At 69.3% G+C, this 55,285-nt stretch carries 51 protein-coding genes (2 of these 51 cut by a window edge); 24 read left to right on the top strand and 27 right to left on the bottom strand.

Features of this window, described 5'->3' with window-relative positions:
- The 3 genes in view from ccmC to ccmA are tightly spaced (at most 2 nt apart) and all read right to left on the bottom strand, a layout consistent with a single transcriptional unit that may run on beyond the window.
- On the bottom strand, positions 1-651 hold the 5' portion of the coding sequence (ccmC, locus tag AruCF_RS17205; RefSeq protein WP_372363799.1) for a heme ABC transporter permease CcmC. It extends 153 nt beyond the left edge of the window; 651 of the gene's 804 nt are visible here — the first part of the coding sequence; the start codon lies at positions 649-651; the stop codon falls past the left edge of the window.
- Between the two features lie 2 nt (positions 652-653).
- Positions 654-1,334, bottom strand: coding sequence for a heme exporter protein CcmB (gene ccmB / locus AruCF_RS17200; protein ID WP_049074713.1), 681 nt, complete (start codon positions 1,332-1,334; stop codon positions 654-656).
- Positions 1,331-1,957: a cytochrome c biogenesis heme-transporting ATPase CcmA gene (ccmA, locus tag AruCF_RS17195; protein WP_049074712.1), complete on the bottom strand. Its 627-nt coding sequence runs from the start codon at positions 1,955-1,957 to the stop codon at positions 1,331-1,333. The genes ccmB and ccmA overlap by 4 nt, the downstream gene beginning before the upstream one ends.
- Before the next feature lie 413 nt (positions 1,958-2,370).
- Between ccmA and AruCF_RS29225 the strand changes: the two genes are divergently transcribed.
- The 7 genes from AruCF_RS29225 to AruCF_RS17165 all read left to right on the top strand — a co-directional run bounded on the left by AruCF_RS29225 (position 2,371) and on the right by AruCF_RS17165 (position 12,200).
- Positions 2,371-2,535, top strand: coding sequence for a hypothetical protein (locus tag AruCF_RS29225; protein WP_144419147.1), 165 nt, complete (start codon positions 2,371-2,373; stop codon positions 2,533-2,535).
- Positions 2,536-2,573: 38 nt separating this feature from the next.
- Positions 2,574-3,794, top strand: a complete 1,221-nt coding sequence (torC, locus tag AruCF_RS17190; RefSeq protein ID WP_049074709.1) for a pentaheme c-type cytochrome TorC — start codon at positions 2,574-2,576, stop codon at positions 3,792-3,794.
- Positions 3,795-3,801: 7 nt separating this feature from the next.
- Positions 3,802-6,327, top strand: coding sequence for a trimethylamine-N-oxide reductase TorA (gene torA / locus AruCF_RS17185; protein ID WP_049074707.1), 2,526 nt, complete (start codon positions 3,802-3,804; stop codon positions 6,325-6,327).
- Between the two features lie 56 nt (positions 6,328-6,383).
- Positions 6,384-7,055 (top strand): molecular chaperone TorD, encoded by a 672-nt coding sequence (gene torD, locus AruCF_RS17180; RefSeq protein WP_049077936.1) that lies wholly within the window; start codon positions 6,384-6,386, stop codon positions 7,053-7,055.
- A 103-nt stretch (positions 7,056-7,158) separates the two neighbouring features.
- The gene (gene dsrO, locus AruCF_RS17175) at positions 7,159-7,926 is read left to right on the top strand and encodes a sulfate reduction electron transfer complex DsrMKJOP subunit DsrO (protein ID WP_049074705.1); all 768 of its coding nucleotides are present in this window, start codon (positions 7,159-7,161) and stop codon (positions 7,924-7,926) included.
- A gap of 13 nt (positions 7,927-7,939) precedes the next feature.
- Positions 7,940-8,974: an NrfD/PsrC family molybdoenzyme membrane anchor subunit gene (gene nrfD, locus AruCF_RS17170; RefSeq protein WP_049074702.1), complete on the top strand. Its 1,035-nt coding sequence runs from the start codon at positions 7,940-7,942 to the stop codon at positions 8,972-8,974.
- Between the two features lie 37 nt (positions 8,975-9,011).
- The gene (locus AruCF_RS17165) at positions 9,012-12,200 is read left to right on the top strand and encodes a tetrathionate reductase subunit A (RefSeq protein WP_144419146.1); all 3,189 of its coding nucleotides are present in this window, start codon (positions 9,012-9,014) and stop codon (positions 12,198-12,200) included.
- Positions 12,201-12,263: 63 nt separating this feature from the next.
- On the opposite strand, the gene AruCF_RS17160 is transcribed toward AruCF_RS17165, so the two are convergent.
- Positions 12,264-13,118, bottom strand: coding sequence for a beta-keto acid cleavage family enzyme (locus AruCF_RS17160; RefSeq protein WP_049074698.1), 855 nt, complete (start codon positions 13,116-13,118; stop codon positions 12,264-12,266).
- Positions 13,115-14,077 carry a 3-hydroxyacyl-CoA dehydrogenase family protein gene (locus tag AruCF_RS17155; RefSeq protein ID WP_049074695.1) on the bottom strand — a complete coding sequence of 321 codons (963 nt, stop codon included), beginning with the start codon at positions 14,075-14,077 and terminating at the stop codon, positions 13,115-13,117. Before AruCF_RS17155 ends, AruCF_RS17160 begins: the two co-directional genes overlap by 4 nt.
- A gap of 208 nt (positions 14,078-14,285) precedes the next feature.
- Here AruCF_RS17155 and AruCF_RS17150 point away from each other — a divergent pair, with 208 nt between their 5' ends.
- Positions 14,286-15,194: a LysR family transcriptional regulator gene (locus tag AruCF_RS17150; RefSeq protein WP_049077934.1), complete on the top strand. Its 909-nt coding sequence runs from the start codon at positions 14,286-14,288 to the stop codon at positions 15,192-15,194.
- A 135-nt stretch (positions 15,195-15,329) separates the two neighbouring features.
- Here AruCF_RS17150 and AruCF_RS17145 read toward each other — a convergent pair whose 3' ends face one another.
- Entirely contained in the window at positions 15,330-16,013 is a 684-nt protein-coding gene (locus tag AruCF_RS17145) for a GntR family transcriptional regulator (protein ID WP_049074692.1), read from the bottom strand.
- 17 nt (positions 16,014-16,030) lie between these two features.
- Entirely contained in the window at positions 16,031-17,806 is a 1,776-nt protein-coding gene (locus AruCF_RS17140) for an IlvD/Edd family dehydratase (protein WP_049074690.1), read from the bottom strand.
- Between the two features lie 220 nt (positions 17,807-18,026).
- On the opposite strand from AruCF_RS17140, the gene AruCF_RS17135 reads away from it, so the two are divergent.
- Positions 18,027-19,022 (top strand): tripartite tricarboxylate transporter substrate binding protein, encoded by a 996-nt coding sequence (locus AruCF_RS17135; protein ID WP_049074687.1) that lies wholly within the window; start codon positions 18,027-18,029, stop codon positions 19,020-19,022.
- 312 nt (positions 19,023-19,334) lie between these two features.
- Positions 19,335-21,332: a cyclic di-GMP phosphodiesterase gene (gene pdeR / locus AruCF_RS17130; RefSeq protein ID WP_049074685.1), complete on the top strand. Its 1,998-nt coding sequence runs from the start codon at positions 19,335-19,337 to the stop codon at positions 21,330-21,332.
- 21 nt (positions 21,333-21,353) lie between these two features.
- Here pdeR and AruCF_RS17125 read toward each other — a convergent pair whose 3' ends face one another.
- Positions 21,354-22,238 (bottom strand): crotonase/enoyl-CoA hydratase family protein, encoded by an 885-nt coding sequence (locus AruCF_RS17125; RefSeq protein WP_049074682.1) that lies wholly within the window; start codon positions 22,236-22,238, stop codon positions 21,354-21,356.
- A gap of 435 nt (positions 22,239-22,673) precedes the next feature.
- On the opposite strand from AruCF_RS17125, the gene AruCF_RS17120 reads away from it, so the two are divergent.
- Together AruCF_RS17120 and AruCF_RS17115 are read left to right on the top strand one after the other, a co-directional pair.
- Positions 22,674-24,773, top strand: coding sequence for a TonB-dependent receptor (locus tag AruCF_RS17120; protein ID WP_083036815.1), 2,100 nt, complete (start codon positions 22,674-22,676; stop codon positions 24,771-24,773).
- Positions 24,774-24,955: 182 nt separating this feature from the next.
- Positions 24,956-25,276, top strand: a complete 321-nt coding sequence (locus AruCF_RS17115) for a helix-turn-helix domain-containing transcriptional regulator (RefSeq protein ID WP_049074677.1) — start codon at positions 24,956-24,958, stop codon at positions 25,274-25,276.
- A 15-nt stretch (positions 25,277-25,291) separates the two neighbouring features.
- Here the strand turns inward: AruCF_RS17115 and AruCF_RS17110 are convergent, their stop codons facing one another.
- The 4 genes from AruCF_RS17110 to AruCF_RS17095 all read right to left on the bottom strand — a co-directional run bounded on the left by AruCF_RS17110 (position 25,292) and on the right by AruCF_RS17095 (position 29,389).
- Entirely contained in the window at positions 25,292-26,275 is a 984-nt protein-coding gene (locus AruCF_RS17110) for a Bug family tripartite tricarboxylate transporter substrate binding protein (RefSeq protein WP_049077932.1), read from the bottom strand.
- Positions 26,276-26,434: 159 nt separating this feature from the next.
- The gene (locus AruCF_RS17105; protein WP_083036813.1) at positions 26,435-27,379 is read right to left on the bottom strand and encodes a LysR family transcriptional regulator; all 945 of its coding nucleotides are present in this window, start codon (positions 27,377-27,379) and stop codon (positions 26,435-26,437) included.
- Positions 27,380-27,452: 73 nt separating this feature from the next.
- Positions 27,453-28,598, bottom strand: a complete 1,146-nt coding sequence (locus AruCF_RS17100; RefSeq protein WP_049074673.1) for a CaiB/BaiF CoA transferase family protein — start codon at positions 28,596-28,598, stop codon at positions 27,453-27,455.
- Positions 28,595-29,389, bottom strand: a complete 795-nt coding sequence (locus tag AruCF_RS17095) for an enoyl-CoA hydratase (protein WP_049077931.1) — start codon at positions 29,387-29,389, stop codon at positions 28,595-28,597. The genes AruCF_RS17100 and AruCF_RS17095 overlap by 4 nt, the downstream gene beginning before the upstream one ends.
- A 204-nt stretch (positions 29,390-29,593) precedes the next feature.
- Here AruCF_RS17095 and AruCF_RS17090 point away from each other — a divergent pair, with 204 nt between their 5' ends.
- A complete protein-coding gene (locus AruCF_RS17090; RefSeq protein ID WP_158324579.1) occupies positions 29,594-30,475 on the top strand; it encodes a dienelactone hydrolase family protein in 882 nt (293 codons plus the stop codon).
- 63 nt (positions 30,476-30,538) lie between these two features.
- Here the strand turns inward: AruCF_RS17090 and AruCF_RS17085 are convergent, their stop codons facing one another.
- Together AruCF_RS17085 and AruCF_RS17080 are read right to left on the bottom strand one after the other, a co-directional pair.
- Positions 30,539-31,126 carry a YiiX family permuted papain-like enzyme gene (locus tag AruCF_RS17085; RefSeq protein ID WP_049077927.1) on the bottom strand — a complete coding sequence of 196 codons (588 nt, stop codon included), beginning with the start codon at positions 31,124-31,126 and terminating at the stop codon, positions 30,539-30,541.
- A 155-nt stretch (positions 31,127-31,281) separates the two neighbouring features.
- Positions 31,282-32,025: an SDR family oxidoreductase gene (locus AruCF_RS17080; RefSeq protein ID WP_049074672.1), complete on the bottom strand. Its 744-nt coding sequence runs from the start codon at positions 32,023-32,025 to the stop codon at positions 31,282-31,284.
- A 126-nt stretch (positions 32,026-32,151) separates the two neighbouring features.
- Between AruCF_RS17080 and AruCF_RS17075 the strand changes: the two genes are divergently transcribed.
- Positions 32,152-33,072, top strand: a complete 921-nt coding sequence (locus AruCF_RS17075) for a LysR family transcriptional regulator (RefSeq protein ID WP_049074670.1) — start codon at positions 32,152-32,154, stop codon at positions 33,070-33,072.
- On the opposite strand, the gene AruCF_RS17070 is transcribed toward AruCF_RS17075, so the two are convergent.
- Together AruCF_RS17070 and AruCF_RS17065 are read right to left on the bottom strand one after the other, a co-directional pair.
- Positions 33,051-34,445 carry a GntP family permease gene (locus AruCF_RS17070; protein ID WP_049074668.1) on the bottom strand — a complete coding sequence of 465 codons (1,395 nt, stop codon included), beginning with the start codon at positions 34,443-34,445 and terminating at the stop codon, positions 33,051-33,053. The two genes, AruCF_RS17075 and AruCF_RS17070, sit on opposite strands and share 22 nt — an antisense overlap.
- Before the next feature lie 119 nt (positions 34,446-34,564).
- Entirely contained in the window at positions 34,565-36,724 is a 2,160-nt protein-coding gene (locus AruCF_RS17065) for a TonB-dependent siderophore receptor (protein ID WP_049074667.1), read from the bottom strand.
- A gap of 138 nt (positions 36,725-36,862) precedes the next feature.
- Here AruCF_RS17065 and AruCF_RS17060 point away from each other — a divergent pair, with 138 nt between their 5' ends.
- Entirely contained in the window at positions 36,863-37,621 is a 759-nt protein-coding gene (locus AruCF_RS17060; protein ID WP_049074666.1) for an AraC family transcriptional regulator, read from the top strand.
- A gap of 84 nt (positions 37,622-37,705) precedes the next feature.
- Here the strand turns inward: AruCF_RS17060 and AruCF_RS17055 are convergent, their stop codons facing one another.
- From AruCF_RS17055 to tetR, 3 genes are read right to left on the bottom strand one after another with little or no spacing between them, the layout of a single operon-like run.
- A complete protein-coding gene (locus AruCF_RS17055) occupies positions 37,706-38,515 on the bottom strand; it encodes an aminoglycoside phosphotransferase family protein (protein WP_049074663.1) in 810 nt (269 codons plus the stop codon).
- 33 nt (positions 38,516-38,548) lie between these two features.
- On the bottom strand, positions 38,549-38,995 hold the full coding sequence (locus AruCF_RS17050; protein ID WP_049074661.1) for an NUDIX hydrolase: 447 nt from the start codon (positions 38,993-38,995) through the stop codon (positions 38,549-38,551).
- Positions 38,992-39,591 carry a tetracycline resistance transcriptional repressor TetR gene (gene tetR, locus AruCF_RS17045; RefSeq protein ID WP_049074658.1) on the bottom strand — a complete coding sequence of 200 codons (600 nt, stop codon included), beginning with the start codon at positions 39,589-39,591 and terminating at the stop codon, positions 38,992-38,994. The genes AruCF_RS17050 and tetR overlap by 4 nt, the downstream gene beginning before the upstream one ends.
- Positions 39,592-39,672: 81 nt before the next feature.
- On the opposite strand from tetR, the gene tet reads away from it, so the two are divergent.
- From tet to AruCF_RS17020, 5 genes are all read left to right on the top strand, one after another.
- Entirely contained in the window at positions 39,673-40,845 is a 1,173-nt protein-coding gene (tet, locus tag AruCF_RS17040) for a Tet(A)/Tet(B)/Tet(C) family tetracycline efflux MFS transporter (RefSeq protein WP_049074657.1), read from the top strand.
- A 163-nt stretch (positions 40,846-41,008) separates the two neighbouring features.
- A complete protein-coding gene (locus AruCF_RS17035; RefSeq protein WP_049074654.1) occupies positions 41,009-41,884 on the top strand; it encodes a LysR family transcriptional regulator in 876 nt (291 codons plus the stop codon).
- 186 nt (positions 41,885-42,070) lie between these two features.
- Positions 42,071-42,850: an aldolase gene (locus tag AruCF_RS17030; protein ID WP_049074652.1), complete on the top strand. Its 780-nt coding sequence runs from the start codon at positions 42,071-42,073 to the stop codon at positions 42,848-42,850.
- Between the two features lie 43 nt (positions 42,851-42,893).
- The gene (locus AruCF_RS17025) at positions 42,894-44,222 is read left to right on the top strand and encodes an MFS transporter (RefSeq protein ID WP_049074650.1); all 1,329 of its coding nucleotides are present in this window, start codon (positions 42,894-42,896) and stop codon (positions 44,220-44,222) included.
- Between the two features lie 7 nt (positions 44,223-44,229).
- Positions 44,230-44,829: a 2-hydroxychromene-2-carboxylate isomerase gene (locus AruCF_RS17020; protein ID WP_049077925.1), complete on the top strand. Its 600-nt coding sequence runs from the start codon at positions 44,230-44,232 to the stop codon at positions 44,827-44,829.
- A 112-nt stretch (positions 44,830-44,941) separates the two neighbouring features.
- Here AruCF_RS17020 and AruCF_RS17015 read toward each other — a convergent pair whose 3' ends face one another.
- The 4 genes from AruCF_RS17015 to AruCF_RS17000 form a co-directional block, all read right to left on the bottom strand.
- Positions 44,942-46,237: an ABC transporter substrate-binding protein gene (locus AruCF_RS17015; RefSeq protein ID WP_211485722.1), complete on the bottom strand. Its 1,296-nt coding sequence runs from the start codon at positions 46,235-46,237 to the stop codon at positions 44,942-44,944.
- A gap of 150 nt (positions 46,238-46,387) precedes the next feature.
- Positions 46,388-47,131 carry a GntR family transcriptional regulator gene (locus AruCF_RS17010; protein WP_049074647.1) on the bottom strand — a complete coding sequence of 248 codons (744 nt, stop codon included), beginning with the start codon at positions 47,129-47,131 and terminating at the stop codon, positions 46,388-46,390.
- Positions 47,132-47,143: 12 nt separating this feature from the next.
- The gene (locus tag AruCF_RS17005) at positions 47,144-48,751 is read right to left on the bottom strand and encodes an AMP-binding protein (protein WP_049074646.1); all 1,608 of its coding nucleotides are present in this window, start codon (positions 48,749-48,751) and stop codon (positions 47,144-47,146) included.
- A gap of 4 nt (positions 48,752-48,755) precedes the next feature.
- On the bottom strand, positions 48,756-49,790 hold the full coding sequence (locus AruCF_RS17000) for a cyclase family protein (RefSeq protein WP_049074644.1): 1,035 nt from the start codon (positions 49,788-49,790) through the stop codon (positions 48,756-48,758).
- A gap of 158 nt (positions 49,791-49,948) precedes the next feature.
- Here AruCF_RS17000 and AruCF_RS16995 point away from each other — a divergent pair, with 158 nt between their 5' ends.
- Both AruCF_RS16995 and AruCF_RS16990 read left to right on the top strand, forming a co-directional pair.
- A complete protein-coding gene (locus AruCF_RS16995) occupies positions 49,949-50,953 on the top strand; it encodes a Bug family tripartite tricarboxylate transporter substrate binding protein (protein WP_049074642.1) in 1,005 nt (334 codons plus the stop codon).
- Positions 50,950-51,672: an SDR family NAD(P)-dependent oxidoreductase gene (locus tag AruCF_RS16990; RefSeq protein ID WP_049074639.1), complete on the top strand. Its 723-nt coding sequence runs from the start codon at positions 50,950-50,952 to the stop codon at positions 51,670-51,672. Before AruCF_RS16995 ends, AruCF_RS16990 begins: the two co-directional genes overlap by 4 nt.
- Positions 51,673-51,714: 42 nt before the next feature.
- On the opposite strand, the gene AruCF_RS16985 is transcribed toward AruCF_RS16990, so the two are convergent.
- Both AruCF_RS16985 and AruCF_RS16980 read right to left on the bottom strand, forming a co-directional pair.
- On the bottom strand, positions 51,715-52,095 hold the full coding sequence (locus tag AruCF_RS16985; RefSeq protein WP_049074637.1) for a hypothetical protein: 381 nt from the start codon (positions 52,093-52,095) through the stop codon (positions 51,715-51,717).
- Entirely contained in the window at positions 52,092-53,084 is a 993-nt protein-coding gene (locus tag AruCF_RS16980; RefSeq protein ID WP_080977450.1) for a GlxA family transcriptional regulator, read from the bottom strand. Before AruCF_RS16980 ends, AruCF_RS16985 begins: the two co-directional genes overlap by 4 nt.
- Here AruCF_RS16980 and AruCF_RS16975 point away from each other — a divergent pair.
- Positions 53,079-53,783 (top strand): DJ-1/PfpI family protein, encoded by a 705-nt coding sequence (locus tag AruCF_RS16975; protein ID WP_049074634.1) that lies wholly within the window; start codon positions 53,079-53,081, stop codon positions 53,781-53,783. The two genes, AruCF_RS16980 and AruCF_RS16975, sit on opposite strands and share 6 nt — an antisense overlap.
- Here AruCF_RS16975 and AruCF_RS16970 read toward each other — a convergent pair.
- Positions 53,740-54,222 (bottom strand): Lrp/AsnC family transcriptional regulator, encoded by a 483-nt coding sequence (locus tag AruCF_RS16970; protein WP_049074631.1) that lies wholly within the window; start codon positions 54,220-54,222, stop codon positions 53,740-53,742. The genes AruCF_RS16975 and AruCF_RS16970 overlap by 44 nt on opposite strands.
- A gap of 135 nt (positions 54,223-54,357) precedes the next feature.
- Between AruCF_RS16970 and AruCF_RS16965 the strand changes: the two genes are divergently transcribed.
- Positions 54,358-54,987: a LysE family translocator gene (locus AruCF_RS16965; RefSeq protein ID WP_049074629.1), complete on the top strand. Its 630-nt coding sequence runs from the start codon at positions 54,358-54,360 to the stop codon at positions 54,985-54,987.
- Positions 54,988-55,052: 65 nt separating this feature from the next.
- Here the strand turns inward: AruCF_RS16965 and AruCF_RS16960 are convergent, their stop codons facing one another.
- Positions 55,053-55,285, bottom strand: partial view of an ABC transporter ATP-binding protein gene (locus tag AruCF_RS16960; protein WP_049074626.1) — the end only. The gene runs 1,666 nt beyond the window's last position; 233 of the gene's 1,899 nt are visible here — the last part of the coding sequence; its start codon lies beyond the right edge, outside the window; it ends in the stop codon at positions 55,053-55,055.

Below are 55,285 nucleotides of genomic sequence, written 5' to 3'. Positions count from 1 at the left end.
GGCCAGCATGGTCGCCGCCATGGACGGCGCGCGCGTCAGGCTGACCGAAGCGCCCTGGTGCAGCGTGCTCCACCAGGACACCGAGAAATAGATGACCGGTACGTTGATGGCGCCCACCAGGGCCACCAGCGCCCCGGCGCGGTCGCCGCGATGGGGATCGACAGTCAGGGCGGTCAGCGCCAGGTAGCCCAGGTACAGGAATCCCAGGATCAGTTGCGAGGTGAGCCGGGCGTCCCAGACCCAGTAAGCGCCCCAGGTTGGCCGGCCCCACAGCGCGCCGCTCCAGAGCGCGACGAAGCAGAACAGCGCGCCGGTGGGAGCCAGCGCGCGCGCCATGATGAACGACAGGCGGGTGCGCAGGATCAGGCCAAGCGCGGACCAGAACGCCATCAGCAGATAGATGAACAGCGACATCCACGCGGCGGCGACGTGGATGAAAATGATGCGGTAGACCTCGCCCTGGGTGGCATCGGTGGGCGCGACAAAAAAGCCGATCGCCAGGCCGCATGCGCCAAGCAGGATGGCGAGCCCGCCACACCAGGGAACCAGCCTGCCCGCCAGCGGATAGAAGGCCTGTGGCGCGGCGAACCGCAGCAGACGGGTGGCGCGGCGGGCGGGAGGAGCGGGCGGGAGGGCAGGCATGGGAGGCATCTTCATTCTTCGATGGCAAAGCGCAGCGCCAGGACACAGGCGGGCGGGGCCAGCGCCAGCGCCGCCAGCAGCGCGCCGCCAAGCAGCAGGAACGGGGTGGCGGGCGGCTGGCCGGTGCCACACGAGGCCACCGAGCCCGCGCCGAAGATCAGCACCGGCACGAACCAGGGCAGCAGCAACAGGGCCTGCAGCACGCCGCCACCGCGCATCCCTAGGGACAGCGCGGCGCCGATCGCGCCGACCAGGGCCAGCACCGGCGTTCCCAGCGCGAAAGATAGCGACAGGGTCAGGCGCGAACACTGACCCAGGTCAAACAGCAGGCCCATGACGGGCGCCACGGCGATCAAAGGCAGACCGGTTCCGATCCAGTGCGCCGTGATCTTGGCCAGCACCCAGAGCGTGGCGGCGCCCGGCGAAAGCAGCAGTTGTTCGAGCGTGCCGTCGGCGTGGTCCTGCGCGAACAGCCGATGCTGCGACAACAGCGCGGCGAGCAGCGCGGCCACCCACAGCACACCCGGTCCGAGCGCACGCAGGAAAGCCGCATCGGCGCCCACGCCCAGCGGGAACAGGCAGGCGACCAGCACGAAGAAAAGCAGCGAGACGACGGCGTCGGCCCGGCCTCGGCCAAGCAGCAGCAGGTCGCGCCGCAGCACGGCGAAGAAGGGGCTGGCCAGCCGTGTCATGGGGCGCGCGGACCGAGATCGAGGGTGCGCACCGGGCGGTCCAGGTCAACCTCCTGGTGCGTGGTCAGGAGGACGCGCCCGCCGTTGTCGCAATGGCTTGCCAGCGTCCGCGTCAGCGCCGCCACCGTGGCCGCGTCAAGCAGGTTGAAGGGTTCGTCCAGGATCCACAGCGGCCGCGCCGGGCGCAGCGACAGCCGCGCCAGCATCACGCGGCGCCGCTGGCCGCGCGACAGCAGGCGCGCCGGCAGGTCGAGCATCGCGGTCAGGCCCATCCGGCACAGCGCGTCGCGACAGGCCGCCGTGGTGACGGCATCGGCCTGGGCCTGGCACAGGAAGCGCAGGTTTTCGAGCGGGGTCAGGGAATCGGCGAGCGCGTCGGCATGGCCCAGGTAGAGCAGCTGCTGGCGGTAGGCCGGCCCCAGGCGATGGATGTCGGCCCCGTGCCAGCACACCGTGCCGGCGTCGGCGCGCGCCAGGCCGCACAGGATGCGCAGCAGGCTGGTCTTGCCATGGCCGTTGGGCGCGGTCACGCGCAGCAGTTGCCCCGCGCATAGCTGGAACGACACGTCCTCGAACAGCAGACGGGTTCCTTTCGAACAGGTGAGCCCCTGCGCTTCAAGCATGGCCGGTGCCCATCCAGATACTCATCACAACAATCCCCGCTGCATCAAGGGCGGCGCGAAGCCGACAACGGGATCGGATATTAATGAATCCGGATCGCGGTTTTGCGCGGCCACGGCGCATTTGGATTTATGTCGGACGCGTTTACCGTCGGCCACACCATGGTGCCGATCGCCGCGCCACGATATGTGTTTTTCGGAGGTCACCCGGCCGTGGTTTCGGATCGGTCTGAGTAATGGGCGCGATGGCGCGTGCGACCTGCGGCGCTTGACCGAGATCAACATGGGGGGGCCGGCGGCGCGTCGATCATGAAAAGGCATCGAACCGCCAACGGCCCTCGCGGGGACCGCCGGCCCTGCTTGTGCCGCGACGCGGTTCGACGCAGTCGCCGTTCATATCCAAATAGTTGTACTCCGTGAAAAGCAAACCCAAGCACAGCAGTAGTGGTGGTGGGGCCGAGTGGGCAAAGTTCCTGTCGCTGGCCTTTGTGGCGTGTCCCGTCGTGGCGTTCCTGATGATCTGCATCTACGGATTCGTCGTCTGGTTCGGGCAGATCCTGTTCTGGGGGCCGCCGGCATGAATGCTCCGTTCTACAAAGCCGCAGCCTGAGCCACCGACATGAAAAATCCCTTCAAGATCGCCAAATCCGTCATCCAATGGACGGGCGCGCTGGTGCTGCGTCCCGCCACCCGCATCGGCCTGGGCGTGCTGGTCATCGGCGGGTTCCTGGGCGGCGTGACGTTCCTGGCCCTGTTCAATACCGGCATGAACGCCACCAACACCGAGGCCTTCTGTATTTCCTGCCACTCGATGCGCGACACCGTGCTGCCCGAGCTGCAGCAGAGCGTGCACTGGAAGAACCGCTCGGGCGTGCGCGCGCACTGTCCGGACTGCCACGTGCCGCATGACTTCACCTCCAAGGTCGCGCGCAAGATGCAGGCCTCGCGCGAAGTGCTGGGGCACCTGATGGGCACCATCGGCACGCCCGAGAAATTCCAGGAACACCGCATCGTGCTGGCCACGCGCGAGTGGGCCCGTTTCAAGGCGAACAACTCCAAGGAATGCCGCAATTGCCATGATTACGCCAGCATGGATTTCGACAAGATGCGGGTGACCTCGCAGACCACCATGCACGGCGCGGCCGAACGCGACGCCAGTTGCGTCGACTGCCACAAGGGCATCGCGCACCGGCTGCCCGAGGTCAAGTCGCAGGGCAACCCGGCGCTGGCGGCGCTCACGGCCGATGCCCGCGGCGTGGCCCTGGACGCCGGCCGCGACTACTACAGCGTCATGCCACAGCCGCTCTACGCGGACGAAACCCTGGCCCACGAGATCGGCGCCATCGAGATCGCCACCGCCGTGAAGGTGCTGCAGAAGAAAAAGGACGCGGTGCAGGTCGAGTTGCAGCTCTGGCGAAAGAACAAGGGTTACGCCCGCGTGCTGTACGGCCGGTTCGGCATGAATATCACCAGCGCCGTGCTGAGCCAGGACGTGTCGCGCGACGACGGCGTGGTCCACGTGATCGAAAGCCGCATCGACGACGTGACCGGCCTGCAGTGGCAGAAGATCTCCGCGACGGTCTGGCTGCGCGGCGGCGGCCTGGTGGCTGACGTCGAGCCGATCTGGGCGGTGGCGCGCAAGAGCTATTCGCAAAGCTGCAGCGTGTGCCATCGCCAGCCGAACGAGGCCTCGCACGACGCCAACCAATGGCCGGGGCTGTTCGGCGGCATGGTCGGCTTCACCAACATGGATGACCCGACCGCCAAGCTGGTCCTGAAGTACCTGCAGTTGCATTCCTCCGATTTCGTAGCCAAGGACGGTGTGGCTTCGGCCCACTGAGCAAGAAATGAAAATCTCCCGTCGACGTTTCATGGGCGGTGTCGCCGCTTCACTGGGTTCCTTCGTCGTGCCGCCGCTTCTGCGCAATGGCAATGTCGTGCGGGCCGCGGGCGCCACCGCGGCCGATCCTGGCCGCTGGAAGTTCTCGGGCGCGCATTGGGGCGCCTTCCGGGCCCGGGTCGTGGCCGGCCACGTGGTGGAAATAAAGCCGTTCGAGTTCGACAAGCACCCCACGCCGATTCTGGACGGCACGCTCGACGTGCTGTACAGCCCATCGCGCGTGCGTTACCCGATGGTGCGCCTGGACTGGTATCGCAACCGGCGCGCGGGGGCGGCCCCGAGCCAGGCCGGCCAGGCGTCGCGCGGCGACAACCGGTTCATCCGGGTGGGTTGGGACGAAGCCCTGGACCTGGTCTATGACGAGCTGGAGCGTATCCAGAAAGACTACGGTCCGTGGGCGCTGCACGTGGGCAACGTCGGCTGGCACGCGGTGGGCCTGATGCATAGCTGCGGCAACCATATGCTGCGGGCGATGGGGATGCACGGCAACAGCGTCGGCACGGCCGGCGACTACTCGACCGGCGCCGGCCAGACCATCCTGCCCTATGTGCTCGGGTCGACCGAGGTGTACTCGCAGGGCACGTCGTGGGAGATCATCCTCAAGGAGACGCAGGTGCTGGTGTTCTGGGCCAGCGACCCGATCAAGAACCTGCAAGTGGGGTGGAACACCGAAACGCACGAGGCCTACGAGCATCTGGCGCGGCTCAAGCAAAAGGTGGCCAGCGGCGAGATCTCGGTGATCAGCGTCGACCCGGTGAAAAGCAAGACGCGCAACTACCTGGGCTGCGAACACCAGTACGTCAACCCCATGACGGACGTGGCGCTGATGCTGGGCCTTATCCATACCCTGTGGAAAGAGGAGCTGTACGACAAGAAATTCATCGAGACCTATGCCGTGGGCTTCGAGGAATTCATCGCCTATGTCGAAGGCAAGACCGAGGACAAGATCGAGCGCACCCCCGAATGGGCCGAGTCCATCTGCGGCGTGCCGGCCGGGCGCATCCGCGAACTGGCGCGCCTGATGGCGGGCAATCGCACGCAGCTGATCTTCGGCTGGGCGATCCAGCGCCAGCAGCACGGCGAACAGCCTTACTGGATGGCCGCGATCCTGGCCACGATGCTGGGCCAGATCGGCTTGCCGGGAGGCGGCATCAGCTACGTCCACCACTACAGTTCGGCGGGCGTGCCGGCTTCGGGGGCGTCGATGCCGGGCTCGTTCCCGCTGAATCTGGATCCCGGCCGCAAACCGCGGCACGAGAACGACGATTATCAAGGCTATAGCGCGGTGGTGCCGGTGGCCCGCGTGATCGACGCGCTGCTGGAGCCGGGCAAGGAAATCAACTACAACGGCCACAAGGTCAAGCTGCCGCCCTACAAGATGGCCATTTTCTCGGGCGGCAACCAGTGGCACCGGCAGCAGGACCGCAATCGCATGAAGCGGGCCTACCAGAAGCTGGAGACCGTGGTCGCGATCGACTACAACTGGACGGCCACCTGCCGCTTCGCGGACATTGTGTTGCCGGCCTGCACGCCGTTCGAGCGCAATGACATCGATGCCTACGGCACCTTCTCCAACCGGGGCGTGATCGCCATGCACAAGCTGGTCGATCCGCTGTTTCACTCGCGTTCGGATTTCGACATCTGGACCGACTTCTGCAAGCGCATGCAGCGCGATGTGGAATACACCCGCAACATGAATGAGATGCAGTGGGTCGAATTCCTCTACGAGGAGTGCCGCAAGGAGAACGCCGGCAAGGGCTTCGCCATGCCGCCCTTCGCGCAGTTCTGGGAACAGGGATACGTGCTGTTCCCGGAGGGCAAGCCGTGGGTGCGGCATGCCGATTTCCGCGAGGATCCGGAAGTCAACGCCCTGGGCACGCCGTCCGGGTTCATCGAAATCTACAGCCGCAAGCTCGCCAGCTTCGGCTACCGCGACTGCAAGGGGCATCCGCTCTGGATGGAAAAGGCCGAGCGTTCGCACAGCGGTCCGCGTTCGGACAAGTACCCGCTCTGGATGCAGTCTTCGCATCCCAACGAGCGCCTGCATTCGCAGACGTGCGAATCACCGTCGCGGCGGGCGACCTACACCATCCAGGGGCGCGAGCCCGTCTATATCAGCCCCGAGGACGCGCGGCAGCGCGGCATCCGCCAGGGCGACCTGGTGCGGGTCTTCAACGACCGCGGGCAATTGCTGGCGGGCGCCGCCATCTCCAGCGACTTCCCGCCCGGGGTGGTCCGCATTCACGAGGGCGCCTGGTATGGGCCCACCGGACCCGAGATCGGCGCGCTGGATACCTACGGCGATCCCAATACATTGACGCTCGACCTCGGCTCATCCGAGCTGGCGCAGGCGACCAGCGCCAATACCTGCCTGGTGGAAATCGAGCTGTTCAAGGGCGTCGCGCCGGCGGTGACGGCATTCGGCGGTCCGGCCGAAGTCGATATCGACGGCAAGCTCATGGCCAGCCTCTGAGAGCTGGGATAGCCGGGGAGGGCGTGTTGCCCTCCCTCTTTTTCGCGGAGCAGCAATTGAACAGCGAGCACATCGACCCGGAATGGGTGGCGGCGTCCCCTCTGCGGTCGCAGTTGTACGGATGGTTTTCCACCCTATTTGCCCGGGAGCTGGGGCGGGACGCCATGGCGCTTTACCAGGGCGGGGGCGCCGCGGACATCATGGCCGTCCTCGCCGAACTCGGAATGGGGCGCGAGGCGGACGCCGTGGCCGGGGTGTTCCAGGAGTGGGCGCGGCACGCGGATGCCGCGGTAGAGAATGCCGCCGACTTCGCCACCCTGTTCCTGATGGAGGGCCGTGCCTGCCCGCTTCCTTACGCCTCGCACTATCTGGATGGCGGCGGACAGTTGTACGGCAAGCCGGCGCTGTTGATGCGCGCGATGCTGGCGTCCAATCGGTTGCGGCTCGACGAACCGTTCAAGGAGCCGGAAGACCATCTCGCCGTCATGCTGGCATTGATGTCCCACTGGGCGAAGGCCTGCGATCGGCCCGCCGACCTCGCGGGCCAGGCGCGGGAGCAGGCCGCGTTCATTGAATCCGCCCTGTTGTCCTGGATCGACGCCTGGCTGGCGCGCATGCACGCCATCAAGTCCCTGACGTTCCGCTTCTATCCGGCCGTCGGCGCGCTGCTGGCCGCGTTTCTGCGTCAGGATCGCGACTACCTGCGGTCTTTCGGGGTGGGGCAATAGGAAGGGTCTGAAATAAACCCGTCCCCTATTGATCGGCATCAACTCTCTATATAACTAAAAGCGATAAGTTAATGGCACAACGACATAATTCGCGGAGAAGTCTGTGCCTCACCCCCCACCCGAAGTCCCCCTCCCGGGCAAACGTGGTTTCCTGAAGAACCTGCTCGGCCTGAGCGCCGCCGCCACCATCATCCCCATCCGTGCCGAAGCCGGCACCGGCATCAACCAGCAACCCCCTCGTCGTCCCGGCATCCCCGGCAAGCGCTACGGCATGCTGGTCGACCTGCGCAAATGCATCGGCTGCCAGTCCTGTACGGTCAGCTGTTCGCTCGAAAACCTGCCGCCCGTCGGCCAGTTCCGCACCACCGTCCTGCAATACGAAGTGCGGCCCGACAATGGCGGCCCCTGCGCCATGGTGATGCTGCCGCGCCTGTGCAACCACTGCGACAACCCGCCCTGTGTGCCGGTGTGTCCGGTGCAGGCCACGTTCCAGCGCGAGGACGGCATCGTGCTGGTCGACAACCAGCGCTGCGTCGGCTGCGGCTATTGCGTGCAGGCCTGTCCGTACGACGCCCGCTTCATCAACCACGACACCCAGACCGCCGACAAGTGCACCTTCTGCGAGCACCGGCTCGAAGCCGGCCTGCTGCCGGCCTGCGTCGAAAGCTGCGTGGGCGGCGCCCGTGTCATCGGCGACCTGAACGATCCGGACAGCGCCATTTCGCGGCTGATGGCCGAGCATCGCGCCGACATCAAGGTGCTCAAGCCGGAGATGAAGACCGACCCGCACGTCTATTACATCGGCCTGCCCGATGCCTTCGTGCACCACATTGACGGCCAGGCCGGCGTGCGCCTGGCCGGCGGCCATTGAGAAGGGGACGCGCATGCAGATCACCGAATTGCTGACGCCCGTTTATGACGCCGCCTGGCTGCCGTGGGCCGTGCAGTATTTCTTTCTTATCGGCATCGCCGCCACTGCCGCGTTGACGGCGGCCGGCGCCGCGTTTGGCGAGGCCGGCTCGCCGGCCCGCCGGTTGCTGCCGGCGGCCGTGACCGTGCTGCTGGTGTGCGCCATCGCCGCGCCCGTGTCGCTGCTGGCCGACCTGCACCAGCCGGGCCGCTTCTGGCATTTCTATACCCGGCTGACCCCGTGGTCGTGGATGTGGCTGGGGGCGCTGCTGCTGCCGGTCTTCACCGGGCTGGCGGTGCTGTTCTGCGCCGCCTGGTGGTGGGGGCGCATGGTCTGGGTGCGGCTGCTGGGCATCGCGCTGGCGCTGTCGGCGGTGTCGATCCTGGTCTACACCGGCGCCGAGGTGATGGTGCTGCGGGCGCGGCCGCTGTGGCACACGCCGTTCCTGCCGCTGAACTTCGCGCTGACCGCCTGGCTGGGCGCGTTGGGGGCGATGTTCCTGGTGGCGCGCTGGCTGCCGGGCGGCCTGAAGGCGCTGCCGGTCGACCTGTTGCGCCGCCTGAGCGTGACGGCGGTGGTGATGATGGCCATTGGCGCGGGCGCGTGGATCCTGCTGGGATTGCTGGGCGCGGACCCGTCGTTCGAGGCCGCGTTGCGCCTGTTCGGCGAGTTCCCGGTATGGCGCGCCAGCCTGGCCGGCGCCGTGGCCACCGCGTTCTGCATGATCGCGCTGTTGCAGCGCGCGCCGCGCACCCTGGCGGCGCCGCTGCCGTCGGCCGCGCTGGCGCTGACCATGCTGGCCGCCGCCTGGATCTTCCGCTGGGTCGTGTTCATGAGCGTGCAGGGGGTGCCCAAGTACGGCGCCGGCCTGTACCTGTACGACATGCCCTGGGGCAGCGACGGCCTGCTCGGCATGATCGGCGTGATGGGCCTCTGCGCCGCGCTGGTGGCCGCCGTGACCTATGCGCTGGAACGGTTCCCGGCCCGCACCCGCGGCCTGGCGGCCTGAGCCGCCGGCCCCGACAAGAATTCGCATCGAGATGACCATGGACAAGCAACACCGAGACGACACGCCCGACGCCCACGCCGACGGACCCGATCAACCCGACAACGCCGCGCGCCGCAAGCTGATCGCGCGCGGCGGCGTGGTCGCCGGCGGCCTGGCCGCGTTCGCGGCCGGCTACGGCGAGACCGTCGGCAAGGCCGTCAAGGGCCTGGCGCAAGGCACCGCCGGCGCGCCCACCGCGCACGCCGTGCGCGGCAATTCGCTGACGCCGGAATTCCGCATCGATCCGGTCACGGGCCTGCTGTCGGCCCAGCCGGGCCAGACCGTCAGCCCCTCCAGTTGCCTGGGCTGCTGGACGCAATGCGGGGTGCGGCTGCGCGTCGATACCAAGGCCAACCGCATCCTGCGGGTGGCCGGCAACCCGTATCATCCGCTGGCCACGACCCGGCCGGCCGCGATGGAAACCCCGGTGCGCGAAACCTACGCGCAACTGGGCGGCGACAACGGCCTGGAAGGGCGCGCCACGTCCTGTGCGCGCGGCTCGGCCATGCTGGAGCAGTTGCATAGTCCGTACCGTGTGCTGCAACCGCTCAAGCGCGTCGGCGGCCGCGGCGAGGGCAAGTGGCAGACGATTTCCTTCGAGCAGTTGGTGCAGGAGGTGTGCGAGGGCGGCGACCTGTTCGGCGAGGGCCACGTCGATGGCCTGCGCGCGATCTTCGACCGCGACACGCCGCTGGATCCGGCCAACCCGGAGTACGGCGCCAAGGTCAACCAGTTCCTGTTCACCGATGCGTCCAACGAAGGCCGCACGCCGCTCATCCAGCGCTTTGCCGGGCAGTCGTTCGGCACCGTCAACTTCAGCAACCACGGTTCCTATTGCGGGCAGAGCTTCCGCGTCGGCGCGGGCGCGGCGCTGGGCGACCTGAAGGGCATGCCGCACGGCAAGCCGGATTGGGACAACGCCCGCTTCGGCCTGTTCATCGGCGCGGCGCCGGCGCAGGCCGGCAACCCGTTCCAGCGCCAGGCGCGCCAGCTGGCCGAGGCCCGCACCCGGCCCGAGGAGGCGGGCTTCACCTATGTGGTGGTGTCGCCGATGCTGCCCGCGTCCTCCAGCCTGTCGGCGGGATCGGGCAATGAATGGGTGCCGGTCAATCCGGCCAGCGACCTGGCGCTGGCGATGGGCCTGATCCGCTGGATCCTCGACAACGAGCGCTTCGATGCGCGCGCGCTGGCGCAGCCCGGTCCGGCGGCCATGAAGGCGGCGGGCGAGGCGGCGTGGACCAACGCCACGCACCTGGTGATCGCCGAGCCAGGGCATGCGCGCCAGGGCAGTTTCCTGCGCGGCGCCGACCTGGGTTGGGCCAGGCCGGCCGATGCCGGTGAAAAGTGGGAGGACGTGTACGTGGTGCGCCTGGAGGACGGCACGCTGGCGCCGCATACCGGCGCCACGCCGGCCACGCTGTTCGTGGACGAGGCGGTGGCGGCGCCGGGCCTGGCGGGCGCGCCGGCCGCGCTGCGCGTGTGCAGCGCGCTGTCGCTGCTGCGCCAGGAGGCGCAGCGCAAGTCGCTGGACGAATACGCCGCGCTGTGCGGCGTGCCGGCGGCCAAGATCGCCGAACTGGCCGAGCGCTTCACCAGCCACGGCAAGCGCGCGGTGGCGGACGCGCACGGCGGCACCATGAGCGGGGCGGGCTTCTACACCGCCTACGCCATCGCCATGCTCAACACGCTGGTGGGCAACCTCAACGTCGAGGGCGGCCTGGTGCTGGACGCCGGCCCGTTCCCGCCCTATGGCGCGGGGCCGCGCTACAACATCGCGGGCTTCGCCAACCGCGCCACGCCCAAGGGCGTGGCCCTGTCGCGCAACCGCTTTCCGTATGAGAAGTCGAGCGAGTTCAAGCGCAAGCAGGCCGCCGGCCAGCCGGTCTATCCGGCCGCCGCGCCCTGGTATCCGGCCACCGGCGGCCTCAGTTCCGAGATGCTGGCGTCGGCGCTGGCGGGCTATCCGTACCGCGCCAAGGTCTGGTTCAACCACATGAGCAACCCGGTCTACGGCATTGCCGGGTTCAGGAACGTGCTGCTGGACAAGCTGAAGGACCCGAAGATCCTGCCGCTGGCGGTGTCGATCAATCCGTTCATCAACGAGACCAACGCGCTGGCCGACTACATCGTGCCCGATACCGTCACCTACGAAAGCTGGGGCGTGTCGGCGCCGTGGGCCGACGTGGTGGCCAAGGCGTCGACGGTGCGCTGGCCGGCGGTCGAACCCCGCGTGGCGCGCAGCGCCGACGGCGCGCCGGTGTGCCTGGAGTCGTTCCTGATCGCCTGCGCCAAGCGCATCGGCATGCCGGGCTTCGGCGCCAACGCCATCGCCGATGCGGACGGCAACCGCTATCCGCTGGACACGGCCGAGGACTTCTTCCTGCGTGGCATCGCCAACATCGCCTTCGGCGCCGGGCGGCCGGTGCCCGAGGCCAGCGACGACGATCTTGAACTGACCGGCGTGGCGCGCTATCGCGACGCGCTGCAGGGCAAGCTCAAGCCCGAGGAGTGGCGCCGCGTGGCGATGGTGATGAGCCGGGGCGGGCGTTTCGACCGCGTGCGCGACGCCTGGAGCGACGCCGGCCAGACCCGCCAGGCCTGGGCCAAGCCCTTGCAGATATGGAGCGAGGAACTGGCGGGCTTTCGCCATGCCATGACCGGCGAGCGCTACAGCGGCTGCCCCACCTGGTATCCGGCGCGGCTGGCGGACGGGCGCGACGTGCGCCAGCAGTATCCACGCGCCGACTGGCCGTTCCTGTTGAGTTCGTTCAAGTCCAACCTGATGAGTTCGATGTCGATCGGCGTGGACCGGCTGCGCCAGGTGCATCCGCACAATCCGGTGTCGATCAACCGGCAGGACGGCGAGCGGCTGGGCCTGCGCAATGGCGATCCGGTGCGCATCGTCACGCCGGGCGGGTCGGTGACCGGTCTGGCGCTGCTGCGCGACGGCATCCAGCCGGGCGCGGTCGGCGTCGAGCACGGCTATGGCCACACCGAACTGGGCGCGCGCGCCCACCTGGTCGATGGCAAACCGATGCCGCACGATCCGGCGCTGGCGGCCGGCGTGAACCTGAACGACCTGGGCTTCGGCGATGCGACGCGCGGCGAGCACGTCAACGTCTGGATCGACTGGGTCTCGGGCGCGGCGGTGCGGCAGGGGTTGCCGGCGCGCATCGAGCGGGCCTAGGGCCGGGCTGGCAAGGCCCGCCGGGGCGGGTGGCGCGCCGCCGCCCCGGGGCTTGTCCTGGCGTCAGCCAATCGCGCCGTAGATCCGGCGCGCCTGCGCCGCGTCCGCCAACGGCCGTCCCAGCGCGCGCGCGCCCTCGACGGCCTGGCGCACCAGGTCGGCATTGCCGGCGGCGATGCTTCCGTCCCGCAGCTTCAGATTGTTCTCGAACCCCACCCGCATGTGGCCACCGAAGGCCGCCGCCGTTGTCACGCAGGCGTTCTCCTGCGCCCCGAACGCGCACACCGCCCAGGGCAGCGAATGATCGTAGGCCGCCAGGAACGGCAGCAGGTCATAGGCCGACGAGGTCTGCCCCACGCTGTAGCGTCCCAGCACGAACAGCACCGACCACGCGCCCGGCGGCACCAGCCCGCGCGCGCGCAGCGACAGCCAGCGCCGCACGTCGCCCTCGTCGTACAGGATGATCTGCGTCATGATGCGGCGCTCGGCGACCCAGGCCAGGAACGCCGCCAGCTCGTCTTCCGGAATCTCCGGCACCGCGATCTCGCGCAGGCCGATCGACACCGCTTCGGGCTGCAGCGCGCGCACCAGCGCCATCTGCTCGGCGGCCTTGTACACGCCGGCCGCTTCGCTCGTCACCTGCACCAGCAGCTCGTCGCCCACCGCGCGCCGCACCGCCGCCAGCGCGTCGCGGTAGGCCTGCGCGTCCAGCAGATGGCTGCCGTCCGGCTTGCGCACGTGCATGTGCATCATCGCCGCGCCCGCGTCCAGGCAGGCGCGGGCTTCCAGCGCCAGGGCCTCGGCCGTCAGCGGTACGGCGGGGTGGTCGGCGGCTTTCTTGTAGGCGCCGTTGGGCGCCACCGTCACGATGACGGGTGACTCGGCCAGGGCAGGGCGGGGGATGTCCACGGCGTTCATGGCTGGATCTCCGGCAGTTCCGGCGCGATCAGGTCCAGGCCCGCGCGCAACAGGCGGTCATAGCGCGCGCGTTCGGCGGCGATGGTGTCCGGTGTCCAGGCATAGAAGCCTTCGCCCGCCTTCATGCCATGGCGACCATCGGCGGCGCGCTCGGTCAGGCAGCGCGCCGGATGGTCGTCGTTGCAGAACGTCGGGTACATGGTCGCGCCGGCCGCCGCGTGCACGTCGATGCCGGCGTGGTCGCGCTGCATCACCGGCCCGGCCGCCAGGAAGCGGAAGCCGAAGCCGAAGCGCACCGCCGCGTCCACGTCCTCGGGCGAGGCGATGCCGCGGTCGATCAGGTTGAAGGCCTCGCGCGACAGCGCGTGCTGCAGGCGGTTGGCCAGGAAACCCGGCAGGTCCTGGCGCACCTTCACCGGCACGCTGCCGCAGCGGCGCATGAAGGCGATCAGCGCGTCGGCGCCGGCCTCGTCGCTGGTCTCGGCCATCACCACCTCGACCAGTGGCACCAGGTGCGCCGGCATGAAGAAGTGCAGGCCCAGCATGCGCTCGCGCGTGGCCAGGCCCTGGCCGATGGCGCTGATCGGGAAGCTGGAGCTGTTGCTCGCCAGGATGGCGTCGGGCCGGGCGCGTTGCACCAGCTCGGCGAACAGCGCCTGCTTGATGTCCAGCCGCTCCGGCACGCACTCGATCACCAGGTCGACGCTGGCCCAGTCCACCTGGTCCAGGCTGGCCGCCGTGGCCAGTTGCGCCACCTGGGCCTCGCGGCCGATGGTCTTGAGATTGTCGGCCACGCGCGCCGGCAGGGCGGCCGCGCGCGCCGCGTCCGGCTCGATCACCGTGGTGCGGCAGGCGGCGCGCGTCAGCACCACCGCCACGTCGGCGCCCATGGTGCCGCCGCCCACCACCACCGCATGCGCCGCGCCCGGATTGGGCAGGGCTTTCGCGTCCGTCTGCATGGTTTGCTCCTTGTTCTGAAACCGCTGTTGCATCTGCGTCTGTATCTAAGTCCGTATCTGCGTCCGTATCTGCGCGTGCGTCCGCGCTCGTGCCCGCGCTTGTGTCCTTATTCGGCGCCGAGTGTAGAGAAGCTTGTTTGATTGATGAATCAGATTTTTTGGATAGAATGATCGACAAATCGGATCAATGAGCCAGGCGCTGGACGGCATGCAGATCAATCTCTCGATGCGCGACATCGACACCACCCTGGTGCTGGGCCGCACCCTCAACTTCCGCCAGGCGGCGGCGCAACTGCACCTGTCGCAATCGGCGCTGTCCACGCAGATCCAGCGCATCGAGGACGCGCTGGGCGTGCGGCTGTTCGACCGCACCACGCGCACCGTGCGGCTGACGGCGGCGGGCGAGGTCTTCATGCAGCAGGCCGCCGCGCTGCAGGTGGCCTTTCGCGACGCCATCGCCGCGGTCAGCGGCATCGCCAGCGCCGAGCATGGCCAGGTGTCGGTGGCTGCGCTGCCGTCGCTGGCCGCGCGCCTCTTGCCGCGGGTGTTGATGGCCTACCGCCAGGCGCATCCGCAGGTGGCGCTGAAGGTGCGCGACACGCTGTCGGGCCCGGCCTTCGACCTGGTGCGCGCCGGCGACGTGGACTTCGCGCTGACCGCCGCCGACCCGCAGCACGCCGACCTGCATTACCAGCCCTTGATGTCGGACAGTTTCCTGCTGCTGATCCCCGAGGGACACCCGCTGGCGCGCGCCCGGGGGCCGCTGCGCTGGGCCGACACGGCCAGCGCGGCGCACGTGTCGATGGTGCACCCGAGCAGCGTGCGCCAGTACACCGAATGGGCCTTCCTGCAGAACCGCATCCGCTTCACGCCAGCCTTCGAGGCCGAACACCTGACCACCATCGTGGCCATGGTGGAGTGCGGCTTCGGGGTGGCGGCGCTGCCCGAGATCGCGGCGGGCGCGGTGGCGCAGAACGGCATCGTGCAGCGACCGCTGATCGGCCCGGTGGCCGAACGCTCGATCGGGCTGGTGACGGCGCGTAACCGCAGCCTGCCGCCGGCGGCCGCGGCGCTGGTGGCGATGCTGCGCCAGTATCTGGCCGAAGCGGCCCGCTGAGGCCGTGACCTTGGCAAGGCAAGGCGGCCGCCAGGTCATGCCCCGTCGTGGCGTTCGACGCGTCATGCGCGTGCGCCGCGTTCGGTCCGCGCGGGGGGGCGGCCCGTCCGCTGCCAGGTTCCGCGTGGTGCCCGTTCAGGCGCCGCGGCGCGCCTGTTCCGACGCCAGGTAGGCGTCGCGCGAGGGCAGCAGGTGCTCGCGGCACAGCGCCATCAGCGCCGCCCGGTCGCCGTCGCGCAGGGCGTGGATCATGGCCCAGTGTTCCTGGCGGGCGCGTTCGCGGTAATTGGCGGCGGCCAGCGAGCCGAAGCGGATCGGGTGGGTGCGGCGCGCGTATTCCTCGATGGCCTGGCCCAGCACCGCGTTGTCGAGCAGGCTGAACAACTCGCGGTGAAAGCGCTGGTTGCTGCGGAACACGCGGCGCGCGTCGCCATCGGCCACCGCGGCGTCGTGCTCGCGCTGCACCGCCGTCAACGCCGCCAGCCGCGCGGGCGGCACCGGCAGCGGCATCAGGCTGGCGGCGTGCACCTCCAGCACCTCACGCAGCGCGTACAGCTCCATCACCTCGCGCGCCGAGAAAGCCCGCACCACCGCGCCGACGTTGCGCTTGCGCTCGACCACCCCCAGCAGCTCCAGCTCCACCAGCACCTGGCGCACCGCGTGGCGCTTCATGTCGAAGCGCGCCATCAGCTCGTCCTCGGTCAACCGCTCGCGCGGATGCAGCCGGCCGAAGACGATGTCTTCCTCCAGCGCGGCAACCGCCGCCGCCAGGGCGTCGGGCGCTTGGGGTTCGAGGGCGGCGGGGCTGATGGCGTTCATGGGCGAGGGGAAAAGCGTTATTGCTTGGGCACGGTGTCGCGGGTGGCGCCGGCGCGCAGGAAGTCGAAGTCCACGCCCTGGTCGGCCTGTGTCACCGTCTGCAGGAACAGCTTGCGGTAGCCGCGCTCGGCCGCCGGACGCTCGACCGGGCCGGCCGCCATGCGGCGCGCCAGCTCGGCATCCTCGACCAGCAGGGCGATTTCGCGCCGCGCCACCGACAGGCGGATCCGGTCGCCATTTTGCACGTAGGCGAGCGGTCCGCCAATGGCGGCCTCGGGGGTGACGTGCAGCACGATGGTGCCGGCCGCCGTGCCGCTCATGCGGCCGTCGGAAATCCGCACCATGTCCTTGACGCCGGCGCGCGCCAGCTTCTTGGGGATCGGCATGTAGCCGGCCTCGGGCATGCCGGGCGCGCCAGTGGGACCGATGCGCTTGAGCACCAGCACGTCGTCGGCGGTCACGTCCAGGGCCTCGTCGTCGATGCGGCGGGCCATGTCCTCGGCGTCCTCGAACACCACGGCGCGGCCTTCATGCTCCATCAGCTCGGGATTGGCGGCCGACTGCTTGATGATGGCGCCGCCGGGCGCCAGGTTGCCGCGCAGCACGGCCAGGCCGCCCACCGGATAGATCGGCGCGGCGACGCTGCGGATCACGTCCTGCTTGAACGGGGCGGGGGCGTCGTCCAGTTCCTCGCCCAGGGTGCGGCCCGACACCGTCAGCGCGTCCAGGTGCAGCAGCGGGCGCAGTTCGCGCAGCAGCGCCAGCATGCCGCCAGCGTGGTGGAAGTCTTCCATGTAGTGCTGGCCGGAGGGCTTGAGGTCCACCAGCACGGGCGTCTCACGGCTCATGCGGTCGAGCCCGGCCAGGTCAATATTGATGCCCAGGCGGCCGGCGATGGCGGTCAGGTGCACGATGCCGTTGGTCGAGCCGCCGATGGCCAGCAGCACGCGCAGCGCGTTCTCGATGGACTTGCCGGTGATGATGCGGTCGGGCGTCAGGCGCGCGGCCGCCATGGCGACGGCGGTGGCGCCAGTGCGCTCGGCCACGCGCACGCGGTCCGCAGTGACGGCGGGGGCGGACGCGCCGCCGGACACCATCATGCCCATGGCTTCGGTCAGGCAGGCCATGGTGCTGGCGGTGCCCATCACTGAACAGGTGCCGACGCTGGCCACCAGCTGGTTGTTGACGTCGGCGATCTCGGGCGCGTCGATTTCCTCGGCGCGGTAGCGGCCCCAGTAGCGGCGGCAATCGGTGCAGGCGCCGACCCGTTCGCCGCGATGCGAGCCGGTCAGCATCGAGCCGGTCACCAGCTGGATCGCGGGCACGCCGGCGGACGAAGCGCCCATCAGCTGCGCCGGCACGGTCTTGTCGCAGCCGCCGATCAGCACCACCGCGTCCATCGGCTGGGCGCGGATCATTTCCTCGGTGTCCATCGACATGAGGTTGCGCAGGTACATGCTGGTGGGCTGCGAGAAGCTCTCGTGCACCGAGATGGTGGGGAAGTCCATCGGCAGGCCGCCGGCCAGCATCACGCCGCGCTTGACCGCCTCGATCAGCTGCGGGGCGTTGCCGTGGCACGGGTTGTAGCTGCTGCCGGTGTTGACGATGCCGATGATGGGACGCGCCAGCGCGTCGTCGGACAGGCCGGCACCCTTGATGAAGGCCTTGCGCAGGAACAGCGAAAAGCCGGTGTCGCCGTAGTTGGTCAGCCCGCGCGCCACGCCGGTGCTGCGCGCGCCATCGCTGTCGAAGGGGCCCTTGGCGGGCTTGCCGCCCTTGGTCTCGTCCGTCATTTTTGTTCCCGATAATATTATTGATAATCCAGGGCTGTGATCATATCCACCCTTGGAAATACCCGGCAAGCGATTTCCGTCGAAAGTTTTATTGATCTAGAAAAAAGATCAGTCGATAGAAAAATTCTGATTCATCAATCAAGATTGGCCTCCTACACTGGCGCGGTTGACGAGCCGGGCGTCCGTTCCATTCCTATACCCATCCCGGCAGGAGACCTACATGTCAGACCTGCGTCTGCGGCCCCGCCGCGCCTTGCTGCTTTCCCTGTTGGCCTTGTGTACCGGCGCCGCGGCGCCCGCCGTGGCCGCCGACGCCTATCCCGACAAGCCCATCCGCCTGATCGTGCCGTACCCGCCCGGGGGCGCCACCGACGTGATCGGCCGCGTGCTGGCGCAGGAGCTGACCGGCGCGCTGGGCCAGTCGGTGATCGTCGAGAACCGCGCCGGCGCCGCCGGCAACATCGGCGCCGACCAGGTCGCCAAGGCCCAGCCCGACGGCTACACGCTGCTGATGGGCGCGCTCACCAGCCATTCGATCAACGCGGCGCTGTACCGCGGCCGCGTCACCTACGACGTGGAAAAGAGCTTCGCGCCGGTGTCCATCGTCGGCACCGTGCCGCTGGTGTTCGTGGTCAACCCGTCGGTGCAGGCCAATGACCTGAAGCAACTGATCGCGCTGGCCAAGTCGCGCCCGGGCTACGTCACCATGGCCTCGGCCGGCAACGGCTCGCCGCAGCACCTGGCCGGCGAAATGTTCAAGCGCACGGCCGGCGTGGACATCCTGCACGTGCCCTACAAGGGCAGCGGCCCGGCCATGACCGACCTGATGGGCGGGCAGGTGCTCAGCATGATCGAGACCGTGCCGGCCTCGCAGGCCAGCATCAAGGCCGGCAAGCTGCGCGCGCTGGCGGTGACGTCGGCGCAACGCGTCGAGGCGCTGCCGGAGGTGCCGACCGCGGCCGAGGCCGGCCTGCCCGGTTTCGAGGTCAGCTCCATGTTCGGCATCGTGGCGCCGGCCGGCACGCCGGCGCCGGTGATCGAGCGCCTGAACGGCGAGCTCAAGAAGATCCTGGCCAAGCCGGCGGTGAAGGCCTCGCTGCTTAACCAGGGCGCCATCGCCGAGTGGACCAGCCCGGCCGATGCCGGCGCCCGCGTGTCGGCCGAGCTGGCGCGCTGGACCAAGGTGATCGACGAGGCCGGGGTTAAGCCCGAGTAAGCCTTGCGGGCGAGGGGCGCCGAGGACGGCGCGCCCCGCCCTGGTGCTTCATTTGCGCCACACCAGGGAAATGGTCACAAATTTTCGACGTTATTGTTTGCATGGCAGATACCGGCAGGCGCAATGCGCGTGAAGTCATCGTTCTCCCCGCGAATCATCCATAGCGCGGGGCTGGGGGCGCGCGCCACGGTTGCCGAACGAGATGAAATAATCCGCAATACAGCCCAAACGCTGTTCACGCGGGTGGTTGACCCCGAACTGCCTAAGCCGTAATGTTTCCGGCAGGCCTTCCTAGGACGGCGGGGGATACCAATGACTCAGACTCAGGACGACAAATCGATCCTGTACCTGCATTTCGGTACGTCGAGCCCCTATTGGAGGCTGCCGGCGGATAGCGACGCGATCGAGCTGTCCGCCGTCAAGGGCGCCACCAATATCGCGATGGCGCTCAAGCCCGAGCAGGCGCAGGCCATCCGCGCCCTGACTGGCATCACCGCCAGCCTGCGCATCGACATCGTCCTGTACGGCGACCCGATACAGCTGCGGCTGGTCGGCCGCAAGATCAATCCCAACGAATGGGCCGGCACGGCCTCGGCGCATACCGACACCGATTCGGTGGCGCGCGACCTGGTCGAGGGCCTGTCGTTCGCCGAGACCGTGGTGTCCGAAGCCAATTCGGTCATCGTCATCGTCGACCAGCACGGGCGCGTGCAGCGCTTCAACAAGGTCAGCGAGGAATACACGGGCAAGCGCGAGCAGGACATCGTCGGCCGCAGCGTGTTCGACATGTTCATGACGCGCGAAGAGGCCGCCGCCTCGCGCCGCAACATCGCCGAGTTCTATAAGCGCGGGCAGTCGTACGAGGTCGAGCGTCTGATCAACACGGTCAAGGGGCCGCGCCTGTTCCTGTTCCGCAACAAGTTCGTCACCAGCGGCAGCGGCGAAAAGCGCGTCTACCTGATCTGCTCGGGCACCGACATCACCGAGGAACGCCAGGCGCAGGAACGCCTGCGGGTGCTGGCCAACACCGACGTGCTGACCAACCTGCCCAACCGCCACGCCATCACCACGCGCCTGAAGGCGGCGCTGGCCGAAGGCGAGGGCGCCCGCGGCGGCGTGCTGTTCCTGGACCTGGACAACTTCAAGCGCATCAACGACCACTATGGCCATGGCTTTGGCGACCGCCTGCTCAAGTCGGTGGCGATCGCCATTTCCAGCTGCCTGGCGCCCGGCCAGACGCTGGCGCGCCTGGGGGGCGACGAATTCCTGGTGTTGCAGGAACACGCTGAAGCCTGGCAGCTGGAGGCCACCGCGGGCCGCATCATCGACCGCCTGCGCGAGCCGTTCCGCCAGGAACTGATCGAGGTCTACACCAGCTGTTCCATCGGCATCGCCATGTACCCCGAACACGGCGACGACCTGGACAGCGTCGTGCGCAGCGCCGACATCGCCATGTACGTGGCCAAGGAGGCCGGGCGCCATACCTATCGCGTGTTCCAGCCCGAGATGGACCGCCGCAACGCCGACTACGTGTGGCTGGACACCAACCTGCGCAAGGCGCTGGCCGAGGGCCACCTGATGCTGTACTACCAGCCCAAGCTGGCCGGCCGCGGCGGCGAGGTCGACGGGGTCGAGGCGCTGCTGCGCTGGCGTTCGCCCGAACGCGGCATGATCTGCCCCAGCGTGTTCATTCCCTACGCCGAGGAATCCGGCCTGATCTCGCAACTGGGCGTGTGGGTGATGCGCGAGGCCGCGCGCCAGGCCGCGGCCTGGAAGCGCGAGGGCCTGAACCTGCGGGTGGCGGTGAACGTGTCGGCGCGCCAGCTGGACGACAAGGGCGTGGTCAGCGAATTCATGCGGGCGGTCAACGACGCCGGCCTGGATCCGTGCCTGCTGGACATCGAACTCACCGAAAGCTGCCTGATCGAGGACGAGGTCGCCGCGATCGAGCTGATGAAGCAGTTCCGCCAACTGGGCGCGCGGGTCCACCTGGACGACTTCGGCACCGGTTATTCGTCGCTGTCGCAACTGGCCCGCATTCCACTGGATGCGATCAAGCTGGACGCCAGCTTCGTGCGCGGCGTCAACGAGAACCCCGTGTCGCAGGCCCTGGCGCGGGCCATCGTGGCGGTGGCCCGCACGCTCGAACTCAAGGTGATCGCCGAAGGCGTCGAGACCCAGGAAGAAACCGCCTTCCTGGACACGCTGGGGGTGGACGCCAAGCAGGGCTATCTGTATGCCAAGCCCATGCCCGCGGCGGAATTGAGCACCTGGCTGGCGCAGCGGCGCCGGCTGCATCTGATTGCCTGAGGCGGCCGGCGCGCACCGGCCTCAATGCATGGTGGCGTCCATCAGCCCGTCGGGACCGGCGGGCGAACGGCGGTTCTGCGCCATCACCAGCCGTTCCATGTAGGCGCGGTCCTTCGGGTCGATGTTGAAGGCGGCCTCGACCCAGTCCTCGGTGATGTCCATCAGTTCGGAGCGGGTCAGTTGCAGCACGCGCTGGCGCGCCCGCAGCATGGCGCGCATGCCGTTGAGCTTGGGCCGCATCACGTCGATGAAGGTGCGGGTGGCCTTGTAGGCGTCGCCCGGCTCGAACAGCACGTCCACCAGGCCGCGCGCCTGGAACCATTCGGCGGTGTGCGATTCGCCCGTGCCGATCAGTTCCTCGGCCAGCTTCATGCCCGAGCGCCGCGCCACCAGCGAATAGCCGCCCATGCCCGGGAACAGGTTGAAGGCCATTTCGGGGAAGCCCATGCGGGCGTTGTTCTGCGCCAGCACGAAGTGGTGCGCCAGCGCCGCCTCGAAGCCGCCGCCCAGCGCCGTGCCCTCGATCATGGCCAGCGACACCGCGCCGGTATCGAAACCCCGGGTGGCCGCGTGCACGCAGTCGACGCAGGCGCGGGCGTAGGCGCGCAGCGCCTCGCGGCGACCGGTGCGGATGGCCTCGGCGAAGAAGTTGAGGTCGCCGCCGACGTTGTAGATCTGCGGCACCAGCGAGCCCGTGACCCAGAAGTCGATGGGCAGGCCGGAGTCCTTGGCGGCGCGCGCCAGGGTCATGATTTCGTCGATCAGTTCATGGTTAAAGCAGGGGCGCGGCTGGGCGCGCAGCATCATCCACATGACACGTCGTCCTTCCTCATAGAACGCGGAGACTTGCTTCAGGTTGCCTGCGGCGGTAAAGGGATGGCAGTCCGGATGAATGAGTTGATTCATTTGCTTTCGTCCAATCGATCAAGGTGAGTCGGAGTACTGCCGGGCCAGCCTAATACAGCGACAGCCCTGTCCCTCTCATGCAAAGCTCGTCCGACTGGCCAGACTTGTCCGTAGTGCAAACATCGGAGTGATTGTTTGGAAAACATGACGCCGGCGGAGGGCGCGTCGTGCCGTTGGATGAGGCCGGCCTCGTCGACTTGGACGATGAACCTCGCAGATTCGCGAGGATTCGGACCGTCCCGATCGGGATGACGGCGTCATGCAAATGGCGGGGGCCAGGGGCGGGCAGGGCGCGCGCAGGGGCGCGGCGCAACGGGCGCGTTGTCGCCCCGCAACACAAGCACGGGTGTGGAGGTAAATGAGAAGAATCTCATATACAAATGAGATTCATTGTCGATATGATCGCGGCTCGATAAAACTTACAGATAGCTTGCGATGCCTGTTTTTCCTGTTCCGCGTACCCTGACCGTGGCGATTGCGCTGGCCGCGATCGTGCCCCTTGCGTCCGTCCACGCCGAACCCGCGCACCTTTCCCCGATCAGCGTGGAAGGCGTCAGCGTTGACGATCCGCGGGTGCCCGAGGTCACCACCGCCACCCGCACCCAGACCCCCGCGCGCTATGTGCCGCAGGCCATCGACACGGTCAAGGTCGAGAGCCTGCAGAACTATGGCATCAGCACGCTGGGCGAGGCGCTGTCCGGCATTCCCAACGTCAGCAATGCGTCGGACACCCGTTTCGATTCGCTGCGCATCCGCGGCTTCGACGCCAGCAACGACTTCTACCTGGACGGCATCCGCGACGACAGCCAGTACGTGCGCGACCTGCACAACATCGAGCGGATCGAGGTGCTCAAGGGACCCGCCGCGGTGCTGTACGGCCGCGGCAGCCAGGGCGGCATCGTCAACCGTGTCAGCAAGGCGCCGCAGCCGGGCCGCGAATCCACGCTCGAAGCCCAGGCCGGCAGTTGGGACCTGCGCAGCTTCTACGGCGACCTGAGCGCCGACCCCGGCGAGCACGTCAGCGTCCGCCTGAACATCGGCCAGGAAGACAGCAACAGCTTCCGTCACAAGATCGGCGGCACCCGTCAACTGGTGGCGCCGTCGCTGAACTGGCGCATCACGCCCGACCTGGACTGGCTGGTGCAGTACGAATACAGCCGCTACGACCGCACCCCGGACCGCGGCATCCCCAGCGTCAACGGCCGGCCCGCCGACGTCGGCCGCTCGACCGTCTACGGCGACCCGGACCGCGACTACATCGACGACCGCGCGCAATCATTCCGCTCGCGCCTGGCCTACGCGCTGGCGCCGGGCTGGCAGTTGCGCTACACCCTGGGCGTGTTCGCGCTGGACAGCAAGTTCGACAACACCTACCTGACCGGCTACAGCGCCGCCACCGGCAAGGTCACGCGTACCCGTTGGCAGCAGGACCTGAGCACGCGCAGCATCAACAACAACCTGGAAGCCGAGGGCCTGTTCCATACCGGCGGCGTCGAGCACCGGGTGCTGTTCGGCTTCGAGTTCGCCAACCAGGAGCGTTCGCCCGATCTCTACAACATGCTGGCGCGCGGCGCGGGCGCGCAGGCCATGCCAGCGCTGGACCTTTACGATCCGGACCTGTCGCGGCAGCACGAAGGCGCCATGACGCTCAGCAGTTCGGCCCGGCACAAGACCCGCAGCCAGGGCTATTACGTGCAGGACCAGATCAAGCTGGACGACGCCTGGCAGGTGCTGCTGGGCCTGCGCATGGACCGCTTCAATGTCGAGTCGACCAATCGCATGCTCGACCTCTCGGCCCGCCGCGACAGCCGGGGCGTGAGCCCGCGCGCCGGCGTGGTGTGGACGCCGCTGCGCGACCATTCCGTGTACGCCTCGTACAGCAAGACCTTCTCGCCCGTGGGCGGCAGCCTGATCGGCATCACCCCGAACGCGCGCGGCAACACCAATGACGTCGACCCCGAGCACACGCGCCAATATGAAGTGGGCGTCAAGAGCGACTGGCTCGACGGCCAACTGAGCACCACGCTGGCGCTGTACCAGCTCGAACTCTACAACCGCCGCACCACCGATCCGGTGGATCCGACGCTTGTGCTGCTGACCGGCAAGCAGCGTTCGCGCGGGATCGAGCTGACGGCGGCCGGGCGCCTGACGGGCAACTGGTACCTGCGCGGCGGCATCGGCCTGCAGAACGCCGCCATCGTCCAGGACAACAACGGCCTGGCCGGCAACCGCGTCAGCAATGTGGCGCGGCGCAACGGCAGCGTGTTCCTGACCTACAAGCCGGCCGAAGGCCTGTATGGCGAGACCGGCCTGACCTTTGTCGGCCAGCGCTACGCCGACAACGCCAACACGGCGGTGCTGCCTGGCTATGCCACCTGGGACGCGCTGGTCGGCTACCGCGTCGGCCAGTGGGACTGGCGCCTGGCGGTGCGCAACATTACCGACAAGACCTACTACGCCTCGGCCACCAGCGCCGGCCAGATCCGCGTGGGCGAGCCGCGCACGGTGGTGGCGACGGCGCAGTATCGGTTCTGACGGGTAGCCAGGATCCTGGCAGAAAGAACGGGCGCTTTGGCGCCCGTCTGCTTTTTTCGGAGCGCGCCGGATGTTTGGCGCGCGTCCGTTTAAGATTCGTTTATTGACGAGGCATGGTTCTGCCGCGGCGGTACGGTCTCGCCAAGCTGGAACCGAATAGCGATTGGGCTGGGACAGGAACCATGAAAAGCAGACTCCATGACGAAGCGATGGCGCAGGTGTACGCCGGCGATCGGGATCTTGCGTTGGCGACGCTCAACGAGATTCTCGCGGATGGCAGCCAGGCCGAATTGTTGATCGTGCTGCGCCAGATGACCCAGGCGTTCGGCGGCATGCAGACCGTGGCGGAGCAGGCGCGGCTGAACCCGACCCAGCTCTACCGCACGCTGTCGCCCAAGGGCAATCCGTCGCTGGCCAGCCTGCTGGCGATTCTCAAGGCGATGGGCCTGCGGCTGGCCGTGATGCCGCTGGCCAATGCGGCCGCCCCGGTCCGGATGGGCTGAGGCCGCCGGGCGCGTTTATTGCGGCTCGATCTTCGCGTCGATCGCGCGCTGGGTCCAGATCTGGCGCTGCGACTGGGCAAAGGCCTGGTGTTCGGCCAGCGTGTTGGGCGCGACCTGCATGCCCAGCGTTTCGAACTTGGCGATGCTGTCGGGCTCGCTCAGGATGCGCGTGATCTCGCGGTTCAGGCGCTCGACCACGGGCGCCGGCGTGTCCTTGGGCGCGGCCACGCCCACCCACACCACCAGGTCGAAATTCCGGTAGCCCAGTTCGGCCAGCGTCGGCACGTCGGGGAAGTCCTTCGAGCGCGCCTGGCCGGTGAAGGCGATGCCCTTGAGCTTGCCGCTGTGCATGAACGACGTCACCACCGACAGGTCGGCGAACAGGTAGTCGACGTGGCCGCCCAGCAGGTCGGTGACGGCGGGCGGCTGGCTCTTGTAGGGCACGGCGTTGGCGGCGGCGCCGGCGACGCTGTTGAAGGTGGCCCCGGCGATCTGGCTGGTGGGCGAGCCGTAGGCGTAGTTGAGCGGCTTGGCGCGGGTGGCCTGCACCAGCTGCGACACCGAGCCGTAGGGCGAATCGGCGCGCACCACCAGCATCATCGGGATGGTGGCGATGCGGATGACGTGGATGAAATCGCCGGTGGGATCGTAGGGCAGCTTGCGGAACAGGGCTGGCGTGGCCGAGTGCGTCGAACTGCTGGTCAGGATCAGGGTGTAGCCGTCGGGCGCGGCGCGCGCGGCGGTGGACGAGCCGATGGTGCCGGACGCGCCGGGCTTGTTCTCGATCACGATCGGCACGCCCAGGCGCGGGCCGAGCTTTTCGGTCAGGATGCGGGCGCTGGTGTCGGTGGCGCTGCCGGGCGAGAACGGCACCACGATGGTGATGGGCTTGTCGGGGTAGGCGTCGTTGGCCTGCGCGGCGCCGGTGGCGGCGGCCAGGGCCAGGGCGCAGCTGGCGGCGAACTGGCGCGTGCGGCTGCGTTGCGGGGATCGGGTCATGAAAGTCTCCTGTGTTTTTCTGCGGCCGCGATGGCAGGTGGCGGCCGCGATTTCCGCCATCATGCGGCCGCGCGGCTTATCGCAACAAGGGACTAATTTTCATAGACCTATTCCGTATCCGGATAAGTCCCGCGCTGTGCGCCTCGGTCCGGCGCGGCCTCACTGGCCGGCGGCGACCTCGTCGTAGCGGGTGGGGTCTGGGGCGGCCTCGCGCGCGCGCAGTGTCTTTTCCAGGTCGGCCAGGAACGCGTCCGCCGCCCGCGACAGGCGCGCGTTGTGGCGCTGGATCAGCCACAGCGCGTGGCCGCGCTGGCCGGCGCCGCCGATGGGCGCGGTGACCAGACCCAACTGGCGCGCGAAGGCGCAGACGTAGCCGGGCACCACGGTGATGCCCAGGCCGGCGCGCACCAGATTCAGCACCGAGGTCAGCATGCCGGCCTCGATGCCGGACTGGAATTGCAGGTCGAGTTCGCCGCTGATGCGGTCCACCGCGCGGCGCACGCTGTAGACGTTGCGCAGCGTAATGTGTTCGTGGGCGGCCAGGTCGGCCCAGCGCACCGGCTTGCGGCGCGCCAGCGGATGGCCGGGCGCGAAGGCGGCATGCATGGTGTCGCGGTAGATGACGCGCGCGGCCAGTTCGTCGCCCTCGATGTCGGTGGAGACGATGCCGAAATCGGCGCGGCCGTGGCGCACGTGCTCGATGGTCTCGTCGGTGTTCAGTTCGAACAGGTCCAGCTTCACGCCCGGATGGCGCCGGTGGTAGCGCGCGATCACCCCGCCCAGCAGGCCGACCATCATCATCGGCGAGCAGGCCACGCCGACCACGCCGCGCTCCAGCGAGCGCAGGCCGGACATGCTGCGCTCGGCCGCGCGCACCGTGCCCAGGATCTCCTGGGCATAGGCATAGAAGTCGGCCGCGCCCTCGCACGGCGTGACGCTGCGGGTCGAGCGCTCGAACAAGGGCTGGCCGACCTCGGCTTCAAGTTCGGCGCACAGCTTGCTGACCGCCGATTGCGTGACGAAGGCGGCGCGGGCGGCGGCGGTGAAGCTGCGCAACTCGTAGAGCGCGCAGAACACGCGCAACTGCTTCAGGGTGATGTTCATGATCGGGACGGAAAGGGGGCGGGCGCCCCGGGGGCCGGCGCGCGCAAGCCCGCATCCGCCGCGTCCCGGGGAATCAATCCGGATCGAGCATATCGCGATCCGCGTCCTGGCGTGGCGCCAGGCGGCGGATCGACCCGGGCGTGCGCGAGAAGCGCACCGGGATCGCGGTGGCCGTGAGCGCGCCCTCGGTGGGATGCTCGACCCGCTGGAAAAAACCGGTGGCGGCCAGGTGCGGGTCGTCGAACAGCGCCTCGGGCGGGTTGACGCGCGAGTGCGGAATGTCGGCGTCCGCCAGCAGCGCCAGCCAGTCGTCGGTGCCGCGCAGCGCGACGATGGCCGCCAGGTCGGCGTACAGCGCGTCGAAGTGGCGGGCGCGGGTCCGGGCGCTGGCGTAGCGCGGGTCGGCGGCCAGGTCGGCGCGTTCGGCCAGGGTGAAGAAGCGCTGCCATTGCGCGTCGGTATACGGCAGCAGCGCCAGGAAGCCGTCGCGGGTGCGGTAGGGCCGGCGCTCGGGCGACAGCACGCGGCTGTAGCCCATGCCGCCGCGCGGCGGGTCGAAGGTGCGCCCGCCCAGGTGCTCGATCAGGGTGAAGGACACCAGCGTCTCGAACATCGGCACTTCGATCGCCTGGCCCTGGCCGGATTTCTCGCGCTCGTACAACGCCATCGGGATGGCATAGGCCAGCGTCAGCCCGGCCACCTTGTCGGCCATGATGGTGTTGATGTAGGCCGGCGCGCCGCTGTTGCGGCCCTGCAGGTCGGCCAGGCCGCTCATGGCCTGGATGATGTCGTCGAAGGCCGGCCGGGCGGCGTAGGGGCCGTCCTGGCCGAAGCCCACCGCCGAGCAATAGATCAGGCGCGGGTTGCGCGCGCGCAGGCTGGCGGCGTCCAGGCCGATCCGCGCCAGCGCGCGCGGCCGCACGTTGGAGATGAAGACGTCGGCGCCGTCGACCAGCCGCAGCAGCCGTTGCCGGTCGTCCGGGTCCTTGGCGTTCAGGGTGACGCTGCGCTTGTTGCGGTTCAGGTTCAGGTAGACCGCGCCCATGCCGGGCGAGGCGGCCGGCGCCGAGGCGCGGAACACGTCGCCCTCGGGCGCTTCGACCTTGATGATCTCGGCGCCCATGTCGCCCAGGATCTGGGTGGCGTAGGGGCCCATGCCGACCGAGGTCATGTCGACCACCCGCACGCCGGCCAGCGGGCCGCTGGCCGCCGCCGTCATTGCGCCTCCCGCGCGCGCTTGCGGGCCAGGAACGGCGCCATGTAGCGGCTCGGTTCGTCGGTGGTGAAGGCCGCGCCGAAGGCGTCGACGCTGCGGTCCAGGCCGGCCTCGACCGTGGACGTCTCCCAGTAGCGCAGCAGCGCTTTCTGCGAGCGCACCGCCAGCGGCCCGCTGTGGGCGATGGGCGCGACGGTGCGCTCGACCAGCGCGTCCAGCTCGCCGGCCTCGCACAGGAATTGCAGGAAGCCCCAGCGCAGCGCCTGCTCGGCATCGACCGTGGCGCCGGTCAGCAGCAGCCAGTGGGTGGCGCCCGGGCCGATCAGTGACGGCAGCAGCACGGCGTGGATCACCGATGGAATGCCGACCTGCACTTCGGGCATGCCGAAAACGCCGTCGCGCGAACCCAGGCGGATGTCGCAGGCCGCCGCCAGTTCCATGCCGGCGCCCAGGCAGAAGCCGGGCAGGCGGGCGATGGTCGGCACCGGCACCGCGCGCACCGCTTCGCACAGGTCGCGCAGGCGGGTGATGAAGGCGCGGCCGCCGTCCGGATCCAGCTCGGCCATTTCATAGATGTTGGCGCCGCCGACGAAGGCCTTGTCGCCGCTGCCGCGCAGCACCAGCGCGCGGGCGTCGGCCTGCGCGGCGATCCAGCGCAAGGCGGCGGTCAGGCCCAGCGTAACCGGCGAGGCCAGGATGTTCAGGCTCTTGGCGTCGTCGATCCGCAGCGTGTAGACGCCGCGCGCGTCGCGCTCGATGTGGCTGTGGGGAAAGGCGGGAATCGGGGCGCTCATGGGCTTGCTGTCTCCGTTGGAATCGTGGGCGATGCCGGTCATGCTAGGCCCGGTCGTTGATCACGACAAACAAGTAATTTTCATGGAATGAGTCCGGCCTGGAATAAATCGCCGCGAGCCGGGTTCGCGACGATGGCGGGGCGGGCGCGCTCGGAGTATCTTGCGCTCACCCGGGCGGCGAGCCTATTCCTGACGAGGGGCAACATGGGTGTTCTGGCAAGAATCACGATGATCGGCGGACTGGGACTCTTGACGGCGTGCGCCGCGCCCCCGCCCAAGCTGGCCGCCAACGAAAGCGTGCAGAAGGTGCCGGTGCGGGTGGCGCTGGAGAACGGCGGCACCGCCACGGGCGAAGTCGTGGTGACCGTCTTCACGCCGGCGGGCGAGGGCCGCCATCCGCTGATCGTGATCAACCATGGCCGGGCCGGCGACGCCGCCGGCCGCGCCAAGCTGGGACGGGCGCGCTACGCGGCGGCGTCCAGGTTCTTCACCGATGCCGGCTTCGTGGTCGCACTGCCGGTGCGCCTGGGCTATGGCGTCACCGGCGGGCCGGACCTGGAGAACAGCGGCCCCTGCGGCGAGCGCCGCTTCACCCCGATGTTCGACCGCGCCGCCAGCCAGATCGACCAGGTGCTGCGGGTCATGGCGCAGCGTCCGGACGTGGACCCGGCCAGGGTGGTGGTGCTGGGGCAGTCGGTGGGCGGCGGCTCGACCGTGGCGCTGGCGGCGCAGAACCCTCCGGGGGTGAAGACCGCCATCAACTTCGCCGGCGGCTCGGGCGGCGATCCGGTGCGCTCGCCCGGCAAGCCGTGCGGCCCCGAGCGCCTGCAGGCCACGTACGCGGGCTATGGCCAGGCCACGCGGCTGCCGATGTTGTGGATCTATACCGAGAACGACCTGTACTGGGGGCCGGACTGGCCCAGGCGCTGGGTCGAGGCCTACAACCAGGCCGGCGGCCACGCCACCTTCGTGCCCATGGGGCCCGACGGCGAGAACGGCCACAGCCTGTTCACCCACGCGCCGCGGAAGTGGCAGCCGGTGGTGGCCAAGTACCTGCGCGAGCAGGGCTTCGACATGCCGCAATAGGCGTGGCCCGGGCGGCCGGTGGCACCGCCGCCGATTGCGCGACCGGTCGCGCCACCCGCCGCGTCAGCGGTCCGGGACCGTGGTTAGCAGCGGCGAGTCGAACATCGCGGCCGGGGAGATGATGGGTTCCTCCCACGGGATGTCCTTGCCATAGCGCGCCTGCATCGTGGCGCGCACGGTGGGCGAGCTCAGGTCGAACTGCTTCAGGGGTTGCAGCGCGCCGATCTGCAGGCCCAGCGTGCGCTGGTAGATCTTCCAGACCAGCTCGGAGCAATAGATCCGGTCGTCCGACCAGCCGAAGGCCGCATCGTACGGCTTGCCCAGATAGCGCGCGCCGGTGCTGGCCAACTGTTCGCGCGTCTCGGGCGTCAGCCGCGACGCGTCGCGCAGGCGCTTGACGACGTATTTTCCGTTTTCGCCCTGCGCCGCCCATTGGGCCAGCGGCGTGTAGCTGACCGTGGCGGCGGCTTCGAGCACATAGGGCGCGCCCTGGCGCATCACGATCATGCCCATGTGGCTGTAGGGCGAATGGGTGGCCTGCTGGATCGCCTGGCTTTGGGCGGAGCGGGATTGCTGGAAGATCAGGTCGCCGGTGCGCACGTCGGGCGCGGCCAGCGCGGCCAGCGGGGCCAGGCACAGTGCCGCGGCCACGACGGCGCTGGCCCGCGGGCCGGCCGCGGGGCGGCGAGCGCCGCGCCGGGCGTTTTCTGGATGGGGAGCGCGGATTGCGCGGAGCATTGTCGTAGGGTCCATTGCGTCGATTCCTGGCACAGACGCAACAGTAGCATCCGCGCCGGCCCGGCGTGTCAGGCGATGCCGCCGTTGGCGCGCAGCACCTGGCCGTTGATCCAGCCGCCGTCGGCCCCGGCCAGGAATGACACGATGCCGGCGATGTCCTCCGGTTCGCCCAGGCGTTCCAGCGGCGGCATCTTGGCGTAGTGCTCGATCAGCTCGGGGCTCTTGCCCTGCTTGAACAGGTCGGTGGCGACCGGGCCCGGCGCCACGGCGTTGACCGTGATGCGGCGGCCGCGCAGTTCCTTGGCGAACACGCGGGTAAAGCCTTCCACCGCCGCCTTGCTGGCGATGTAGAGGCCGTAGGTGGGCAGGTTCAGCGCCAGCGTGGTGCTGGAGACGTTGACGATGCTGCCGCCATCGGCCAGCCGCGTGCCGGCCTCGCGCAGGGTGTTGAAGGTGCCGCGGGTGTTGATGTCGAAGGTCTGGTCGTAGACCTCGTCGGTGGCTTCGGCCAGCGCCTGCAGCTTCAGCACGCCGGCGCTGTTGACCAGCACGTCGATGCGTCCCAGGCCGGCCTCGACCTGGTCGAACATGGCGCGCACCTCGGCGGCTTTGGACACGTCGGCCCGCACCGCCAGCGCCCGGCCGCCCGCGGCGCGGATCTCGCCGGCCAGGGCGTCGGCTTCGGCCGCGCTGGCGGCGTAGTTGATGGCGACGGCGAAACCGTCGGCGGCCAGGCGGCGCGCGATCGCGGCGCCGATGCCGCGCGAAGCGCCGGTGACCAGAGCGACGCGTTGGGAAAGCTGCGAATTCATGGAGACTCCTGGAGGAATGTAAGACGGCTCATGTGGGTGAGGCGAATCATGGACTATTCCAAGGAAAAGATAATTACCCGTGTTTTGCTAACATAATTTCATTGGCATTAATAATAGGGCGAACGCATGGATCGCTTCCAGGAAATGCAGGTATTCGTCCGCATCGCCGAACGGCGCAGTTTCTCCAAGGCGTCGGAAGACCTGCGGATTCCCCGCGCGACCGTCACCAACCTGGTCAAGCGCATGGAAAAACGCCTGGGGGCGCGGCTGCTGGAACGCACCACGCGCCAGGTGCGGCTGACCCATGACGGCGAGGCCTATTACCGCCGCTGCGTGCGCCTGCTGGCCGACCTGGAGGAAGCGGATGGCGCCTTCCTGAACACCGCGCCCAAGGGCCTGCTGCGGGTCAACCTGCAAGGCACGCTGGCGCGGGTGTTCGTCATGCCGGCGTTGCCGGGCTTCCTGGAGCGCTATCCCGATCTGGTGCTGCACCTGGGCGAAGACGACCGGCTGGTGGACCTGGTGCGCGAGGGCGTGGACTGCGTGCTGCGCGCCGGCGCGCTGCAGGATTCATCGCTGGTGGGCCGCCAGATCGCGCTGATGCCGCAGGTCACCGTCGCCAGCCCGGTCTACCTGGCGCGATTCGGCGAGCCGGCCACGGTCGATGACCTGGAAGGGCACCGCGCGGTGGATTACGTGTCGTCCTCCACCGGCCGCAGCGTGCCGCTGGATTTCATGGTGGACGGGCGTAATGTGCTGGTCCGCCCGGGTTCGGTCGTCAGCGTCAATGGCGCCGAACTCTATGCCAGCGCGGCGCTGGCCGGCCTGGGGCTGATCCAGGTGCCGCGCTACCGGGTGGCCGACGACCTGGCCGCCGGGCGGCTCAAGGAGGTGCTGCCGGGGGCGCCGCCGGCGCCGATGCCGGTGTCGGTGCTGTACCCGCAGAACCGCCAGGTGTCGGCGCGGGTGCGGGTGTTCAGCCAGTGGCTGGCCGAAATCTTCGGCCAGGCCTTCGGGCCGGCCGCTCAGACGATGCCGGTCAGGTAGTACACGGCGATCACCAGGAACACCGACAGCGTCGAGATCAGCGTGATGGCGAAGATGTCGCCGTAGGACTGGCGATGGGTCAGGCCGGTGACGGCCAGCAGCGTGATGACGGCGCCGTTGTGCGGCAGCGTGTCCATGCCGCCAGAGGCCATGGCGGCGATGCGGTGCAGCACTTCCATGGGAATGCCGGCCGCCTGGGCGCTGTCGATGAAGGTCTGCGCCATGGCCGCCAGCGCGATGCTCATGCCGCCGGAGGCCGAGCCGGTGATGCCGGCCAGCGAGGTCACCGCCACCGCCTCGCCCACCAGCGGGTCCGGAATCGCCTTGAGCGCGCTGGCCACCATCAGGAAGCCGGGCAGGGCCGCGATCACGCCGCCGAAGCCGTATTCGGCGGCGGTGTTCATCGACGCCAGCAGCGCGCCCGAGACCGCGCTCTTGCTGCCTTCGGCGAAATGCGCCTTGATGTGCGAGAACGAGAACAGCAGGATGGTGGCGATGCCGGCGATCAGCGCGCCCATCACCGCCCACAGCGCCACCTGGTCATGCGCGTTGACCGGCAGGGGTTGCGGCAGGCCGGGTAGCTCGACCTGCGAGCCGGCCGGGTACCAGCCGGGAATCCAGCGCGTCAGCAGGTAGTTGGCCACGCCCACCACCACCAGCGGCAGCAGCGCGACCAGCGGGTGATGCTCGCGTCCGCCGGCCGGCGTGTCCGGCTCGTTGCGCAGCTCGGTGCCGTAGCCTTCGCCCGCCAGCGCGGCGCGCTTGCGGCGCCATTCCAGGTAGGCCACCCCGACGGTCAGCGTGAAGGCCGCGCCGATCAGCCCCAGCCAGGGCGCGGCCCAGGTGGTGGTCTCGAAGAAGGTGGTGGGGATGATGTTCTGGATCTGCGGCGTGCCCGGCAGCGCCGTCATGGTGAAGGTGAACGCGCCCAGCGCGATCGCGCCCGGCATCAGCCGCTTGGGAATGCCGCCCTGGCGGAACATCTCGGCCGCGAACGGGTAGACCGCGAACACCACCACGAACAGCGACACGCCGCCGTAGGTCAGCACCGCGCACACCAGCACGATGGCGATGATGGCGCGCTCGGCGCCGATCAGCCGCAGCACCGCCTGCACGATGGCGCGCGAGAAACCCGACAGCTCGATCAGCTTGCCGAACACCGCGCCCAGCAGGAACACCGGGAAATAGAGCTTGGCGAAACCCGCCATGCGCTCCATGAAGATGCCCGAGAACACCGGCGCCAGCGCCGACGGGTCGGTCAGCAGCACCGCGCCCATGGCCGCGATGGGCGCGCACAGGATGACGCTGTAGCCTCGATACGCCGCCAGCATCAGGAATGCCAGCGCCGCCACCACGATAATCAATCCGGTCATTCATTACTCCAGGAATGAAGGGTTAAGGGGTGTGGGGCTACACCTTAACCGATCACTCCCGGCGGCCGTTTGACAGGGCGGAGCGCCGGCCCGTTGTCGGACCGGACCCCATGCGCGCGTCAGTACGTGGCGCGCAGCGTCAGCATCACGTTGCGCGGTTCGCCGTAGATGCCGTAGAAGTTGGACGGCACGCGGGCGTAGTAGTGGCGGTCGAATACGTTGTTCAGCGTCAGCGAGGCGTCCAGGTTGCGGTTCACCTTGTAGCCGATCTGCGCGTCGACCACCGCGTAGCCGCCTTGCCAGGAGACGTTGTTGCGGCTGGTGCGGCTCTGCGTGCGCACGCCGCCGCCGACGCGCCAGCCCGGCAGCACGTCGGGCGTGAAACGATAGGTGGTCCAGACCTTGAACAGGTGCTTGGGCGTTTCCGGGTTGACGATCTGGCCTTCCTGCGTCGGGTCGGACAGGTAGCGGGTCTGCAGGTAGGTGTAGCCGGCGTACAGGTCCCAGTTGGGCAGCAGGCGGCCGCTGACCTCGGCCTCGACGCCCTGGCTCTGGGCCTCGCCCTGCGCCAGGTAGCGGCCCGGATTGGCGTCGTCGGCCACCGCGCGGTCCTTGTCGCGGATGCGGAACAGCGCCAGCGAGGCGTTGGCCGCGCCGTCCAGGAACTGGCCCTTCAGGCCGATCTCGTACTGCTTGCCGGTGCGCGGCTTGAGCGGCTTGCCGTCGGCCGTCATCTGCCAGGCCTCCGAAAAGGCGTAGATGTCCGAATAGCTGGCGTAGGCCGACAGCCACGAATTCAACTGCGCCACCGCGCCGTAGTAGGGCACGAACTTGCGCACCTCGGGATCGCGCTGCGTGTCGCCGGCCACCGGCAGGATGGCCTGGGTGGCGTTGCGGTACCAGCTCTGGCGTCCGCCCACGATCAGCGTCAGCGGGTCGGCCACGTTGAAGCTCAACTGGCCGTAGACGCCCATCTGGCTGGACTTGGAGTTATCGCCCGAGGTGTAGGGCAGGTCCGGGTTGGGCACGTCGATGTCATGGATCGACACGTTGCCGAGGCTCATGCCGCCAGAGCGGCTGTCCTGGCGCCGTTCGGCGTAGTTGGCGCCGATCATGGCCTGGTGGGTGCGGCCCAGCAGGCTGAAGGGGCCCGAGGCATGGGTGTCGAAGCCGATCCAGCGGATCTGGTCCTTCTGCGTCTGCAGGCGGTAGCCGGCGCGATCGTTGGCGGGATTGACCGGGCCGTTGACGTAGCCGTAGCGGCTGTCCATGTCGGTCGAGCGGTAGTTCATCGACACCTGGCCGGTCCAGCCATTGGCGAAGCGGTGGCTCAGCTCCGAATAGATTTCCGACAGGGTGGTGTCGCCGCGCGACCAGTCGGTGCCGTAGAAGCCCTTGCGCGGCGAGTCGATGATGTGGCCGTTCGAGTAGATCGACAGGCCGTAGTCGAACGGCGCCTCGCGCTGGCGCTGGTAGGCCGCCGACAGCGTCAGGGTGGTGTTGGCGGTCAGATCGAATTCGAGCGAGCCGTAGGCCAGGCCCTGGCGGTTGTGGGCCTTGTCGAAGAAGAAGTCGCGGTCCTGCGCGGCGAAGCCGGCGCGGGCGCGCACCCGGCCGTCGGCCGTGATGGGGCCGGTCGCGTCCAGCTCGGTGCGGTAGTTGTTCCACGAGCCGGCCATTACCGCGCCGGTCAGGCTGAAGGTGTCCAGCGGCCGCTTGCGCACCAGGTTGACGGTGCCGGCCGGGCTGCCGAAGCCCTGCAGCAGGCCGGCCGGGCCGCGCAGCACCTCGACGCGGTCGTACAGCGCCAGGTCGAACTGGGGCAGGTATTGCAGCGCGCCGTTGGCGGGCACGCCGTCGAACTGCACGTCGGTCTCGTAGCCGCGCGCGGTGAAGTAGGCGGTGCCGTCGCCATAGGTCATGGCGCTGACGCCGGTGGTTTCGCGCAGCGCGTCCTCCACCGTGACCATGTTCTGGTCGTCCATGCGCTGGCGCGTCACCACCGACACCGAGTTGGGGATGTCGCGCACGTTGGCGCCGGTCTTGCCGACGGTGACGGTATTGGCGGTGTAGGACTGGGAACCCTCTGTCTGGCCGGGATCCGAGAGTTTCTCGGCCGCGCCGGTGACCCGCACGGGGCTCAGTTGCGGGACATCGTCGGCGGCGCGGCCCAGGACGGGCAGGCCGGCCTGGGCCAGCAGGGCGGCGGCGAGGGTCAGGCGGAAGGCGGGAAGGCGGCGTGGGACAAATGCGACAGGGGGAAGTGCGGCGGGCGTCATTTTCTTTTGAAAACAATGGGAATCATTTGCATTAATGATAAAAAGCAAGTTCCCTGTTTGCTGGACAGAAAATGTCGAAAAACGGACATAACTGGCTGGATTGCGGTTCTTTCAACCCTTACTATCGAAATCCCGCCAATGCGTGAGTTTCCCGTCGAGGCGCCGCCGGTGGTGGCGCGCTCGTTCCACTACGAAGATGGCCAGCGGCAAGAGCCGCATTCGCACGAGCGCATCCAGCTGATGTATTCGCCCACCGGCATCATGCGCGTCATGACCGAGGACGGCGCCTGGCTGCTGGCGCCGATGCGCGCGCTGTGGATTCCGCCCGGCGTGGCCCACGAGGTGCGCATGGTCGGCCAGGTGACGATGCGCTCGGCCTTCATCGCGCCGGACGCCGCGCCCTGGCTGTGGAAAGATACCTGCGCGCTGGACGTGGCGCCGCTGATGCGCGAACTGATCCTGGCGCTGAACCAGCCGGCGGCGCGCCACGGGCCGGTGCAGCGCCTGAGCGCCGAGCTGCTGCTGAACCTGCTGGCCGGCACCGAGCGGCAGCATCGCCAGTTGCCGTTGCCGTTCGACCGGCGCCTGCGCAAGGTCTGCGCCGCCGTGCTGCAGGCGCCCGGCAACGACGACACGCTGGAGCAGTGGGGCGAACGGATGGGCGCCAGCGCGCGCACGCTGGCGCGGCGCATGAAGGACGAGACCGGCATGAGCTTTCACAACTGGCGCCTGCAGGTGCGCATCGACGAAGGCATCTGCCGGCTGCTGCAGGGGCAGTCGGTGGTGAGCGTGGCGCGAGCCCTGGGGTATGCCAGCGCCAGCGCCTTCGTCTATATGTTCCGCAACGTCATGGGCGTGTCGCCGACCCGGTATCTGGAGCAGATCGCGGGCGGATGACGGGGAGAATGCCTGCGATGGCAGCGCGGCCGCGCTGCCCGCCCGGGCCCCGCGGCGCCTCAGGACCTTGCCGCGGATGAACCGCTATTCCTCCAGCAATGCCAGCGCCTGGCGGGCGATCTCCAGATCGATCGCCGCGTCATCGCCGTCGCCCATGAACCAGGCCGCCGACAGGCCGCACCAGGCCACCACCCATTGCAGCAGGCGGCGGCGGTCCAGCCCCGATTCCTCCAGCACGATGCCCAGTCGACGCTCGAAGCAGCCCGGCGCGATGGCCACCGGGGGCACAGGATCGGACAGGTCGGGGTTGCAGAAGATGTTGGCGTAATCGAAGGCGCGTTCGCCGTACAGGCGCTTCGGGTCGATCACCAGCCAGCCGCGTTCGCCGAAGTCCAGGACATTGTCGTGGTGCGCGTCCCCGTGCAGCACCACCGGGTCGCGCGGATCGTCGAGCAGGGCGCGGGCGTGGCGCGCGCTGTGCGCCAGGATGCCGCCGCGCGCCCGCGCCATCGGCCACAGTTCGACGAACCATTCTTCCAGCGGCCGCAGCGGCGGCAGCGGCTTGGCGCGCGGCGCGTGCAGTTCGCGCAATACCCCGCAGAGAATGCGGGTGGCCTCGTCGTCGCGGCCGCTGCGGGCGTAGCCGGCCAGCGAGCGCGTGCCGGTGGCGCGTTCCAGCAGGATGGCGTCGCCGTCGTGCGCCAGCACCCGGGCGGCGCCGTGGCCGTCCCACCAGGTCATCAGCACGCCGCCTTGCCGCTCGTCTTCCTCGACCGCGACCTTCAGCATGGCCGGCACACCGGCCTGGCGCACCGGCAGCAGCCGGGCGGCATGGGTGGTGATGGGGGCGCCGTCGGGCACGAGGTTCCAGCGGGACAGGTAGATGTCGAACATGGGCGCGGCGTGGGCAAGGGAGTGGCTACGGTATCAGAGAATGCCGGCGGCCGCCGCCAGCGCCGCCGCCTTGCGCGCGATGTCCGCCACGCCGAAACTGGTGGCCAGCGCCTGGCCGTCCAGTTCGGCCAGGGACACCCAGCGCGCATCCAGCGCATCGTCGCCGGCCACCGGCTCGCCCGCCTGCCAGCGGCACAGCACCGCGACCAGGATGTAGTGGCGGCGCAGGGCGCCATGGTCGTCGTGGTCGAACACGTCGACTGCGTCGAACACCCGCAGCGGTTGGGCGCGAACGCCGCATTCTTCGAACAGTTCGCGCGCGGTCGCCTCTTCGAGGCGCTCGCCGGCCTCGATCTTGCCGCCGGGAAAGGCCCAGCGGCCCTGGTCGGGCGGGTTGGCGCGGCGCACCAGCAGAATGTGGCCGTCGCGCACCACCGCGGCGATGGTGGCGGGAATGGGGCGGGCGGGCTGGGCGCTCATGGCAGCTCGGGCGAGAGGCCGTTGAGCATCATCGCCAATCCGTATTCGAAGGTCGCGTCCGGCCCTTGTTTGTCCAGCGCCTTCATGACGCGGGCCAAGGCGGGTGGTGGGGCGGGCGGCGCCGCGCGTTCGGGGGCGGCGGCCTCGGCCGCCTGCTGTTCCATCACCGAGCCGACCACGTAGTGGCTGATGGCCACCAGCGCGTTGGCCGCCCGCAGCGGCGTGAAGCCGGCGTCGCACAGCAGTTTGACCTGCGCCTGAACGCGATCGTACTGCGGCTCGGCCGGCCGGGTGCCGGCGTGGATGCGGGCGCCGTCGCGATAGGCCAGCAGGGCGCGGCGGAAGCTGCGCGCGTTGGCCAGCAGGAATTCCCGCCAGGGGCCGTCGGGCGGCGGCAGGGTATGGACGTGGTCGCGCATCATGGCGTTGGACAGCGCGTCCAGCAAGGCCTGCTTGCTCTTGAAATGCCAGTACAACGCCGGTTGCTGCACGCCCAGGCGTTCGGCCAGCCGGCGCGTGGTCAGGCCGTCCACGCCCACCTCGTTGAGCAGGTCGAGCGCGGCGGCGACGACGGCGTCGCGTTGCAATTTGGCCATAGGGGCTCCTTGTTCGTCTTGATAATTTATCACTGATCAATTTATGATGCGAAAACTTATCGATGATAAATTTTCGACTCGATGTCCGATCGCGCCATTGCCTTGCTGTTTTTCGTCGTCACCCTGGATGCCGCCGGCGCCGGGCTGATCATGCCGGTGTTGCCGGGCCTGCTCGATCAGTTGGGCGGCGCCGCCGCCACGCCGGGCCATTACGGTGTACTGCTGGCGCTGTACGCGCTGGCGCAGTGCCTGGCCGGGCCGATCCTGGGCGCGCTGTCGGATCGTTACGGCCGGCGGCCGGTGCTGCTCGCATCGCTGGCGGGCGCCGCCGTCGACTATCTGGTGATGGCGGCGGCGCCCGTGCTGTGGGTGCTGTATGTGGGCCGCATCGTGGCGGGCATTACGGGCGCGACCGGCGCGGTGGCCGGCGCATGCATCGCCGATGCCGCAAGCGCCGGGCAGCGCGCGCGGCGCTTCGGCCTGCTGTCGGCGTGTTTCGGCCTGGGCATGATCCTCGGGCCGGCGTTGGGCGGCCTGGCGGGCCTGGCCGGCGCCCGCATGCCGTTCGTGGCGGCGGCGCTGGCCAACGGCGTGGCCTTGCTGACGGCCATGGCCTGGCTGCCGGAGTCGCGCCGGGGCGCGCGGGCGCCATGGTCCTGGCGCGCGCTGGACCCGGTGCGCGGTCTGCGTCAGGCGCTCGGGGGCAGGAATCTGGCGGGCCTGTTGTGGGTGTTCCTGGTGATGCAGATGGCCGGGCAAGTGCCTGGCTCCCTGTGGGTGTTGTACGGGCAGGATCGCTTTCATTGGGACGCGGCGACGGTGGGCCTGTCGCTGGCCGGGTTCGGCGCCCTGCACGCCCTGGCGCAGGCGACGCTGCCGGGTCCGCTGAGCGCGCGGCTGGGCGAACGCGGGGCGCTGGCGGTGGGCATGGCGGCCGACGCGGCCGGCTATGTGCTGCTGGCGTTTGCGACGCAGGGCTGGATGGCGGCGCCCTTGCTGCTGCTGTTGGCCTCCGGCGGCGTGGGCGCGCCGGCATTGCAGGCGCTGCTGGCGGCGCGCGCCGGTCCGGGCAGCCAGGGGCAACTGCAAGGCGCCATGAACAGCCTGGCCAGTATCGCCGCCATTTCCGGCCCGCTGGTGTTCACCGCGCTGTACGCCGCCAGTGCCGGTGGCTGGACCGGCTGGCCCTGGGTGGCGGGCGCGGCGATTTACCTGCTGTGCGTGCCGGCGCTGGCGCGGCGTGGCGCGCCGTGACCGGGCGCCGCGGATATGTCGGCCCGCGCGCGGCCGCAGGGGCGACGGCCTGGCGCAAATCCTGGTAGTGGCGGCCGGGCCCTTGATGCACACTGTCAGCCGCGCCGCGACGAGCGCGTTGCATAACGACAGGGCCTGTACCCAGGCCCGCAGGGGAAGCCGCATGGACACGCCGGACCGGCAATTGCGCTATTTCGTGCGCATTGCCGAATTGAAATCGCTCTCGCGCGCCGCCGAGGACCTGGACCAGACCCAGTCCGGCCTGAGCCGGCAGTTGGCGGCGCTGGAGGCCCACGTGGGCAAGCCGCTGTTCGTGCGCACCGGCCGCGGGGTCGAGCTGACCGAGGCGGGCGCGCGCTTGCTGCAAGGCATCCAGCCCGCCTACCGCGCCATCGACCAGGCGCTGGAGGCGGTGCGCCAGCGCGAGGGCGTGACGCAGGGATCGGTGCGGCTGGCCACCGTTCACACGCTCAGCTACTACTTCATGGCCGACGTGGTGGCGCAGTTCGTCAGCAGCCGCGAGCACGTCAACCTGTCGGTCATGGGCCGCAGTTCGCCCGAGGTGGTGACGCTGGTGGAAAGCGGCAAGGCCGACATCGGCTTCGTCTACGATGCCGCCGTGGCGTCGGATGCGCTGGCCTCGACGCCGCTGTTCGACGACGACATGTGCCTGATCGTGCGCGACGGCGTCGCGGCCGAGGACGGCGTCGACCTGGGCGCGATGGCGCTGCGGCTGGTGGGCTTTCCCTCGCACTACGCGCTGCGCAAGATGATCCACAGCGCCGGGCTGCAGCCGGAGTTCGTGGCCGAGGCCGAGACCATCGACGCCATGCTCAAGCTGGTGTCCTCGGGGGTGGGCGCCTGTATCCTGCCCTCGCGCATCCCGCAAAAGCTGCTGACCGATTACGGACTGCGCCAGGTCGCCATTGGCAGCCCGGTGCTGCGTCGGCGCGTGGTGGCCATCACGCTGGCGCAACGCCAGCCGCTGCCGCTGGTGCGCGAGCTGCTGGACTGCGCCCGCCGCATCGCGCGGGGCTGAGTTCACGGGGCTGAACCCGCGGCCTCCTCGTTTACCCTTGGGCGGCGCGCTCGGCCCCGGGCGCGGCCGCGTCGAATAGCTGCTATGAGCCCGCCTGCATGGCTCGATGCGGGGGCGCTTTCCATACTGTGCGGCAAGGCGCGGCATCCGTCCGCGCCATCCCGAACCGCATCAGGAGGCGGCAACATGGACAACACCCTGCGCGAAAAAGCGTACTTCGACACCCGCGCCACCCAGGAGATGGCGCAGCACCTGCGCGCCGTGCCGCGCAGCATCCAGGAGACCATGGCCTACGCCTGCCGCATCCTGGCGATGACCGAGCAGGAGGCCGGCCTGGCCGGCCAGATCAGCGTGCGTTCGGAGCGCCCCGGCGCCTACTGGACGCTGCGCTTCGGCCTGGGCTTCGACGAGGCCACGCCGGCCGACTTCATCGAGGTCGACCGCGACCTGCACACGCTCACGGGCGAAGGCATGGCCAATCCGGCGACGCGTTTCCACCTGTGGGTCTACGAGGCGCGGCCCGACGTGCAATCCATCATCCACACCCATTCGCCGTGGGCCTCGGCGCTGGCGGCGGCGCGCCAGCCGCTGGTGATCGCGCAGATGGACATGACGCCGCTGCACGACGACTGTGCCTTCCTGGGCGAATGGCCCGGGGTGCCGATCGCCGACCAGGAGGGCGTCATCATCTCGGGCGCGCTGGGCGCCAAGCGCGCCATCATCCTGGCGCACCACGGCTACCTGACGGCCGGCGCCAGCTGCGAGGAGGCGACCTACCTGTCGGTCTACCTGGAGCGCGCGGCCCGCATGCAGATCCGCGCGCAGGCCTTCGGACCGCTGACGCCGGTGGACGACGCGCTGGCGCGCGAGGCGCACGACTACCTGCTCAAGCCGTCGATCGTCCGCGCCACCTTCGACTACTGGTGCCGCCAGACCCACGGCATCGCGCCGCTGCCGGCCCGCTGATACCCAGCCGTACCCACAACGATACTTTCAAGGGGAAGTCACGATGATGACGACCAAGACGCCGCGCGCGCGTTCGCGCCGGGACTACGTAACGGCCGGCCTGGCCAGCATGATGGGCACCACCATCGAGTGGTACGACTTTTTTCTCTACGGCACGGCCGCCGCGCTGATCTTCAACAAGATCTTCTTTCCGTCGTTCGATCCGCTGACCGGCACGCTGGCCGCGTTCGCCACCTATTCGGTGGGCTTTTTCGCGCGGCCGCTGGGCGGGGTGATCTTCGGCCACTACGGCGACAAGATCGGCCGCAAATCGATGCTGCTGATCACGCTGCTGCTGATGGGCGTGCCCACCATCCTGATCGGCCTGATTCCCTCCTACGACCAGATCGGCTACTGGGCGGCGGTGCTGCTGGTGCTGATGCGCTTCCTGCAGGGGATCGCGGTGGGCGGCGAGTGGGGCGGGGCGGTGCTGATGGCGGTCGAGCACGCGCCCGAGGGCAAGAAGGGTTTCTTCGGCAGCCTGCCGCAGGCCGGCGTGGCGCCGGGCCTGATCCTGTCGTCGCTGGCGATGGGCGCGGTGGCCGGCTTGCCGGAGCAGGACATGCTGTCCTGGGGCTGGCGCCTGCCGTTCCTGGCCAGCGTGGTGCTGCTGGCGGTGGGCTGGTTCATCCGCGTCAAGGTGGCCGAGTCGCCCGACTTCGAGCGGATGCGCGAGCAGGGCGCCAAGGTCGAGGTGCCGGTGGCCGAAGTCCTCAAGCATCACCGGCGCGCGCTGTGGACGGTGGTGGGCGCGCGGCTGGCCGAAGTCACCTGGTTCTATACCGTGGTCACGTTTTCGCTGGCGTACGCCACCGGCACGCTGGGCATCCCCCGTTCGGTGATGCTGGACGCCACCATCTGGGGCGCGGCGCTGGCGTTGTTCACCATGCCGCTGTTCGGCATGCTGGGCGACCGCGTCGGCCACAAGTGGGTGTTCATGGCCGGCTCGGTCGGCATCCTGGCGTGCGCGCCGCTGTTCTTCCAGTTGCTGGCCACGGGCCAGACCGGCTGGATCATTGCCGCGGTATGCCTGGCGGTGGGATTGGTCTACGCTTGCCTGTACGGCCCGGAGGGCACGCTGTTCTCCAGCCAGTTCCCGGCCGAGGTGCGCTACACCGGCATTTCGCTGGCGGTGCAGGTGTCGGGGGCGATCGGCGGCGGCCTGGCGCCGATCGTCGCGACCTGGCTGCTGGCGCGCGCCGGCGGCGATCCGAAATACGTGGTGTGGTACCTGAGCGCGCTGGGCGTGATCGCGGTGTTCAGCGCCTGGCGCATGCGCGGCGATGCGCCGGCGCGGGCCGAGCTGGGCCTGCCGGCCGGCGCGCGGACCTGAGGACGACATGAAGACCATCGACTATTACTTCTGGATGAATTCCGACTGGGCCTATCTGGGCGCGGACCGGCTGGAGGCCCTGGCGGCGCGCCACCAGGCGCGCATCCGCTACCTGCCGGTGGACCTGCCCGATGTCTACGCACGCACCGGCGGCGTACTGCTGGGCCAGCGCGCGCCCGAGCGCCAGGCCTACCGGGTGACCGAGCTGGCGCGCTGGTGCCGCAAGCTCGGCATCCACGTCAATCCGACGCCGGCCTACATGTGCCCGGACGCGGGGCTGGCCTCGCGCATCGTGATCGCGGCCGATGCGCGAGGCCTGCCCGTGGCGGCCTTGTACAAGGCCATCCTGGCGGCCGAATGGTGCGAGGACCGGGATATCTCGTCGCCGGACACGCTGCGCGCCGTCCTGCGGGAACAGGGGCTGGATGCCGAGGCGCTGATGGCCGCCGCCGAACAACCGGCGGCGCATCAGGCCTACCGCGACAATACCGACGCGGCGGTGGCGGCTGGCGTGTTCGGTTCGCCGTCGTACATGTATCGCGGCGAACTGTTCTGGGGGCAGGACCGGCTGGATATGCTGGAAGAGGCGATCGCCCGGCCGGCATGAGCCGCGCGCCAGCCCGCCACGCGGTCGCGGCGCGGGCCCGGGCGCGGGGGCAACCGTGTCGGCGCCAGCGCTTCGGGCGGGCCGCCGCCGCGATGGCGGCGCCCGCCGTCGTTCACTTCGCCGCCGCCTTCACCAGCGGGCAGGTGGACTTGGACAGCGGCATGAAGGCCTCGTCGCCCGGCAGCGTCGCCACCAGCTTGTAGTAGTCCCAGGGCCGCTTGGATTCGGCCGGGGTCTTGACCTCGAACAGGTACATGTCGTGCACCATGCGGCCGTCCTCGCGGATGCGGCCGTTGGTGGCGAAGAAGTCATTGATCGGCATGGCCTTCATCTGCTTCATCACCGCGTCCGGCGCGTCGGTGCCAGCCGCCTGCACCGCCTTCAGGTAGTGCATCACCGAGGAATAGGTGCCGGCCTGGCTCATGTTGGGCATTTTCTTGAGCTTGTCGTAGTAGCGCTGCGACCAGGCGCGGGTCTGGTCATTCATGTCCCAGTAGAAGGCCTCGGTCAGCATCAGGCCGGCGGCCGCGTCCAGGCCGATGGCGTGGATGTCGTTGATGTACAGCAGCAGGCCGGCCATCTTCTGGCCGCCTTGTGTCAGGCCGAATTCGCGCGCCGCCTTGATGGCGTTGACCGTGTCGCCGCCGGCGTTGGCCAGGCCGACGACCTGGGCGCGGCTGGCCTGCGCCTGCAGCAGGTACGAGGCGAAATCGCTGGTGCCGAGCGGGTGGCGCGCCGCGCCCAGCACCGTGCCGCCGCGGGCCTTCACCACTTCGGTGGCCGAGGCCTGCAGGGTGTGGCCGAATGCATAGTCGGCGGTCAGGAAGTACCAGCTCTTGCCGCCGCGGTCGACGGTGGCGCGGGCGGTGGTGTTGGCCAGCGACCAGGTGTCGTAGGTGTAGTGCACCGAATAGGGCGAACACAGGTCGTTGGTGATGCGTTCGGTGCCGGGGCCGCTGAAGACCACGATCTTCTTTTTCTCGCGCGCCACCTCCAGCACCGCCAGCGCGGGCGCCGAGCCGGCCACGTCCAGGATGGCGTCGACTTTCTGCGTGTCGTACCACTCGCGGGCGCGGGCGGCGGCGATGTCGGCCTTGTTCTGGTGGTCGACCGCCAGCAGCTCGATCTTCTTGCCCAGCACCGTGCCGCCGAAGTCGTCGATGGCCATCTGCGCGGCGGTGGCGCTGCCCTTGCCGGTCACGTCGGCGTAGACGCCGCTCATGTCCAGGATCAGGCCGAGGCGGACGATGTCGTCGGAGATGGCGGCGGGCGCGGCCTGCGCCAGGGCCGCGCCGCTGAACAGCAGGCTGGCGCCGCAGGCGGCGGCCACGGCTGCCAGGGGTTTGGCCAGCGGGAGGCGGGTTGTCGGGTTGCTGCGTTGCTGCGAAATCCGGGGCATGGGGGTCATGGTTGTCTCCATTTATGGTTATGCCGGATGCTTGCGGGTACTGCGGCGCTTGGCTGGAGGGCGGCGCTTTTATAGTGGGATGATCGGATGGCGCGCGGGCAAAGCCGGGGTGTCCGCGCGGCCGCCTGGCGCCTCTGGTTGCGATGCGGCCTAGCGCTGGCTCAACAAGTCGAACTCCATGCGCACCTTGCGGAACGGGAATTCCAGCCGCGCGAAATACACCACGCGGCCGTCGATGCAGGCGTAGCGGCGTAGTTCGGCCACCGGCGAGGACACCGGGATGCGCAGCGATTCGGCCGATTCCTGGCCGGCCTCGATCACGTTGAGCACCTGGCGCGCCTCGCTGATGCGGGCGCCGTAGAACTGGTCCAGCACCGGCGCCACGGTGCTTTTCTGGATGCGGGCGCGGTGCTTGCGGAACAGACTGCTTTCCAGGAATACCTCGCTGTAGCAGAACGGCCCGGCCTCGGTGGTGTGCACGCGCCGCAGGTACTGGAAACGGCCGCCGCGGTCCGCCGCGCACGGCATGCCCAGGGTGTCGGGCAGCGGCGAGTCGGCGCTCGACTCCACCAGCGATACCGTGCCGAGTTGGTTGCTCAGTTCGACGGTTTCGGCCCAGGTCTTGGGAATCAGCAGCGTCGGCGTCTCGGGCAGGTCGGCGTTGACGAAGGTGCCGGAGCCGCGCGAGCGCCGGATCAGGCCGTCCTGTTCCAGTTGGCCGAGGGCCTGGCGGATGGTGGCGCGCGAGATGCCATAGGTTTCCATCAGCGCTTCCAGCGGCGGGATCTGCTGGCCCGGCCGCCAGGTGCGGTTCTGGATATGGCTGCGAAACAGCGCCGCCGCCTGCAGGTAGAGCGGCTGGGGGCTGTGCGAGAAAAGCGGGCGCGCGGGCATGGGTCGGATCGGTCAGGAGGTGGCGGGGGCGGCGAGCAGGGCGTCGGCCATCTCGCGCAGCCGGTGTTTCTGGATTTTGACCGAATTGGCGCTTTCCACCGAGGGGAACGCGTCCAGCACCGTGAAACCGGCCGGCACCTTGAAGCCGGCCATGGCCTGTCTGCAGGCCGCCGTCCAGCCGGGCGCATCGGCGCTGGCGCCGTCCCGCAGCAGCACGAAGGCGTAGGGCACGGTCTTGCCGTCGCGGATGGCGCCGACCACCTGGCAGGCGCGCACGCCGGGCAGCGACTCCACCATCTGCTCGATCTCGACCGGGTTCACCAGGAAGCCGGACAGGCGCAACGAGTCGCCCATGCGGGTCTGGAACACGAACTGGCGCGGGTTCAGGGTGTAGCCCAGGTCGCCGGTCTTGAAGTAGCCGTCGTCGGTGCAGGCGCGGGCGGTGGCCTCGGGGTTGTCCAGGTAGCCGCGCATCAGGCTGGGCGACAGGATTTCCAGTTCGCCCGATTCGCCGTGCGGCAGCACCTGGCCGCTGGCCGGGTCGCGCGCCCGCACGCGGGCCTCGGGATAGATCAGCGTGCCGCCGGGCTGGTGGCGCGCGGCCACGTCGCCTTCGGCCGGGTCGCGCGGCTGGCCGGCGACCAGGGCGATCAGTTCGCTTGACCCATACAGCCCGGTCAGCGGCACGCCGGCCTCGCGCGCCAGATCCAGCATGTGGTCCAGCGCCGGCGTGAAGCTGGCGAAGCCGAACAGCCGCGCCGAGGCGAACGCGCCGGGCGCGCCCGCCCGCATCATGGCGACCAGCGCCTCGTTGTTGGCGTAGGTGTGGGTGACCCGGTGGCGCTGGATCGCGGCGGCCGATTCGGCCGCGTCGAACACCGGCGCGCACACCACCGGCGCGCCGTGCGCCAGGCCGCCCGCCAGCGTGGCGAAGCCGAACGCGCCGCAGAACGGCGCGCTGGCCAGCACGCGGCTGTGGTCGTCATAGCCGAAGGCGCGCGCCACCGCCGCGCCGTGGCGCAGCAGGGTGCGCTGGTCGTGCAGCACGAACTTGGGCTGTGAGGTGGTGCCGGACGTGGTGAAGCACAGCACGCCCGTATCGGGCTGGGGCGGCGGGGGCGTGTCGGCGCAGGCGCGCAGCTCGGCGTAGCGGTGCACCGGCTTGCCGCGCAGCGAGGCGGCGATGGGCTCGTCCGTCTCGGACACGGCGACGATGCCTTGCAGCCGCGCCAACGATTCGGGCGCGACGCCGTCCAGGATGCCCTGGAAGTCGATGCCCTTGAAGCCGGGCCAGAACACCAGCCAGTCGGCGCCGCCGCGGCCCAGGATGTCGGCCAGTTCCCGCGCGCGAAAGCGGGTGTTGACCGCTAGCACCAGCGCGCCCAGGTGGGCGCAGGCCAGGAAGGTCTCGACCCAGGCGGCGCAGTTGGGCAGCCATACGGCCACGCGCTGGCCGGGCTGCACGCCGATGCGCGCCAGGCCGGCGGCCAGGGCGCGGCTGCGCGCGCGCAGGTCGGCGTGGCTGATGGCCTGGTCGCGGTCGATCAGGGCAGGGCGGTCGGGGTGGTGCGCGGCCAGCGCGTCGAGGTGCCGCGAAAACAGGGCGGGGAGCGACGTCATGGGCCTACACCGTGGCGATGGGGGTCACGGGCGAGCCCACCGCGCCCGGCAGGCGCAGCGGCGGCGCGGTCAGCAGGAAGCGGGTGCGGCCCTGCGCGTGCAGCCAGTCGGCCAGCGCCTTCAGGTACCACAGCTCGGCCAGCGGCACGCCCAGCTTGAACAGGCAGTGATGATGCAGCGGCAGGATCGAATGGCCGGGGCCGGCGGTGCGGGCCGGATAGGCCTCGACCGCGTAGTTGTCGGCGCAGATCGCCGCGATGCCGCTGTCGGTGATCCATTCCAGCAGCGCCGGATCGGCGCCGTCCAGCACCGCGCCGGTCTGCTCCAGGCGGTGCGGGTCGGGCTGGCCGTCCATCTCCACCAGTGTCTCGGCGAAACCGGTGCGCAGCACCAGCATGTCGCCCGGCTCGACCACCACGCGCTGCTCGCGCATCGCCGCCTGCAGCTGGGCATGGCCCACCAGGGTGCGGCCGGGGCCGAAGGCGCGCGCCAGGTCGACCAGCACGCCGCGGCCCTGCATGCCTTTCTCGGCGTAGCGGTTGATGCCAAGCTTGCGCGCGTACGAGCCGCCCGGCGGGCAGCAGGCGTCGGGCGCGGCATCATCGCCGCCGAACACGTCCACGCCCGCGGCATAACCGTTGTAGTAGACGCGGCGGGCCTGGCCGTCGCCCTGGATGTCGAACTGCGCGCCGACGTGGCACAGGCCGTCCCACTGGGTCGAGTATTGCAGGCTGAGCGTGACCTGGTCGTCCGACAGCACGTCGACGGCCTCGGGCTGCAGGCGCGCCATGGCGAAGTTCAGGTAGGGCGTGCCGTCGCGGAAGGTCGGCTTGAGTTGCGGCGGATGGCGGCGCGGGTTGAGCACGTTGCCGCCGGGCAGGTCCAGCGGCAGCGACAGGCAGAAGACCTTGCCAGCCCGCACTTCGCGCACCGCTTGCAGCACTTTCTCTTCGGTCAGCAGGTTCAGGCGGCCGATCTCGTCGTCCGGCCCGAAGTCGCCCCAGGTCGATCCCTCGGGACGGCGCGTCCAGCGTTTCATGGTCTGTCTCCAGTGTGTTTTTCGTGTTCTTGTGAATATAGTACGTATTTACGTACTATAGGAAGTGTCCGCATCCCGCGGACGCCCATCGACAGCATCCGCCCCCAGGCGGAGCCAGAAGAAATCCGCCCCGAGCGGATTCGCGAGGAGACAGATCCATGACGCATTCCCTGCACAGGCGCGCCGGGCGGCGCGCGCTGGCCGCGGCGGCGCTGGCCGTGCTGGCCGCCGCCCCGATCCCTGCGGTCCAGGCGGCCGGTTATCCGGAGCATCCCGTCACCGTGGTCGTGCCGTATCCGCCGGGCGGCGGCGCCGACATCTTTGGCCGCGCCATCGCCAACGCGCTGCAGCCGGCGCTCAAGCAGACCGTGCTGGTCGAGAACAAGCCGGGCGCGGGCGGCAACATCGGCATGGCCTACGTGGCGCGCGCCAAGGCCGACGGCTACACCCTGGGCCTGGGCACCATCGGCACCCAGACCATCAACCAGTTCCTCTACAGCAACATGACGTTCGACCCCGAGCGCGACCTGGTGCCGATCGCGCTGGTGTCGACCACGCCCAACGTCATTGCCGTCAGCGCCAAGTCGCCCTACAGGACGGTGGCCGACGTGATCCAGGCGGCGCGCCAGTCCAGGGACAGGAAGCTGACCTACGCCTCGCCGGGCGTGGGGTCGTCGGTGCACCTGACCGGCGCTTATTTCGAGGCCATGGCTGGCGTGACGATGCTGCACGTGCCGTTCAAGGGCACCTCGGCGTCGCTGCCGGCGGTGGCCGGCGGCCAGGTCGACCTGCTGTTCGACAACCTGCCCGGCGCGTTGGCGCAGATCAAGGACGGCAACCTGGTGCGCGGCGTGGCGGTCACGTCGGCCGCGCGCGATTCGTCGCTGCCGGACCTGCCGACCGTGGCCGAGTCCGGCCTGCCGGGTTTCGACGTGACGGCGTGGTTCGCGCTGTACGCGCCGCGCGGCACGCCCGAACCGGTGGTGCGCCAACTGATCGAGGCGGCGCGCAGCGGCCTGGCCACGTCCGCCATCGCCACCAATTTCGCTACCATGGGCGCCCGGCCCGGCACGCTGTTCGGCGCGGATCTGGCTGCGTTCGAGCGCCAGGAGCGCGCCAAGTGGGGCGGCCTCATCAAGGACAAGGGAATCACCGCGCAATGACAACCCCCCTCGCATTGGTTACCGGCGGCAGCCGGGGCATCGGCCGCGCCATCGTCGCGCGCCTGTTGCAGGACGGCTTCGAGGTCGTCAACTTCAGCCGCCGGCCGCCGGAATCGGCGTTGCCCGGCGAACGCTTCCAGTCGGTGGACCTGGGCGACGCCGCCGCCACGGCCGCGGCGGCCACCGCGCTGGCGGCGGCGCGGCCGGTGCTGCACCTGGTCAACAACGCCGGCATGATCCAGGTCGCCGACATCGAAGCCGTGACCCAGGATGAACTGGCGCGCATGGTGGCGGTGAACCTGACCGCGCCGTTGCTGTTGATGCAGGCGCTGCTGCCCGGCATGCGCCAGGCCGGCTACGGCCGGGTCGTCAACATCGGCAGCCGCGCCGGCCTGGGCAAGCCGGGCCGCACGGTCTACGGCGCCACCAAGTCCGGCCTGGTGGGCATGACGCGCACCTGGGCGCTGGAACTGGGCAAGGCCGGCATCACGGTCAACACCGTGGCGCCCGGGCCGATCGCCACCGAGTTGTTCGACCAGTCCAACCCGCCGGGAGACCCCAGGACGGTGGCGCTGGAAGCCGCCATTCCGGTCGGCCGCATCGGCCGGCCCGAGGACGTGGCGCACGCCGTGTCCTCGTTCCTGGACCGGCGCGCCGGTTTCATGACCGGGCAGGTGCTGTATGTCTGCGGCGGCATGTCGGTGGGGCTGGCGGGGTAGGACCTTGGCGGGGGCGGGGCGGACCCGGCGGGCGGCCTCGCGTCAGTCGCGCGGGTCCAGCGGCCAGCGGAAAGGCGGCGTGATCTCCACCTGCAACCCCGCGCCGGCCAGCACGGCATGCAGTCGGATGACCTCGAGCGCCAGGACGTTCTCGGCCACCGGCAGGTCCTGGGCGATCAACGCGCGCGCCTGTTTGACGCCGATGCCCAGCGCCACCGCCAGGCGGGCGATGGCGCGGGCCGGGGCCAGGTCGCCGGGCCGCGCGCGCAGCGTGTAGGGCGTGTAGTCCATGATCGGGTGGTTGGGGTTGGTGGTCGCCACCATCCAGCCGCAGCTGCCGCAGCGCGCGATCAGGCTCAACCCCTGTTCGGTGATGACCTGGGGCTGGCCGCATTCGGGACACGGGGAGGCGGATGCGTTCATGGCGTGCGAGCCGATCCCGGCGGCTGGCCGGCGCTCCCGAGCGCATGGCGCAGGACCTTGCCCGAGGCCCGGCCCGCCGCGCGCAGCGCGCCGTCCCGTTCGCGCCGCAGCTGGCGCAGCACCTCGCTCGGCGTCACGCCGAAATGCGCCGCGAACTTGCGCTGGAAGGTGCGGCGCGACATATGGCAGGCATCGGCCATATCGTCGACGGACCAGCGCGCCGACAGGCTGGCCTCGATTTTCTCGACCAGATCGCGAAACGGCGCCGCCAACCGGTCCTGCAGGCGCAGTGACTGGCTGTACTGCCGCTGGTCGCCGTCGCGGCGCATGAAGACCACCAGCCGGCGCGCCACATCCTGCGACACCTGGGCGCCCACGTCGCGCTCGATCAGGGCCAGCGCCAGGTCGATGCCGGCGGTCACGCCGGCCGAGGTCCAGATGGCGCCGCTCTCGATGTAGATGCGGTCGTCTTCCACCTTCAGGCCGGGATGCCGCTGGCGCAGGCGGTCCGCGGAGCGCCAGTGGGTGGTGACGCGGCGGCCGTCGAGCAGGCCGGCCGCGGCCAGCAGGAAGGCGCCGGTGCACACGCTGCAGGTGCGGCGCGCCTGCGGGCTGCGGCGGCGCAGCCAGGCCAGCGTCTCGCCGTGCGCGGCGGCCTGGTCGATGCCGGGGCCGCCCGGCACGAACAGCATGTCGATCGGCGCGTCGTCGTCGCTGGCGAAGGTGGCGTTGACCTGCATGCGCAGGCCCTGGTCCCAGGTGCCGACCACCGGCGTGGCCGCGACGGTGCTCAACTGATAGCCGGCGCCGCCTTCATCGTTGGCGCCGCTGAAGGCCTGCCAGGGGCCGGCCAGGTCGAGCGGCTGGAAACCGTCGTACAGCAGGAAGACAATGCGTTTTGGCGCGATCGCGCCCGCATTTGGCGCACGCGCGCCGGCGTGTCGGTCTACGCTGGCGGTTCCGATCCGTGAAGGAGCATCGTCGTGCATGTCAATATTCTCTTGTTCGAAGGGCTGACCCAGCTCGATATGACCGGGCCTTACGAGGTGCTCGCCGCCGCGCCCGGGTTCAGCGTCGATTTTGTCGCAAAAACGCCCGATCCGGTACGCAGCGACCGCGGCCTGCGTTTCGTGCCGACCCAGACCCTGGCGTCGGCGCCGCCCTGCGATCTGCTGGTGGTGCCCGGCGGGCCGGGGACGGATGATGCCATCCTCGACCCGGACTGGGTAGCCTTCACGCGCCGGCAGGCGTTGGGCGCGCGCTACGTCTTCGGCATCTGCACCGGTTCGCTGCTGCTGGGCGCAGCCGGCCTGCTGCGCGGCAAGCGCGCCTCCAGCCATTGGCGCGCGCGCGAACTGCTGGCGCATTTCGGCGCCGTGCCGACCGATGCGCGCTTGTGCGTGGACGGCAACGTCTTCACCGCCGGCGGCGTCACCTCGGGCATCGACATGGCCCTGAAAGTGGTGGCCACGTTGTGCGGCGACGAGGTCGCCAAGCTGATCCAGCTGCAGATCGAATACGACCCCGAGCCGCCATTTCCCGGCGGCACGCCCAGGACCTCGGAACCGGCCATCGTGCAGCGCTACCTGGCGCAGTCGCAGGCGCGCTTCGAACAGCGCAGCGCCAAGGTACGGCAGGCGGCGCTCAATGTCCCAGGTGGTCCAGCGGCAACGGACTCTGTGGCTTGACGGTCTGGATCGCGAAGTTGCTGCGGATGTCCTTGACGCCGGGCAGCTTGAGCAGCGTGCCAAGCAGGAAGCGTTCGTAGGCGCGCAGGTCGGGCAGCGCCACCTGCAGCAGGAAGTCGGATTCGCCTGACACCAAATGGGCCGCCACCACTTCGGGCAGGGCGCGGACTTCCTTGCGGAACTGCTCGGCGTCGCGCTCGTGGTGGCGCTCGACCTTGACGCCGACGAACACCGTCAGGCCCAGTCCGACCTCGTCCGGCGCCAGCCGGGCCTCGTAGCCCTGGATCACGCCGGCCTCCTCCAGCAGCCGCACCCGCCGCAGGCAGGGCGAGGGCGACAGGCCGATCTGTTCGGCCAGCTCGACGTTGGTGAGGCGGCCGTTGTGCTGCAGGGCCTCGAGAATGCGCTGGTCATAGGCGTCCAATTGGCGTTTTGGCATGAAATTGGAATTAGGAAGGGTTGATTGGTTCAGTATGCCAATCATGTTATTCCGGTTGGTATGAATAGCAAGCACATGCCGAGGCCTTTTCCCTAGAATGATCGCCATTTCCCGCAGCACGGAGCGTGGCGCATCATGGCCGATATGGCGTTGTTTCTTGGGGCATTGTTGATTGTCTATGTGGTGCCCGGGCCGGACATGATCCTGCTGCTCGAAACCGGGGCCCTGCGCGGGCGCGGTCAGGCGCTGGCGGTGGCCGGCGGGCTGGCCGTGGCGCGCGCCGCTCACGTGACGCTGGCGGCGTTGGGGCTGGCGGCGCTGTTCAAGGCCCATCCCTGGGCTTTCGATGTGGCGCGCACCGTGGGCGGGGGCTATCTGATCTGGCTGGGCGCGCGGTTGCTGCGCGCCGGACCGCTCTCTTATGGCGTGGCGCAGGCCGCGCAGGCGGCCGCGCACGGGCCGGGCCTGGGCGCGGCGTTTTTCAGCGGCGTGCTGACCAACTTCCTCAATCCCAAGGCATTGCTGTTCTGCTCGGTGCTGCTGCCGCAATTCATCTCGCCGGCGCAAGGGCCGATCGGCCGGCAGTTCGCGTTGCTGGGCGTGATCCTGGTGAGCCTGGGCCTGGCGTTCGACGTGCTGTGCGCCTTGGCGGGCGGCTCCTTGGGCCGCTGGATGCAAGCCCATCCGCGCGTGCAGAAGTGGCAGGGCGCGGTGTTCGGCGGCGCGCTGATCGCCTTCGGCCTGCGGCTGACGCTGAACCGCTGAGGCGGGCCGGCGCGCGCGGCGCGGCAACCATGAAAAAAGGGCCTGACTCGCGTCAGGCCCTTGCCTTATTTGCCGAAGGCGAAGGACGTTTCGTCCTCGTCCTGATCCTCGTCGTCGGCACGCGCCGGCAAGGCGCGCGCGCCGTCGGCCAGCATCTCCGCCTGCGTCAGGCCCTTGGTCAGCTCCAGGGCCTGGCGCTCGAACAGGCGCCGGTACAGGCCGCCCTTCAAGCGGATCAGCTGGTCATGGCTGCCTTCCTCGATGATGCGGCCGCGGTCCATCACCAGCAGGCGGTCCA

It is taken from the genome of Achromobacter ruhlandii (genome assembly GCF_002082135.1).
Taxonomy (GTDB): domain Bacteria; phylum Pseudomonadota; class Gammaproteobacteria; order Burkholderiales; family Burkholderiaceae_B; genus Achromobacter; species Achromobacter ruhlandii.
The sequence above is the reverse complement of the archived record's forward strand: the minus strand, read 5'-3'. Positions and strand labels throughout refer to the sequence as shown.

Coding starts and splice junctions, on each gene's coding strand:
- ccmB (WP_049074713.1), bottom strand. CDS start 1,334: ATGACACGGCTGGCCAGCCCCTTCTTCGCCGTGCTGCGGCGCGACCTG.
- ccmA (WP_049074712.1), bottom strand. CDS start 1,957: ATGCTTGAAGCGCAGGGGCTCACCTGTTCGAAAGGAACCCGTCTGCTG.
- torC (WP_049074709.1), top strand. CDS start 2,574: ATGAAAAATCCCTTCAAGATCGCCAAATCCGTCATCCAATGGACGGGC.
- torA (WP_049074707.1), top strand. CDS start 3,802: ATGAAAATCTCCCGTCGACGTTTCATGGGCGGTGTCGCCGCTTCACTG.
- nrfD (WP_049074702.1), top strand. CDS start 7,940: ATGCAGATCACCGAATTGCTGACGCCCGTTTATGACGCCGCCTGGCTG.
- AruCF_RS17165 (WP_144419146.1), top strand. CDS start 9,012: ATGGACAAGCAACACCGAGACGACACGCCCGACGCCCACGCCGACGGA.
- AruCF_RS17160 (WP_049074698.1), bottom strand. CDS start 13,118: ATGAACGCCGTGGACATCCCCCGCCCTGCCCTGGCCGAGTCACCCGTC.
- AruCF_RS17155 (WP_049074695.1), bottom strand. CDS start 14,077: ATGCAGACGGACGCGAAAGCCCTGCCCAATCCGGGCGCGGCGCATGCG.
- AruCF_RS17150 (WP_049077934.1), top strand. CDS start 14,286: ATGCAGATCAATCTCTCGATGCGCGACATCGACACCACCCTGGTGCTG.
- AruCF_RS17145 (WP_049074692.1), bottom strand. CDS start 16,013: ATGAACGCCATCAGCCCCGCCGCCCTCGAACCCCAAGCGCCCGACGCC.
- AruCF_RS17140 (WP_049074690.1), bottom strand. CDS start 17,806: ATGACGGACGAGACCAAGGGCGGCAAGCCCGCCAAGGGCCCCTTCGAC.
- AruCF_RS17135 (WP_049074687.1), top strand. CDS start 18,027: ATGTCAGACCTGCGTCTGCGGCCCCGCCGCGCCTTGCTGCTTTCCCTG.
- pdeR (WP_049074685.1), top strand. CDS start 19,335: ATGACTCAGACTCAGGACGACAAATCGATCCTGTACCTGCATTTCGGT.
- AruCF_RS17125 (WP_049074682.1), bottom strand. CDS start 22,238: ATGAATCAACTCATTCATCCGGACTGCCATCCCTTTACCGCCGCAGGC.
- AruCF_RS17120 (WP_083036815.1), top strand. CDS start 22,674: ATGCCTGTTTTTCCTGTTCCGCGTACCCTGACCGTGGCGATTGCGCTG.
- AruCF_RS17115 (WP_049074677.1), top strand. CDS start 24,956: ATGAAAAGCAGACTCCATGACGAAGCGATGGCGCAGGTGTACGCCGGC.
- AruCF_RS17110 (WP_049077932.1), bottom strand. CDS start 26,275: ATGACCCGATCCCCGCAACGCAGCCGCACGCGCCAGTTCGCCGCCAGC.
- AruCF_RS17105 (WP_083036813.1), bottom strand. CDS start 27,379: ATGAACATCACCCTGAAGCAGTTGCGCGTGTTCTGCGCGCTCTACGAG.
- AruCF_RS17100 (WP_049074673.1), bottom strand. CDS start 28,598: ATGACGGCGGCGGCCAGCGGCCCGCTGGCCGGCGTGCGGGTGGTCGAC.
- AruCF_RS17095 (WP_049077931.1), bottom strand. CDS start 29,389: ATGAGCGCCCCGATTCCCGCCTTTCCCCACAGCCACATCGAGCGCGAC.
- AruCF_RS17090 (WP_158324579.1), top strand. CDS start 29,594: ATGGGTGTTCTGGCAAGAATCACGATGATCGGCGGACTGGGACTCTTG.
- AruCF_RS17080 (WP_049074672.1), bottom strand. CDS start 32,025: ATGAATTCGCAGCTTTCCCAACGCGTCGCTCTGGTCACCGGCGCTTCG.
- AruCF_RS17075 (WP_049074670.1), top strand. CDS start 32,152: ATGGATCGCTTCCAGGAAATGCAGGTATTCGTCCGCATCGCCGAACGG.
- AruCF_RS17070 (WP_049074668.1), bottom strand. CDS start 34,445: ATGACCGGATTGATTATCGTGGTGGCGGCGCTGGCATTCCTGATGCTG.
- AruCF_RS17065 (WP_049074667.1), bottom strand. CDS start 36,724: ATGACGCCCGCCGCACTTCCCCCTGTCGCATTTGTCCCACGCCGCCTT.
- AruCF_RS17060 (WP_049074666.1), top strand. CDS start 36,863: ATGCGTGAGTTTCCCGTCGAGGCGCCGCCGGTGGTGGCGCGCTCGTTC.
- AruCF_RS17055 (WP_049074663.1), bottom strand. CDS start 38,515: ATGTTCGACATCTACCTGTCCCGCTGGAACCTCGTGCCCGACGGCGCC.
- AruCF_RS17050 (WP_049074661.1), bottom strand. CDS start 38,995: ATGAGCGCCCAGCCCGCCCGCCCCATTCCCGCCACCATCGCCGCGGTG.
- tetR (WP_049074658.1), bottom strand. CDS start 39,591: ATGGCCAAATTGCAACGCGACGCCGTCGTCGCCGCCGCGCTCGACCTG.
- tet (WP_049074657.1), top strand. CDS start 39,673: ATGTCCGATCGCGCCATTGCCTTGCTGTTTTTCGTCGTCACCCTGGAT.
- AruCF_RS17035 (WP_049074654.1), top strand. CDS start 41,009: ATGGACACGCCGGACCGGCAATTGCGCTATTTCGTGCGCATTGCCGAA.
- AruCF_RS17030 (WP_049074652.1), top strand. CDS start 42,071: ATGGACAACACCCTGCGCGAAAAAGCGTACTTCGACACCCGCGCCACC.
- AruCF_RS17025 (WP_049074650.1), top strand. CDS start 42,894: ATGATGACGACCAAGACGCCGCGCGCGCGTTCGCGCCGGGACTACGTA.
- AruCF_RS17020 (WP_049077925.1), top strand. CDS start 44,230: ATGAAGACCATCGACTATTACTTCTGGATGAATTCCGACTGGGCCTAT.
- AruCF_RS17015 (WP_211485722.1), bottom strand. CDS start 46,237: ATGACCCCCATGCCCCGGATTTCGCAGCAACGCAGCAACCCGACAACC.
- AruCF_RS17010 (WP_049074647.1), bottom strand. CDS start 47,131: ATGCCCGCGCGCCCGCTTTTCTCGCACAGCCCCCAGCCGCTCTACCTG.
- AruCF_RS17005 (WP_049074646.1), bottom strand. CDS start 48,751: ATGACGTCGCTCCCCGCCCTGTTTTCGCGGCACCTCGACGCGCTGGCC.
- AruCF_RS17000 (WP_049074644.1), bottom strand. CDS start 49,790: ATGAAACGCTGGACGCGCCGTCCCGAGGGATCGACCTGGGGCGACTTC.
- AruCF_RS16995 (WP_049074642.1), top strand. CDS start 49,949: ATGACGCATTCCCTGCACAGGCGCGCCGGGCGGCGCGCGCTGGCCGCG.
- AruCF_RS16990 (WP_049074639.1), top strand. CDS start 50,950: ATGACAACCCCCCTCGCATTGGTTACCGGCGGCAGCCGGGGCATCGGC.
- AruCF_RS16985 (WP_049074637.1), bottom strand. CDS start 52,095: ATGAACGCATCCGCCTCCCCGTGTCCCGAATGCGGCCAGCCCCAGGTC.
- AruCF_RS16980 (WP_080977450.1), bottom strand. CDS start 53,084: ATGCACGACGATGCTCCTTCACGGATCGGAACCGCCAGCGTAGACCGA.
- AruCF_RS16970 (WP_049074631.1), bottom strand. CDS start 54,222: ATGCCAAAACGCCAATTGGACGCCTATGACCAGCGCATTCTCGAGGCC.
- AruCF_RS16965 (WP_049074629.1), top strand. CDS start 54,358: ATGGCCGATATGGCGTTGTTTCTTGGGGCATTGTTGATTGTCTATGTG.